Genomic DNA, 56,038 nt, shown 5'->3' on the forward strand with positions numbered 1-56,038 from the left:
CCCGCGCTCTGGTCGGCTATGCCGAGGAACAGGTCGATCAGCTGACGCAACGCCTGCGCGAAGACCAGATGGCCGGCGCGCGCGATGCCTATGCCGATGCCGAAAAGGCCATGACCGACGCACAGCGCCGCGTCGTCGAATTGCAGGAGAAATACAAGGTTCTCAGCTCCGAGGTGGAGGTGCAGCTGATCACCGCCCAGATCGGCAATCTGGATACGCAGCTCACCGCCGACCGGCTGTCGCTGCAACAGATGGAAAGCAACGCCCGCCCCAACTCTGCCCGGCTGGAACCGCTCAAGCGCCGCATCGCCGCGCTTGAAGGCCAGATCGCCGATCTGCGCGCCAGGCTGACCGAGGCGGGCGGCGGCGAACAGAGCCTGGCCGTCGTGCAGGGCGATCTGCACATGGCGCAGGCCGATGTGGAAACCCGCCGCCTGCTGCTGGCCCAGTCGCTTGAGGCCCTGGAGGGCGCAAGGCTGGAGGCCAACCGCCAGGTGCGCTACCTGTCGCTTTCCGTCAGCCCCGTCGCCCCCGACGAGGCCACCTATCCCAAGGCCTTTGAATATACGGTGGTTGCGCTTCTGATCTTTGGCGGTATCTACCTGATGATCTCGATGACCGTGGCAATCCTGCGCGAACAGGTCTCGGGCTGAGGAGAAGGCGATGAAGAATGTGCAGATCGGCGGGCTGACCGCCGGCAATGACCAGCCGCTGCTGGTGATCGCGGGCCCGTGCCAGCTGGAAAGCCTGGACCACGCCCAGATGATCGCGGGCCGCATGGCCGAGGCCTGCGCGGCGGCGGGCGCGCAATATGTGTTCAAGGCCAGCTTCGACAAGGCCAACCGCACCAGCCTCAAGGGCAAGCGCGGCCTGGGCATCGACGCGGGCCTCAAGGTGCTGGAGGCCGTGCGCGCCATGGGCATGCCGGTGCTGACCGACATCCATGACGCCGATCAGGCCCGCGCCGCGGCGCAGGTGGTGGATGTGATCCAGATCCCCGCCTTTCTCTGCCGCCAGACCGACCTTCTGCTGGCCGCAGGCGAAACCGGGGCCGTGGTGAACATCAAGAAGGGTCAGTTCCTTGCGCCCTGGGACATGGCAAATGTCGCCGAAAAGGTCGCCTCGACCGGGAATGAGCGTATCCTGCTCACCGAGCGCGGGGTCAGCTTCGGCTATAATACCCTGGTCGCCGACATGCGCAGCCTGCCGATCATGGCGCGCACCGGCTGGCCGATCATCATGGACGCCACCCATTCGGTGCAGCAACCAGGCGGCCAGGGCGGCAGCTCTGGCGGCCAGCGCGAATTCGCCCCGGTCATGGCGCGCTGCGCGGTCGCGATCGGGATTGCGGGCGTCTTCATCGAAACGCATGAGGCGCCGGATACCGCGCCGTCAGACGGGCCGAACATGATCCCGCTGGATCAGATGCCGGCGCTGATCGACAGCCTGATGGCTTTCGACAGGCTGGCCAAAGCCAACCCGCTTCATGTGTAAGCCGATGACTTGAAACAAGAAAGCCGCCCCGAGGGGCGGCTTTTTTCCTGGCGCACCCAGCACGATTCGAACGTGCGACCTTTGCCTTCGGAGGGCAACGCTCTATCCAGCTGAGCTATGGGTGCGTTGCGGCTTGCATAGACCAAGCCGCAGAGGGGTGCAACCGGAAATCAGGCGAAAAGATCGTGGCACAGCTCCAGTGCCTCGACCAGTTTGTCGATCTCGGCTTCGGTATTATACAGCGCAAGCGAGGCACGGCAGGTCGCCGTCACCCCCAGATGCTGCATCAGCGGCATGGCGCAATGGGTGCCCGCGCGCACGGCGATGCCCTTCTTGTCCAGCACGGTGGAAATGTCATGCGCATGGGCCGGCCCCTGCATGGTGAAGGAAAAGATCGCGCCCTTCTCGACAGAATTTCCCTGAATGTTCAGCCAGTTGAGCCCGGACAGCCGCGCATTTGCATAGTCGCGCAGCGCCCGTTCGCGCGCGGCGACCTGCGCCATGCCCAGACCCATCAGGTAATTCAGCGCGACCCCCATGCCGATCTGCTGCACGATGCCGGGGGTGCCCGCCTCGAACCGCATCGGTGGCGCGGCATAGCTGACCGCGTCGCGGGTGACCTCGCGGATCATGTCGCCACCGCCGAGGAAGGGGCGCATCTCCTCCATCCGCTCGCTACGGATATAGATCGCCCCCGAACCTGAGGGGCCATAGAGCTTGTGCCCGGTGATGGCGTAGAAATCACAGCCAATCGCCTGCACATCGACCGGCATATGCACCGCGCCCTGGCTGCCATCGACCAGCACCGGCACGCCCCGCGCCCGCGCCGCCCGGCAGATCGCGGCGACATCGACCACGGTGCCGGTCACGTTCGACATCTGGGTGATCGCCACCAGCCGCGTCTTCGGGCCGATTGCGTCGATCACCGCCTGCGGGTCCAGGTCGCCATTCTGGTCACATTCGACCCATTTCAGCACCACGCCCTGCCGTTCACGCAGGAAATGCCAGGGCACGATATTGGCGTGATGTTCCAGGATCGACAGCACGATCTCATCGCCGGGTTGCAGCCGCGGGGCGGCCCAGGCGTAGGAAATCAGGTTGATCCCCTCGGTCGCACCGGTGGTAAAGACGATCTCCTCCTCCGACCCGGCATTGAGGAAGCGCGCGACGATGCCGCGCACCGCCTCGTATTTCTCGGTCGCGAGATTCGACAGGTAATGCAGCCCGCGATGCACATTTGCATATTCATGCGAGTAGCTTTGCAAAATCGAGTCGATCACCACCTGCGGCTTTTGCGCCGAGGCGCCGTTGTCCAGATAGACCAGCGGCTTGCCATTCACTTCCCGCGCGAGAATCGGGAAATCGGCCCGGACCTTGGCAATATCCAGCATCACTGCCCCCCTTGCGCGACCCGCCGCGCCCCGCGCAGATTGCGCATCCACAGATACAGGAACCCGGCAAAGGTCAGCGCGCCGATCAAGGTCTTGGCCGGCCCCGGCCCCATGAAGCCCGCCACCAGCCCGTTCAGCAGCAGCAAGGGCGCGATGGCCAGCAGCGCCCAGAACAGCGCCATTCGCGCCCCGAAACCGCTGACCGGGGCACCGAACAGCCGCATTGCAAATTGCGAAGCCAGCGCCAGCAAATATGCAAAAAGCGGCCAGATGAAAATCGTCGCCAGCAGCGCCGCACCAAAGCGCGCATCCAGCGGCCGGGACGGATCCAGAAAGGCATCACGCGACAGTTGCGGCCATTGCGCGACAAAGCTGACAAGGCTTGCACCCATCAGCGTGGCCAGCGCACGATCCTCGCGCGGGCCGCCCGCCAGCCGGCGCGCCATCACCGTTTCGGGCGCGCGCCAACTGGCCAGCATGTCACGCAGCACCGACATCAGCCACCGTGCCGCCCGAGCCAGGCTTCCAGCCGTGCACGGATATCCTCGGCGATCGCCTCATCCTCGATCTCGCCGATGGCCTCGGCCAGGAAGGCCAGCACGAGCAGCGATTGCGCCTGCCGTAGCGGCACACCGCGCGACCGCAGGTAGTAAAGTGCCGTTTCGTCAATCGCGCCCGAGGTCGATCCATGCGAACATTTCACGTCATCGGCATAGATCTCAAGCTCCGGCTTGGCCAGGAACTGCGAGGTTTCGTCGAGCAGCAGGCTCTGGCTGATCTGATAACCATCGGTCTTTTGCGCGCCCGGCTGCACCAGAATCTTGCCCTGGAACACGCCGACCGCGCCGTTCTTCAGCACCTTCTTGAACACCTGGCGGCTTTCGCAACGCTCGGCGGCATGGGTCACGAAAACCGTATCGTCATGGTGGAAATCGCCGTCGCCGACCGCAGCGCCTGCCACATGCGCCACCGCATCGTCGCCGGTCAGTTCCAGCACCGCCTCATTGCGGGTCAGAACGCCATTCGCAGTCAGAGTGAAGCTCTTGAACAGCGAACCGGCGCCCAGACGGGCAAAGATATGCGTCACCGCGCGGCGTTCGTGATCACGCCCCTGCGCACGGATGTGATGGAAACGCGCGCCATCGGCGACCTCGACCTCCAGCACCTTGTTGAAGCGCGCGGCGGCCGGACCGTTTTCCAGCAGCGTCAGTTCCGCCCCCGGTGCCAGCTTCACGCAATGATGGAGGATCGCATCAGAAGACTCTGATTTATGAAGATAAATCAGATTGATCGGCCGCGCCGCCCTGCCGGTTACATGGATCAGCACACCTTCGGTCGCCGCGGCGGTATTCAAGGCCGCCAGCGGGCGCGCGACGGGGGTCTGGCCCCGCGCCTCCAGCACACCATAAAGACCCTGCGCCCAATGGATATCGGCGCCCGCACTGAGGAATTCCACCCCCGCCGCGGCGGGATCGTCGGATTGCGTCGGGTCGAAAACCCCATCGACAAAGACCAGCCGCACCCGGTCGATCCCGTCGAAAAGCGGCGTCTCGTCGCCCGCGTCGAACAGCGCGGCCGGCGTCGGTTGCGCCGCAGTCAGCGTCGTCGGGTCGGTGTAGCGCCAATATTCATCGCGCTTGCCCGGCAGGCCCATGGAGGCCAGACGCGCCTGCGCATCGGCCCGGGCCGGCGCCGACCAGCCGCCCTGCGGAAGGCTCAGCCCCGCCAGACGCGCGGCCAGCGCATCCTGTTTCGCCTGCGCCACCGCCATCACAGCACCTCGGCCAGAATGTCGGCATACCCGTTGTTCTCGACCTCGAGCGCCAGTTCCGGCCCGCCGGTCTTCACGATGCGGCCATCGGCCATGATATGCACCACATCAGGTTTGATATGGTCCAGAAGCCTTTGATAATGCGTGATGACCAGGAATGCCCGGCCCGCATCGCGCAGCGCGTTCACCCCATCGGCCACCAGCTTCATCGCGTCCACATCGAGCCCCGAATCCGTCTCGTCAAGGATGCACATCTTGGGTTCCAGCATCGCCATCTGAAGGATTTCGTTGCGCTTCTTCTCACCGCCCGAAAAGCCCACATTGACCGGGCGCTTCATCATCTCGGCGTCGATTTTCAGCGCCTTGGCCTTTTCCCGCACGACCTTGAGGAATTCGCCCGCGCTCATTTCCTCTTGCCCGCGCGCCTTGCGTTGCGCGTTCACGGCGGTCCGCAGAAAGGTCATGTTGCCGACGCCCGGAATTTCGACCGGATATTGGAAGGCTAGGAACAGGCCAGCGGCGGCGCGTTCCTCGGGCTCCATCTCCAACAGCTCAACGCCGTCCAGCGTTGCGGAACCGTCGGTCACCTCATAGCCGTCGCGCCCCGACAGCACGTAGCTCAGCGTCGATTTGCCCGACCCGTTCGGCCCCATGATCGCATGCACCTTGCCGGCCTCGACCGTCAGGTTCACACCCTTGAGGATCACCTTGTCGTCTTCTTCAAGCTTGACGTGCAGGTTGTTGATTTCCAGCATTTTTCTGATCCAGTATCTCAGCCGACCGAGCCTTCGAGGCTGATCGCGACGAGGCTTTGCGCCTCCATTGCAAATTCCATTGGCAAAGCTTGCAAAACCTCTTTGCAAAAGCCGTTCACCACCAGCGCGACCGCTTCCTCCTCGTCCATCCCGCGCGAGCGGCAGTAGAACAGCTGGTCGTCATCGACCTTGGAGGTGGTCGCCTCATGCTCCACCCGCGAGGAATTGTTCTTCACCTCGATATAGGGAACCGTATGCGCCCCGCATTTGTCGCCAATCAGCAGGCTGTCGCATTGCGTGTAATTGCGGCTGTTGGTGGCCTTCGGGTGCATGCTGACCAGACCGCGATAGGTGTTCTGCGCCCGGCCCGCGCTGATGCCCTTGGACACGATGCGCGACTTGGTGTTCTTGCCCAGATGCACCATCTTGGTGCCGGTATCGGCCTGCTGGGCATTGTTGGCGATGGCGATCGAATAGAATTCGCCCTGGCTGCCCTCGCCGCGCAGGATGCAGGACGGGTATTTCCAGGTGATCGCCGAGCCGGTCTCGACCTGGGTCCACATCACCTTGGCGCGCGGGCCGCGGCAATCGGCACGCTTGGTGACAAAGTTGTAGATGCCGCCCTTGCCGTTCTCGTCGCCCGGATACCAGTTCTGGACGGTGGAATATTTCACCTCGGCATCGTCGAGGATCACGATCTCCACCACCGCGGCATGCAATTGATGCGTATCGCGTTTCGGCGCGGTGCAGCCTTCCAGGTAGCTCACATAGGCGCCCTTGTCAGCCACGATCAGCGTGCGCTCGAACTGCCCGGTATTTTCGGCATTGATGCGGAAATAGGTGCTCAGTTCCATCGGGCAGCGCACGCCTTCGGGCACATAGACAAAGCTGCCGTCGGAAAACACCGCGCTGTTGAGCGTGGCAAAGAAGTTGTCCGATTGCGGCACGACCGAGCCCAGATATTTCTGCACAAGTTCGGGATATTCGCGGATCGCCTCGGAGATCGAGCAGAAGATGACCCCGGCCTTCTTCAGTTCTTCCTTGAAGGTGGTGCCGACCGAGACGCTGTCGAACACCGCGTCCACCGCCACCTTGCGCGGCTCGTCCGAACCTTCGACGCCGGCCAGAAGCATCTGTTCCTTCAGCGGAATTCCCAGCTTTTCATAGGTGGCCAGCAGCTTCGGGTCCACCTCGTCCAGCGATTTCGGTTTTTGCGCCATGCTTTTCGGCTTGGCGTAATAATACTGGTCCTGATAGTCGATCTCGGGATAGCTGAGCATCGCCCAGCGTGGCTCTTCCATCTGCTGCCAGCGCCGAAACGCCGCCAGCCGCCAGTCGAGCATCCATTGCGGCTCGCCGTTCTTTTCGCTGATGAGGCGCACGATATCCTCGTTCAGCCCCTTCGGCGCATATTCGGTCTCGATCTCGGTTTCCCAGCCATGCTTGTATTTGCCGGCCATGGCCTGCACGGTCTCGATGGTTTCGCGATCCACGCCTTCGCGCAGTTCGATCTGGTCTTCGGCGTCCATCGCCATGCGTCCCTCCTCAGACCCGCGCGCGGGCCTTGCGATAAAGTGCGGTCCAGGCTTCGGCAAAGCGCAGCGCCTGGTCCTTCGTCGTGTCCGGCCCGATCGAGACCCGCAGCGCCGAGGCGGCGGCGGTGTCATCGAAGCCCATGGCGCGCAGAACCCGGCTGGCCTTGACCTTGCCCGAGGAACAGGCCGAGCCCGCCGAAACGGCGAAACCCGCCAGATCCATCTGCATCACCTGCGTCTCGCCCTTCCAGCCCGGCGTCACCAGACACAGGGTATTCGGAAGCCGCGCGGCGCCTTTTCCGACTGAAATAGTCTCATTTGCTTCGGCTGACAATGCTGACTCTAGAATATTTCTAATTTCAGCCACCTGATCCCAGATGCCATTGGCCAGATCGCGCGCCGCCGCCTCGGCCGCAGCGGCGAAACCGGCGATGCCGATCAGGTTTTCGGTGCCGGCGCGGCGGCCCATTTCCTGCCCGCCGCCGCGGATCTGCGCGGTGATGTCCAGCCCGCGCCGGATCACCAACGCCCCGATTCCCTTGGGCCCGCCCAGCTTGTGCGCCGAAACCAGCCCCATATCGGCGCCCAGCCAGTTGAAGGCCAGCGGCACCTTGCCAAAGGCCTGGGTCAGGTCGCTGACGGCCAGCCCTTCAGGCAGTGTTTGCAATATGCCGGTCTCAGAGTTTGCATATTGCAGCGCGCTGCGCGGCGGGTCCGACACCGCCACCTGCCCCGCGCGATCGGCCGCCAGATCAGCTGCGCACCAGGCGCTGACCGCCTCATGCTCCACCTCGGCACAGCGCAGCCCGCGCCCGGCACAGGCCAGCGCCGCCGCCTCGGTGGCGCCCGAGGTGAAGACAAGATCGGCGCCATCGGCCCCGAGCGCCGCCGCGATCTGACCGCGCGCATGTTCCATCAACGCCTTGGCCGCGCGCCCCTCGGCATGGACAGAGGAAGGGTTGCCCACGACCTCCATCGCCGCGACCATCGCCGCCTTCGCCTCGGGGCGCAGCGGGGCAGTGGCGTTCCAGTCGAGATAGCTGCGCGGCGTCATGCGAGAACCGGCAGTTTCGCAGGGTCGAATCCCGCCGCCGGCAGCAGTTCGACCCCGGCCTTCGACATGCGCACCTCTACCCCCGCCGCCATCAGCGCGGATTTCATCGCATCGACGGCAGAGAAATCCTTGCTTTCCATGGCCTTGTCCCGCAACGCCCCGAGCTGCGCCGCATAGGGGGCAAGGTCGATCGTCACTTCGGCCCAGGCCCCCATCTCCGGCTCCAGCAGCCCCAGCAGCTGTGCCGAGGCCAGCAGCCCGGCCGCGTCCCCCGCCCCGGCCAGGCGATGCAGTTCCGCCAGGGCGCCCGCGGTATTGAGATCTTGCGACAGCGCCGCAACCACCGCCTCCGCCACCGCGCCCGGCGCGGCACCCGCCGTCAGCATCCGCCATTTGCGCAGCGTCGCCTCGGCCTGCGCAGCCTTTTCCGCCGTCCAGTCCATCGGCTTTGCATAATGGGTTTGCAAATATACCAGACGGATCACCTCGCCCGGATAGCCCTGATCCAGCAGATCGCGCACGGTGAAGAAGTTGCCGAGCGATTTCGACATCTTCTTGCCCTCGACCTGGAGCATCTCATTATGCATCCAGATATTTGCAAATTTGCCAGACGGGTTTGCACAGCAGCTCTGCGCCACCTCATTCTCATGATGCGGGAATTGCAGGTCGATGCCGCCGCCATGAATATCGAAGGTCTCGCCCAGCAGTTCGCGACTCATAGCCGAGCATTCGATATGCCAGCCCGGCCGCCCCCGCCCCCAGGGGCTGTCCCAGCCCGGCAGGTCGTCGGAGGAGGGTTTCCACAGCACGAAATCCATCGGATCGCGCTTGTAAGGCGCGACCTCGACCCGGGCGCCGGCGATCATGTCATCGACCGACCGGCCCGACAGCGCGCCATAGGCCGGAAAACTGCGCACATCGAACAGCACATGCCCCTCGGCCGCATAGGCGTGCCCGCGCGCGATCAGCGCCTCGATCATGGCGATCATCGGACCGATGTAATCGGTCGCGCGCGGCTCATGCGTCGGGCGCAGCGCGCCGAGCGCGTCCATATCGGCGTGATACCAGCCGATCGTCTCGTCCGTGATGGCGCGGATCGGGCGGCGGGTCTCGGCCGCGCGAGCGTTGATCTTGTCATCGACATCGGTGAAATTGCGCACATATGTCACGTTTTCAAGGCCATAGACATGGCGCAGCAGCCGGAACAACGTGTCGAAGACTACGACGGGCCGGGCATTGCCGATATGCGCGCGGTCATAGACGGTCGGGCCGCAGACATACATGCGCACCTTGCCGGGTTGCAGCGGCTGCAACGCCTCATCCTGACGGGTGCGGGTATTCCAGAGCCTGATCATGCGGGCCTCCTTGCGGTCTGGCCTGCGGGATAGCGGTTTCGCGCCGATTTGGAAAGGCTCAGGCCTTTTCGGCCAGGATAAGCCATTCCTCCTCGGCAGCGCCGAGCGCGGCCTGGCGTTCGGCCAACATTTCGGTCGCTTTGCGAAACTTCACCGGCTCCTTTGCAAACAGGTCCGGATCGGCCAGCAAATCCCCCAGCTTTGCAATTTCATGTTCCAGCTTTGCAATCACATCCGGCAGCGCATCCAGCCGCTTGCGTTCGGTAAAGCTCAGCCCTTCGGCCTTGCGCGGTGCGGCGGCCACGGGTTCAGCCGGTTTCGGCGGGGCGGACCGGGCGGCGGCGGCGGCCTCGACCGGCGCGGGGCGCTGCGCGAGGTAATCGGTCCAGCCGCCGGCATAGACCGTGGCGCGGCCTTCGCCCTCCAACGCGATGGTGGTGGTGGCAACGCGGTCGATGAAATCGCGGTCATGGCTGACCAGCAGCACCGTGCCATCATATTCACCCAGCAGATCTTGCAAGAGATCGAGCGTCTCCACATCCAGATCGTTGGTCGGTTCGTCCAGAATCAGCAGGTTGCTTTCCTGCGCCATCAGCCGCGCCAGCAGAAGCCGCGCCTTTTCGCCGCCCGAAAGCGACCGCACCGGCGCCCGGGCCTGCTGTTCGCTGAACAGGAAATCCTTGAGATAGGCGACCACATGTTTGGGCACGCCGCGTACCATGACCTGATCCGAAGCGCCCGACACCGCCATCAGCGGATCGCCGGTCAGGTTTTCCCACAGGGTCGCATCGGCATCGAGCTGGGCGCGGGTCTGGTCAAATACCGCGATTTGCAAATTGGTGCCCAGCGTCACCGTGCCGGCATCGGGCGCCTCTTGCCCGACCAGCATCTTGAGCAGCGTGGTCTTGCCGATACCATTCGGCCCGACAAAGGCGACCCGGTCGCCGCGCAGCACGCGCAAGTCGAAATTGCGAATGATGCATTTTGCATCATAGGCTTTGCAAAGTCCGGTCGCCTCGATCACCTTCTTGCCCGAGGTCGGGCCGCTGTCGAGCTCCAGGGCCGCCGTGCCCTGGCGGCGGATCATCGCTGCCCGTTGCGCGCGCAGATCCTGCAAGGCCCGCACGCGCCCCATATTGCGCTTGCGCCGGGCCGAGATGCCCTCGACCGCCCATTTCGCCTCATGCTTGATCTTGCGTTCCAGCTTGTGCCGGGCGTCATCTTCCTCGGTCCAGATCTGCTCGCGCCACTCCTCGAATCCGTCAAAGCCCGTCTCGCGGCGGCGCACCTGGCCGCGATCGACCCAAAGCGTCGCGCGGCTCAGCGCCTTGAGAAAGGCGCGGTCGTGGCTGATCAGCACAAAGGCCGTGCGGGTTTCGGACAGTTCACGTTCAAGCCACTGAATTGCCTGGATATCCAGATGGTTCGTGGGTTCGTCCAGCAGCATCAGCTCTGGCGCTTCGGCCATCAGCTTGGCCAGAGCCGCCCGCCGGCGTTCCCCGCCCGAGGCGGCGGAGACAAGCGTTTCGGGGCGGAATTTCAGCCCCTCGGCCACCACGGCCACGCGATAGGCCTCATCCTCGGGCAGATGCGCGGCGGCGTAATCGCCCAGCGTCGCATAAGAAGACAGATCGGGATCCTGCTCCATATAGCCGACGGTCACACCGGGGGGCACGGTGCGCGTGCCGGCATCGGGTTCGACCAGCCCCGCCATGATCTTCATCAGGGTGGATTTGCCCGATCCGTTGCGCCCGACCAGCGCCACGCGATCGCCGGGCTGGACCGTCAGGTCGAGCCCCTCGAACAGGGGGTTTCCACCGAAGGTGAGCGAGATGCCGGAAAGCTGGAGAAGGGGTGCGCGTGCCATGCCGCCGAGGTAGCCGCGCGAATGAGAACCGTCAAGCCGGGCGCTTGCGGCTGCAAATTGCAAACTCAGGCCTTTGCAATCATCCGCAGCGCTGCCACCCGGGCAGGCGGGATGCGCGCGACCTCGAGCGCGGTAAAGACATGCAGCGTATCCAGCCCGCCGTCGATCACCGCATGATCCGACACCCAGCCCCCCATGCCGAGATAGCTGCGCAACAGCGGCGGCAGCGCCGCGATGGCGGGGGCGGCGGTGATGCCCGCCAGATCGACCGTCTCGGGCGCCTTGCGGCCAGGCCGCCAGGCCGGGGGCGCGATGCGACCCGCCAGACAGGCGAGGCCCGGCAGATGCGGCGCGGGATCGGCGCCCGCAAAGGAAGTGCAGCCGAACAGCAGCGTGACGCCCCGCGCCTCGACCAGCCGCGCGAGCCCGCCCCAGGCTAGGCGCAAGAGATCGGCATCGGGCGCCCCCGGGGCAAGACAGAAACGCCCGATTTCCAGCACCGGGCCGGGATGCGCCGCCAGGCGCGACAGATCGTAGAATTGCGCCGAATAGCCCTCGGTCATCGCGGCGGCGCGGGGCAGCAGCGCCAGCCGGCAACAGCCGCGCAGCACCTCGCCCTCTTCGATCAGCAGATGATCGCAGCGCGGATCAAAGGGATCGGCGTCGCGGCCGGGCCGGCCATGGAAACACAGGTGCCGCAGTGCCTGGGCGCGCGCCAGATCGGCATCGCCCGTGCCGAGGCGCACCCGGTAGCGGCCCTTTTCCAGCGGCTGCATGGCGCGACCCCCTGCCCGGCGGCGCGGCCCGCCTCAGTCCACGATCTGATCGGCGCGCAACCGCCCGATCGAGCCGAACAGCTGCTTGAGGAAACCGACGCCCTTGATATTGCTGTCGGTCACCCGACGCGACAGCGCGATGACGCGGCCGCGTTCCAGGCCAAAGCGCTCGACATTCGCCACGGTGCCGGCCTCGGTGAAGGTCACCGCGACGACCTGGCGGTCGATCTCCTGCGGGGCGCGGGCGCCCAGCTGTTTCCAGCGGCTTTGCACATAGAACCAGCCGACATCGTTGAGCAGCCCCGAGGCCGAGGGACGGCCGATCTTTTCCGCCACCTGTTCGCGCGTATCGCCGACCTGGACCAGCGAAAGCTCGTCCTCGACCGGGATATAGCCGTGGTTGCGATAGATCGGCGTGCAGCCCAGCAGTGAAACCGAGAGAAGACCGCCCGCGAGCCAGGGCGCAACGCGCCGTCCCACTCGCACCAACCGTGCCGCTGCCATGATCTCTCCCGTCGTTGCCGGGATCAGGGCCTTGCCAAGCCCGGCCTGGCCCCCTATCCCGGTAGCATCTTCCGTCCGGGCTGTGCCGGTTCCCCTCCGGCTTACAGCAAGGTCGGGGGCTTGTTCAAGAAAGGAACGCGCGCCTTGCCGCGCCGGGAGCATGCCGATGTCCGCCTCAGAGCCCGAACTGCCGCTCAGCCAGCCCCTGCGCGTGGCCGCGCTGGCCAGCCGCAAACCCACCCGATTCAAGCTGATCCCCGATGCGGCGCAGCGTGCGGCGATCGCGGCCGTGCTGGATATCAGCGCCGTGCATGCGCTGCGCTTTCAGGGGGAGCTGCGCCCGCGCGGCCGCAATGACTGGGATCTGGAGGGCGATCTGGAGGCCGAGGTCGAACAGCCCTGCTCGGTCACCCTCGCCCCGGTGGTGACCGCGATCCGCGAAAAGGTGGAGCGGCGCTATCTGGCCGAGATGCCCGACCCCGAGGGCGATGAGATCGAAATGCCCGAGGATGACCGGCAGGAGCCGCTGCCCGCCGTGATCGACCCCGGCGCCGTCGCGCTGGAGGCGCTGGCGCTGGCGTTGCCGGCCTATCCGCGCGCGCCGGGGGTGGAACTGGGCGAGGCGGTCTTTGCCGCCCCCGGCATCGCGCCGATACGCGATGAAGATCTTCGGCCCTTTGCCGGTCTGGCAACCCTTGCGCAACAGCTCGACAAAGGGCAAAAGGGCGACGGTTGAGCGCGCGGCGCAGGCCGATGACAGGCAGGGGCAACAAAACACTTGCACCTGTCCGGAATCCGGCTATGTTCCGCGCCTCGCAAACACTGTGCAAACCGGTGGGGCCGCATTCGCGGAAATCGCCGTTTCACGTAGGAAAATCAGGGGCTTGTCCCCTCTACTGCCCCGAGGTTGAGACATGGCCGTCCCTCAGAACCGAGTCACCCGTTCGCGTCGCAACATGCGCCGTTCGCATGATGCTCTTGTTGCCGGCAATCCGGCGGAATGCCCGAATTGCGGCGAACTGAAGCGTCCGCACCACGTTTGCGGCGCCTGCGGTCACTATGACCAGCGCGAAGTCGTCGCCGTCAGCAAGGAAGTGGACGTGGACGAGGACGCGGCGTAAGCCGCTTCCCCTGCCTGCTGCCCGCATGTCGAACGGAACCGATCTTCCGCAAGAGAGCGCGCTGCGCACCGTCATTTCACTGGACGCCATGGGCGGGGATCGGGGGCCGGCAGCGGTTGTTGCCGGTCTTGTCGATTCCGCGCGTCGCGATGCCGCGCTCGATTTCGTGCTTCATGGCGATGAGGCGATGCTGAAGCCGCTGCTGGCGCCGCATGGCGATCTGGCGCCGCGCATCACGCTGCGTCATGCGCCGCGCGTGGTGACGATGGAGGACAAGCCCAGCCAGGTGATGCGCCATGGCGAGGGCACCTCCATGTGGTCCTGCATCGACAGCGTGAAACAGGGCGAGGCCCGCGTCGCGGTCAGTTGCGGCAATACCGGCGCGCTGATGGCGGTCAGCATGATCCGCCTGCGCAAGCTGCCCGGGGTGAATCGCCCCGCCATCGCCTGCCTCTGGCCCTCGCGCAATCCCGGCGGCTTCAACGTGATGCTGGACGTGGGCGCCGATATCAAGGCCGAGCCGGAAGACCTGCTGCAATATGCGACCATGGGCGCGGCCTATGCGCGCAACGGGCTTGATCTCAAGCGGCCCCGGGTGGGCCTGCTGAATGTCGGCACCGAGGAACACAAGGGCCGGGCCGAGCTGAAGATCGCCCATGACCGGATGCTGGCGGCGCAGGATGCCGCGGGGTTCGACTTTGTCGGCTTTGTCGAGGGCGGCGATATCCCCTCGGCCCGCGTCGATGTGATCGTGACCGACGGCTTTACCGGCAATATCGCGCTCAAGACCGGCGAAGGCACGGCCAAGCTGGTGTCGGATTTCGTGCGCCAGGTATTCACCGGCGGCGTGATCGCGAAATTCGCGGCGCTGCTGGTGCTGAAATCGCTGCGCGCCATGGGCGAACGGGTCGATCCGCGCCGGGTGAATGGCGGGGTGTTCCTGGGCCTGAACGGGACCGTGGTGAAAAGCCATGGTTCGGCCGATGCGACCGGGGTCTCTGCCGCGATCCGGCTGGCGGCGCAACTGGCGCGGTCGGGCTTCAATGACCGGCTGGCGGCACGTCTTGCATCTGCCGAAGCGGCGGGGCAGGATGCGACCGAGCAGAAAAGCGGTGAAAAACAATGACAGTGCGCGCCGTCGTCCGGGGTGTTGGCCATTACCTGCCCGAACGGGTCGTTCCGAACAGCGAGTTCGAGGCGACCATCGACACCTCCGACGAATGGATCAAGTCCCGCTCCGGGATCGAGCGGCGCCATTTCGCGGCCGAGGGGCAGACCACCTCTGATCTGGGCGCCCGCGCGGCCGAGGCGGCGCTGGCCCATGCCGGGCTTGGCGCCGAGGAGATCGACGCGATCATCGTCGCCACCTCGACCGCCGATCTGACCTTTCCCTCTGCCGCCACGATGATTCAGGCGCGCCTTGGCATGACCCGGGGCTTTGCCTTTGACGTGCAGGCGGTCTGTGCGGGCTTTGTCTTTGCGCTGGCCAATGCCAATGCGCTGATCGTTTCGGGCCAGGCGCGGCGGGTGCTGGTGATCGGCGCCGAGACCTTTTCGCGCCTGATGGACTGGACCGACCGCGGCACCTGCGTGCTGTTCGGCGATGGCGCCGGCGCCCTGGTGCTGGAGGCGCAGGAAGGCGCCGGCACCCCAGAGGATCGCGGCATCCTCGCGACCGATCTCAATTCCGACGGGCGCCAGAAGGACATTCTTTATGTCGATGGCGGCGTTTCGACCGGCACCACCGGCCATCTGCGCATGCAGGGCAAGGAAGTGTTCCGCCACGCGGTCGAGAAACTGGCCGAAACCGCCCATGCCGCGCTCGACAAGGTCGGGCTGAGCGGCGCCGACGTGGACTGGATCGTGCCGCATCAGGCCAATATCCGCATCATCGAGGGCACCGCCAAACGTATGCAGGTGCCGATGGAGCGCGTTGTGGTGACCGTGCAGGATCACGGCAATACCTCGGCCGCGTCGATTCCCCTGGCGCTGTCGGTGGGGGTCGCGCGCGGGCAGATCAAGCCCGGTGATCTGGTCGTGACCGAGGCCATCGGCGGCGGTCTGGCCTGGGGCGCGGTGGTTCTGCGCTGGTGACGTTTCCAGAATGCTGACAATCCGGGCAGGCGGTGGCAGATAGTTCACCGCGCCTGTTTGAACAATCGCGCGCAAGTGGTTGATATTGACTCGAAAACCCAAAGGCCTCAATCTGGATGAAAATCCCGGGGGGGACCGATGAGTGAAAAGACGCTGACCCGTATGGATCTGAGCGAGGCCGTGTTCCGCGAGGTCGGGCTGTCGCGCAACGAATCCGCCGATCTGGTCGAATCCGTGCTGCAACATGTCTCCGACGCGCTGGTCGAGGGCGAGACGGTCAAGATCTCGTCCTTTGGCACCTTTTCGGTGCGCGACAAGTCGGCCCGGGTCGGGCGCAACCCCAAGACCGGGGACGAGGTGCCGATCAGCCCGCGCCGCGTGCTGACCTTCCGCCCCTCGCATCTGATGAAAGAGCGGGTCGCCAACGGCAAGAAGGGCTGACCGGGGGCATGAGCGGGGCCATGGAAAAATCGCCCGACGCCTTTCGCACCATCAGTGAAGTCGCGGAGCTTCTGGACACGCCGGCCCATGTGCTGCGGTTCTGGGAAAGCCGTTTTCCACAGATCAAGCCGGTGAAGCGGGCGGGCGGGCGGCGCTATTACCGCCCCGCCGATGTTGCGTTGCTGTCGGGCATCCGCAAGCTGTTGCATGATGAGGGGATGACGATCCGTGGCGTGCAGAAAATCCTGCGCGATCAAGGGATTCGCCATGTCGCCCAGTTGGGCGGCGAGGACAGCCCGCCCGAGATCGAGGCGCTGGCCGAAAGCCTGGACCAGACGGTGATCGACGAGTCGCCGATCGACAATATCGTGGCGCTGACCGATTGGCGAAGCGGGACCGAGGCCGATGAAAGCCCCGCGGCGCTGCGGGCGCAACTGCGCGCCGCCCCGCCGCCGCCCGGCCCCGAGGAGCGGCGGCAATGGTCGCTGTTCGACCTGGACCCGCCCGAGGACATCGCCGCCCCCGAGCCGGCCCCCCTGCCCGATCCCGTGCCCCAACCCGAGATGGAGGCGCAGCCTGATGCGGCCTTTGTGCCCGAGCCGGAGCCCCCGCGCGCCGCAGAGATCGAGCTGCCCGCCATGCCCGAGGCAATGGGGGAAGCCGCACCTGCACCGGCGATCGAGTCACCGACCGAATCCCCCCAGCCCCAGGCCGCCTCCGTCGATGATTCGTCGCCGCTCGCCGCGCCAGCCCCTGCTGATCGCCCCTGGATCGCCACACGGTTGCGCGACCTCTCCGCGCCGCTGCTGCCGGAAAGTCGGCACGGATTGCAACGCCTGTTGGCGCGGGCGCGCCAGCTGCATGGCCGGATCGCGCCGCTGAACCAGCCGCGACGCGGATAATGTGGCGAGATGCGTTTTGCCGCTTGCCCCCGCCGGAATTATCGTTATGTATCCGCGCAGTGTCGGGCCGTGGCGCAGCCTGGTTAGCGCGTCCGTCTGGGGGGCGGAAGGCCGCGAGTTCGAATCTCGCCGGCCCGACCATCGAAAAAGACCCGCCTCTGGCAACAGGGCGGGTCTTTTCATAGGCTTAGGAGACGCGCATGACCGCGACCGGAGTTCTGCCCGCACAAGAGCTGCGCCAGTTGATCGACGCCGGCGTGATCGCTGCCGATCCGGCGATCCTGCCCGCCCAGATCCAGCCTGCAAGCCTTGACCTGCGGCTGGGCCATGTCGCCTATCGCGTGCGCGCCTCGTTCCTGGCTGGCAAGGATCGCAGCGTCGCCGACCGCATCGCCGAATTCGAGATGCACCGCATCGACCTGACCGAGGGGGCGGTGCTGGAAAAGGGCTGCGTCTATGTGGTGCCACTGATGGAGCGGCTGGCTTTGCCGCCCGGCATCACCGCCGTCGCCAATGCCAAGAGCTCCACCGGGCGGCTCGATCTGCTGACGCGCACGATCACCGATGGCGGCGTCGAATTCGACCGCATCGCCGAGGGCTATCACGGCCCGCTTTACGCCGAAGTCTGCCCGCGCAGCTTTTCGGTGCTGGCGCGGGCGGGGCAACGGCTCAATCAGATCCGGTTCCGGCGCGGTCAGGCGGTGCTGTCGGATGCCGATCTCCTGGCGCTGCATGCACAGGAACCGCTGGTGGACGGGTCGGCGGTGATTTCCGATGGTCTGGGCTTTTCGGTCGATCTGCGGCCCGAAAGCGGCGATCTGGTCGGTTATCGCGCCAAGCCGCATACCGGGGTGATCGACCTCGACCGTATCGGCCATTACCCCGCGGCCGAGTTCTGGGAGGATGTGCGCGCCCGCGATGGCAGGATCATCCTGGATCCCGGGGCGTTCTACATTCTGGTCAGCCGCGAGGCAGTGACGATCCCCCCGGATTATGCCGCCGAAATGGCGCCCTATCTGGCAATGGTGGGCGAATTTCGCGTGCATTATGCCGGCTTCTTTGACCCCGGCTTCGGCCATGCCGCGGCAGGCGGGCGCGGCTCACGCGGCGTGCTGGAGGTGCGCTGCCACGAGGCGCCCTTCGTGCTGGAACATGGGCAGGTGGTCGGCCGGCTGGTCTATGAACGCATGGCGGCGCGGCCCGAGACACTCTATGGCGCCGGGATCGCGTCAAACTATCAGGGCCAGGGCCTCAAGCTCGCCAAGCATTTCCGCGATTAACGCCCGATCCGCCGCAACAGCCGGGCCGCCTGCCGCGCCTTGCGCTGCATGGCATTGACCTGACGCGGATCGGCACCGGCGCCCTTGGCCATCCGGTTCATGCCCTGCCGCATCACCCGGTTGGTCGCCCGGCGAAAGAGCATATTCGCAATTTGCTGAACCAGTTTTGCAAAATCCATCCGCGCGCCTCAATCCTCGAACAATTCGGTCTGACCGCTCGCCTCGTCTTCGTCGCCCGGCGTGGCCAGCGCCCCCGGCAAAGGCCGGCTGTCCAGCAGCCCCGCCGCGCGCAGATCCTTGAGCCCCGGCAGATCGCGCGCCGATTCGAGGCCGAAATGATCGAGAAAGGATTCCGTCACCACAAAGGTCACCGGGCGGCCCGGGGTCATGCGGCGGCGGCCAAAGCGGATCCATTCCATTTCCAGCAGCTGATCAATAGTGCCGCGGCTGACCGCGACGCCGCGAATCTCCTCGATCTCGGCGCGGGTGACCGGCTGGTGATAGGCAATGATCGCCAGCGTCTCGATCGCGGCGCGGCTGAGCTTGCGCTGCTCGATCACCTCTTTCTGCATCAGATAGCCCAGATCGGGCGCGGTGCGGATCGCCCAGGCATCGCCCACCCGCACGATGCGCACGCCGCGCCCCTCATAGCGGCGGCGCAGATAGGCCAGGGCCTCGGCCGGGTCGCAGCCATGCGGCATCCGGCGTTCCAGTTCGGCCACGGTCACCGGCTCGGCGGCGGCGAACAGGATCGCCTCCACCATGCGTTCCTGCTCCGCGATCGGGGGGGCGTCGAACAGGCTTTGTTCGGTCTCGCTCATTCACCCTCCTTGCGACGGATCTGGATCGGGGCAAAGGTTTCGCCCTGGCGGATCTGGATCTGTCCGCGCTTGGCCATTTCCAGCACCGCCGCGAAATGCGCCGCCAGCGAGGAGCGCCGGCGCATCGGATGGGCATCCCAGCCCTCGGGCATCCAGCTTTCCAGATCGGACCAGTCGCCGACATAGCCGATCAGCCCGCGCATCCGGTCCAGCGCCTGTTCCATGGTGAACACGTCGTGACGATCCATCACGAAGGGGCGGAATTCGTCCTTGGTGCGGATGCGGGCATAGGCGCGCATCAGGTCGATCAGCGCGGCGGAATAGACCACCTTGCGGCTGCGCGCGACCTCTTCGGTCTGACCGCGCACAAAGAAATCGCGCCCGCGCTGGTCCCGCGCCATCAGCCGCGCCGCCACTTCGCGCATGGCTTGCAGGCGTTCGAGCTGAAAGGCCAGATGGGCGGCCAGATCCTCGGCGCTCGGCCCGTCTTCGGTCGGGTCGGGTGGCAGCAACAGGCGCGATTTCAGATAGGCGAGCCAGGCCGCCATCACCAGATAATCCGCGGCAAGTTCGATCCGCAACGCCTTGGCCTTGTTGACGAAACCCAGATACTGCTCGGCCAGTTGAAGGACCGAGATGCGCCGCAGGTCAACCTTTTGACTGCGCGACAGCGACAAGAGCAGATCGAGCGGCCCCTCGAACCCGTCCACATCGACGATCAGCGCCTCGGCGGCCAGCCTGTCGCTGACGCTCTGGTCCTTCTGTTCGTCGATCCAGTCGCGGTCAGACATGGGGCATGTCCGCCCCCAGCAGCGCGTCATGTTCGGCCCGGAAGGCGGCCAGATCGGCCGGTTCGGGCGGCAGGCGGCGCGCCAGCGCGGCCTCTGCGCGGCGGCTGGCAGCGGGCGTCATGCGGCCGGCAGCGGCGACCACGGCCTGCATCTCGGCCAGGTCGCCCTTGCAATGCAGCGCCAGATCGCAGCCCGCGCCGATTGCCCGCGCCGCGCGTTCGCCCAAGCTGCCCGAAAGCGCCTGCATGTTCAGATCATCCGACATGATCAGCCCGTCAAAGCCGATTTCCTGCCGCATGACCTGCATCATGCGCGGCGAACAGGTGGCCGGCGCCTCGTCATAGGCGGAAAAGACGATATGCGCGGTCATCGCCATCGGCAGATCGGCCAGGGCATGGAAGGGCGCGAAATCAATGGCTTGCAGGGTTTCGCGCGGCGCGGTGACGCGCGGCAGGTCGTGATGCGTGTCGCCGCTGGCGCGGCCATGGCCGGGCATATGCTTCATCACCGGCAGCACGCCGCCCGCCAGATGCCCCTCGGCCAGCGCGCGGCCCAGTTGGGCCACGGGGCCGGCCTCGGTGCCATAGCAGCGGTTCAACAGAAAGGGATGGGTGACCCCGGTCGCGATATCGAGGCAGGGCGCACAATTGCTGTCGATGCCGACAGCGCGCAGTTCGGCCGCGATCAGCCTGCCGCGCAGCCACATCATGCGCGCAGCCCCCGCCCCCGCAGCCCTCACCGCCTCCAGCGGCGGCAGCCATTCCGACCAATGCGGCGCGCGCAGGCGCTGCACCCGGCCGCCTTCCTGATCCACCAGCACCGGCGCGTCGCGCCCGACCGCGTCGCGCAGATCGGCGGTCAGCCGAGCGACCTGGGCCGGGGTTTCGACATTGCGGGCAAAGAGGATGAAACCCCAGGGATCGGCCTCGCGGAAAAAGGCGCGTTCCTCGGGGCCGAGGGTCAGGCCGGCGCATCCCAGTATCGTGGCGCCATGGGGGGCGGCACTCATCGCAGGGTGACCGGGATGCAATCGGTGCTTTCGGCGGTCAGCGCGGCGCAGAAGCGGCGGGCATCGGCCTCATCGGCAAAGCCTTCGGCGCGCAGGCGATAGAAGGTGCGCCCGCCGCTTTCGGCGGCCTGCACCACGCGGCCCTTGCCCGCCATCAATTCGCCAAAGCGGCCCGCGATGCGATCCCAGGCGGCGCGGGCCTCATCCTCGCTGTCAAAGGCGCCGAACTGCACCAGCCGGGTGCCAAGCGCCAGCGCCGCCGGATCGACCTCCCGCGCTGCGATGCCAAGGGCCGCGGCCACGGCGGCATCGGTGGCAGAGGGCGCGGCAGCGCCGGCCAGCGCGCCGGGCCGGGCCAGCGGCCGGATCGAGCGGCCCAACCCGCCCGCCACCACAGGCGCGGACTCAGACCCCACTTCGGGCGCGCTCAGCGGCGCCGCCCCGGCGGCAAGACTATCGGCCAAAGCCAGAACATCGGCCGGGGCGCCGGCCCCAGCCTCATCGCCCAGAGGTGCGACGGTGGTCAGCGGATCCAGCGGCAGGTCGGTGATCGCGGCCTCAGCCACGCCATCGGCCGCAGGCAGCGCGACCGGCTCTTGCGCGACGGGGGCCAGCAGTTCGGCCGGTGGTTCGGGCGCAAGGCCCGGCCCGTCCTCGGCCGCCAGATCGACCGGACGCGGCGCCAGCACGATTTCATCGGGCAAGGGCGTCGCCACCCCGACCGCCGCAACATCGTTGACCGAAAGCCCCTGATGCGCCGTCACCTCGCCGCCGGGATTTTCCGGCGCGACGCGCATCGGCCCTTCGACCGCCTTGATGACGGGAATGCCCAGAACATTGCGCACGGCGATCTTGTAGCCCCAGACGCCCGCGCCCAGCAGCAGCGCCAGCGATGCCGCCGCGCCCAGCAGGTTCAGCATACGCCGCCCCTGGGCGCCACCGCGACCCGGCCCGCCCTGACGACGACCGCCCTGCCCCTGCGCCCGCCCGCCCTGACGGGGCCGCGGCGCGGCCTCCCCGGCGTAACGGTCATAATTCACATCAGCCATGCTCTGCCCCAAGCGTGCAGGGCCCGCGGGCCCTGACGGTTTGCCTGTTCCCCGGGCCGGGGCGCCATTCTCAGCGCATTTCCTCGACCGGAGTGACGCCCAGAATAGCAAGACCGGCGCAAATCACAACGCCCGCCGCCCGGGCGAGGCCGATTTTCGCCTGAGTCGTGGTCACATCCGCTTGCACAAAGCGCAGCGAAGGCTCGTCATTGCCACGGTTCCACAGCCCATGCAGGTCAGAGGCCAGCTCATAAAGGTAGAAGGCCACGCGATGCGGCTCGTTCCCCTTGGCGGCGATTTCCACCAGACGCGGCCATTCGGCCAGCTTGGCGATCAGCGCCAGCTCCGCCGGATGGTTCAGCAGCGCCAGGTCTGCCGCCGCCAGCGTGGCGTCATCGACCGCAACCCCGGCCTCACGCGCCTTGCGCAGCACGGAATTGATCCGCGCATTGGCGTATTGCACATAAAAAACGGGGTTGTCCTTCGACTGTTCCAGCACCTTGTCGAAGTCGAAATCCAGCGCCATGTCGTTCTTTCGGGTCAGCATGACAAAGCGGGTCACGTCGGCGCCCACTTCCTCCACCACATCGCGCAGCGTGACAAAGGTGCCGGCGCGTTTGGACATCTTGAAGGGCTCGCCGTTCTTGTAAAGCTTGACCAGCTGGATCAGCTTGATGTCCAGCGGCACCCGGCCATCGGACAAGGCCGAGACGGCGGCCTTCATCCGCTTGACATAACCGCCATGGTCGGCGCCGAAAATGTCGATCAGCTGATCGAAGCCGCGCCGGACCTTGTTGTAGTGATAGGCGATATCGGGGGCGAAATAGGTCCACGACCCATCCGATTTCTTCACCGGGCGATCCACGTCATCGCCATGCGCGGTCGAACGGAACAGCGTCTGTTCACGCGGCTCCCAATCCTCGGGGGTCTTGCCCTTCGGGGGTTCCAGCACGCCCTCATAGATCAGGCCCATATTGCGCAGCGTGTCGATCGCGGCCTCGATCTCGCCGGTGCCATACAGCGCCTTTTCGCTGGAATAGACATCCATCCGCACGCCAAGCGCGGCCAGATCCTCGCGGATCATCTGCATCATGCGTTCGGTGGCGAATTCGCGCACATCGTCCAGCCAGACGGATTCCGGCTGGTCGATCAGGCTGGTGCCGTATTTGTCCTTCAGCGCCTCGCCCACCGGGATCAGGTAATCGCCGGGATACAGCCCCTCGCGGATTTCAGGCTCCAGCCCATTGGCCTCGCGGTAGCGTTCATAGGCCGAGCGGGCCAGCACGTTGACCTGCGCGCCGCCGTCGTTGATGTAATATTCGCGCGTCACGTTCCAGCCGGCAAAGGCCAGCAGGTTTGACAGCGCATCGCCCACCACCGCGCCGCGCACATGGCCCACATGCATCGGCCCGGTCGGGTTGGCGGAGACGAATTCGACATTCACCTTCTGCCCGGCCCCCAGATCGGAGCGCCCGTAATCGGCGCCCGTTTCCAGGATCGCCCTGGCCAGACCCTGCCAGACCACGGGTTGCAGGCGCAGGTTCAGAAAGCCAGGCCCCGCCACCTCGGCGCTGGCGATGCGCGGATCGGTGGCCAGTCGGGCGGCCAGCGCCTCGGCGATCACGCGGGGTTGCTGGCCCGCGGGTTTGGCCAGCACCATCGCGGCATTGGTGGCCATGTCGCCATGCGCCGCATCGCGCGGCGGCTCGACCGCGACGGCCCCCATGTCCAGACCGGCGGGCAGCAGCCCGGCCTCGGTCATCGCGCCCAGTTCGGTGATCACGGCTTTGCGCAATTCGGTGAAAAGGTTCATCTCGTCCGTCCTTCCTGACCCCCGGCTCTTGCCAGAGGGCGGAAGGCGGGTCAAGTTCGCGCCGCAGCCGGGCCGGGTTTCGTCAGGAAATGCAGACCCAGGATCAGCGCGCTGAGGCCCCAGACCGCCAGCGGCGTGGTGCGCAGCGCGGCCATGCCGGCGGCATAGCGCGGCGGATCGACAAAGGCGAGGCCGATGAGGGCCAGAACCGCCAGCACCGTCGCGGGCCGGATCGCGCGGTTCAGCAGTTCCAGCGCGGCCGGCAAGGCGGGGCTATCAGCCTCTTGCAGCAGTTCCGCGATGCGTTTGAGCCGCGCCGCGTCGGACAGAAAGCTCAGCCCCATGCCGCCACCCGCGCGCGATGCTGTGCCTCGGTCAGGTGCAGGGCTGGCGTGATAAAGCTTTCGGCCCGGGTGATCCAGCCGCCCTTGCCGCCATCGCGGCGGCGACAATATTTGCGGCTGGCGGGGCGGGCATCGCCAAGCGCATAGTAATAGTCGCGCCGTGCCACGCCATAGGCATCGGCCAGATGCGCGACATTGGCCGCCGCGCGCTCGGCCGCCGCGATGGTCTTTGGCCCGATCGCACCATCCACCAACAGCGGAAAGCCCAGCCGGATCAGCAGCCGTTGCAGGATGCGCACCGCATTGGCGCCGGCATTCACATACATGTCAAAGAGTGCGGGCTGCAAAACCACAGGCAAATTTGCAATACCGGGCTTTGCAAAGTAGTGGCGCAGGTAAATCTCCACCGCCTGTTCGCGGCTCAGCCGGCGCACATCGGCGGGGGTGACGCGGCCATCGCCATTCAGATCGAGGCCCAGCCCGCGCAGTGTATGGATCGTCACCCCGTGATTGGTGGCGCCGCCCGGATCGTCGGGGTCGTTCACATACCCGCCTTCGCGCGCGACGATTTCCTCTGCCAGTTCCCGCACCGTCTTCATGCCAGCCCCCGTTCTTGCCGGGTGACAGCATGGTCATGGCGCGATTAAGCGCCCGGTAAGGCAGCGCGCGTTACGATCCGCTCTGTTCGTTCGGATCGTGATAGACGCCTTGCTCCTTCAACGCCTCCATCACCTCTTTCGGCATATAGCTCTCGTCATGCTTGGCGAGGATTTCGGTCGCCTCGAAAGTGTCGCCAACCATCTGGCCGGTGCCGATCATGCCCTGCCCTTCCTTGAACAGGTCGGGCAGCACGCCGGTAAAGGTGACGGGCACGATCTCGGCCCCGTCGGTCACGTTGAAGCGGATGGTTTCACCCTGCCCGCGCACCAGGCTGCCGGGTTCGACCAGCCCGCCCAGGCGGAACACCTCGCCCGCCTCGGGCGGCTCGGCGATGACCTGCGCCGGCGCGCGGAAAAAGTTGATCCCGTCGCGCATCGCATAGCCGATCAGCGCCGTCGATCCCGCCAGCGCCACGAAGGCCAGCGCGAGGATCTGGATCCGCCGGGTTTTCTTCAACCCCTTCATCTTGGTCTCCTTACGGGAAGACGGGGGCCAGCATCAGGCCCGCGGTCTCCTCCAGCCCCAGCATCAGGTTGGCATTCTGGATCGCCTGCCCCGAAGAGCCCTTGGTCAGGTTGTCCAGCACCGCCACGATCAGCGTGCGGCCGGGAATCCGGTCCGCCACCACACCGATATGACAGTAATTGGACCCACGAATGTCGCGTGTCGAGGGGACTGCGCCGAAAGGTAGCACCTCGATGAACGGCTCCAGCGCATAGCGCGCCTCCAGCGCGGTCCAGCAGGCCCTGGCGTCGCCCTTCACATAGACCGAGGCCAGAATGCCGCGATTCATCGGCGCCAGATGCGGGGTGAACTGCACCAGCACCGGGCGCCCGGCGATCTTGCTGAATTCCTGGTCGAATTCCCCCAGATGCCGGTGCTTGCCACCGGCGGAATAGGCATGCGTGCCCTCCGACAGTTCGGCATGCAGGAGGTTTTCCTTGAGCGACCGCCCCGCCCCCGACACGCCGCATTTCAGATCCAGCAAGATGTCATCCAGATCGATGCAACCGGCCTCGATCAGCGGGCGCAGCGCATATTGCCCGGTGGCGGCATTGCAGCCGGTGCCGGCGCAAAGCCGCGCGGCCCGGATATCGTCGCGGTAGAATTCGGTCAGGCCATAGACCGCCTCGGCCTGCAATTCCGGCGCGGCATGGGGCTGGCCATACCATTTCTCGTATTCCGCCACGTCGCGCAGCCGGAAATCCGCCGACAGATCGACCACCCGCAAATCGCGCGGCAGCGCCTTGATCACCGCCTGACTGGTGGCATGCGGCAGGGCGCAAAATGCCAGATCCACTTTTGCAAAATCAATCTCGTCGATTTTGCAAAGCTTGGGCAGGTTCAGATGACGCAGAAAGGGAAACACCTCGGCCATCTCCAGCCCCGCCTTGCGGTCGGCCGACAGGGCCACGATTTCCATCTGCGGATGGCTGGCGATCAGGCGCACCAGCTCGGCGCCGGTATAGCCCGATGCCCCAAGGATTGCGATGCGCTTCTTCATGGTTCGCCCCCTCTTGTCGCGGTCGGTTTCTCTTTGCGGCGCTGGGGCGCGCGATGCAAGAGCCTAATGGTCGCGCGGCGTCAACTCTCCGGCACGGATCGCAAAGGCCAGCCGGTTTTCCGGCGGCGGCAGCGGGCAGATCGCAAAGGGCGTATAGGCGCAAGGCGGGTTGTGCAGGCGGTTGAAATCCAGCCGCACCCGATGGCCCGCCACCTCGCCAATCAGAAAGCGCGAGGCGCCATAGGTCTCGTGACCGGAGGTCGCGTCGCGGATGACGAACATCGGCCGGCCCGCCTTGATATGGGTCGGGACCAGCGCAACCTGTTGCCCCGCATGGGAAAACCGCGCGACATGGGTCTGGCGCACGCTGTCGCTGCGCCCCGCAACCATCGCGATGTCGCGCAAGACCGGCACCGGCAGTTCGTGCCATTCCGCGTCGATCACCCAGTCCGGGTCAAAGGGAAAGCTGTCGATGCCGGCAAAATCGCACCGCGCCGGATGGTCGATCTGGCGCAGCCGCAGCGCCGCCGCCCCTTCGACAATGTGAATTTCCAGGATCAGACCGGCGATGCGCAGCGTGTCGAACCCGCCCGGGCCGGGCGCAAAATCCAGCACCTGCCCCTCGGGCATTTCCAGCCGCGCGGTCAGGTCCGGCGCAAGGACCAGCGTGCCCAGCAGGTCCGGCCCCACCGAGAGCCGCAGATCGTGATCGCCCCGCCCCAGCGTCAGGCGCCCCGGCGCGATCTCGATCCGGTCGGTCAGGTTCAGCCATCCGTCCTCGGCGGTCAGCGCCGCCAGACGCGCGGCCTGCCAGTCCTCATGGGTCATGCCGCCTCAAAACTGATGCGGCGGCGCAGGAATTGCGTCGCCTTGGAGGACACATTGGCCGGGTCGCCGGTCGTCAGGAACTTCGACACCTTGCCCGCGCCCAGGAATTCCGGACGCCGCACCAGGTAATCGGCCAGGCTGTCCGCCACCAGATTGGCCTGGCTGAACACCTTGACATCGGCCCCGAGCGCCTCTTGAAAAGCGTTTTGCATCAAGGGGTAATGGGTGCATCCCAGAATGGCGGCCTGCGGATGCGGCATGCGCCGCTTCAACGCCTCAACATGGCTGCGCACCAGCGCCTCGGCCAGAATTTCGTCGCCCTGTTCGATCGCATCGACCACGCCGCCGCAGGGCTGCGCCTCGACATCCACGCCGATGGCGCGGAAGGCCAGTTCGCGCTGAAAGGCGCGGCTGGCCACGGTGGCAGGCGTTGCAAACAGCGCCACATGCTTGACCGCGACCTCGCGCGGGGGGCTGTTGTCGCCCCATTGCCGTTCGGTCAGCGCCTCGATCAGCGGCACGAACACCCCCAGCACGCGCTTGCCCGGCGGCAGCCAGCTTTCCTGCATCCGTTTCAGCGCGGCGGCCGAAGCGGTGTTGCAGGCGAGGATCACCAGATCGCAGCCCTCGGCCCAGAGCCGTTCGGTCGCGGCGCAGGTCAGGTTGAAGATGTCATCATGCGTGCGCACCCCATAGGGTGCATGGGCATTGTCGCCGAAATAGACGAAGGGCACATCGGGCAAGCGCTTGCTGACGGCATCCAGCACCGTCAAGCCCCCGAGACCTGAATCGAAAACGCCCACGGCCATGACTGCCCTCCCTCTGACGGGGTGATTTGGCGCAGCATAGGCGCAGGGCGCAGCCGGGAAAAGAGCGAAGGCGCGGGCCCGTGCGTTTCGCACCGATTTTGCAGAACACGGCAGGACGGTTTGCAAAGGCCCGGCGGTTTTGCAAACCCCGCCGGGCCATTTTGCAGATTACGCCGCGAGGCGCGGGGCATCGCCCCCGGCGCGGATCGTGGCCAGCAGTTCGGACCGCCGCTCGGCGGCCTTGGCGGCATTGGCCTCCTTCACCGGACCATAGCCGCGGATCGACAGCGGCAATTCCAGCAATTCGACGATCGCCGTCTCGGTCGCGGGGCGCCAGAGCGGCAGAACCTCTGCCAGATCGGCCTCATATTGCGTGATCAGCGCGCGCTCCATGCGGCGTTCGGGGTGGCGCCCGAAGGGATCGAACGCCGTGCCGCGCAAGCCCTTCATCCGGGCCAGCAACCGGAACACCGGCAGGATCCACGGCCCGAAGGCTCGTTTCTTCGGCCGACCGTCCGACGCCTTGCCCGGCAGGATCGGCGGCGCCAGATGGAAGGTCGGGCGCAGATCGCCGGTCAGGCTTTCGCGCGCCTTGGCAAGCGTTTCCAGATGCAGGCGCGCAACTTCGTATTCATCCTTGTAGGCCAGAAGCTTGTGATAGCCCTTGGCCAAGGACGGGCGCAGCGCCTCGGGCGCGGCATGGACGCGGGCGACGAACCGGTCGGCCAGCGCGTTATCCTGATAGGCGCGCAGGTGATCGGCGCGGAAGGCCACGGGATCGACCGTCGGCTTTTCCTCGGGCCGCATCAGCGCGCGGGCCTGATCGGGATGAGCCTGCGCAAAGCGGCCCAGATCGAAGGCGCGCAAATTGGCCTCGACGCCCGCCCCGTTCAGCTCCACCGCGCGGCGCAGCGCCGCCAGCGACAGCGGCACCAGCCCGCCCTGCCAGGCCATGCCCAGCAGAACCATGTTGGAAAAGATCGAATCCCCCAGCACCGCGCGGGCGAATTCCGTGGTGTCGAGAAAACTGACCCCCTCGCGCAGGCGCGCTTGAAGTGCGACGCGCAAGTCCTCGGACGGAATGCGGAACTCGGTATTGCGGGTAAATTCGCCGGTCACGATTTCATGGTCGTTGACCACGGCGCGGCTGCGCCCCGTCGTCATCAGGCCCAGCGTCTTGGCGCCTGCCGTCACCACCAGATCGCCGCCGATCACTGCATCCGCCTCGCCCACGGCGACGCGGATGGCCGAGATGTCGGCGGGCTTTTCGGCGATGCGGCAATGGATATGCACGGCACCGCCCTTTTGCGCGAGGCCCGCCATTTCCATCATGCCGGCGCCCTTGCCATCCAGATGCGCGGCCATGGCCAGCACGGCGCCGATGGTCACCACGCCGGTGCCGCCGACGCCGGTGATGACGATGTTATGGGTGCCGCGGATTTCGGGCAGCACAGGTTCGGGCAGGTCGGGCAGATCGACGGCGCGGGCCTCGGCCTTGCGGGGCTTCGCGCCCTCCAGCGTCACGAAGGACGGGCAAAAGCCGTTGAGGCAGGAGAAATCCTTGTTGCAGGACGACTGGTCGATGGCGCGCTTGCGGCCCAGTTCGGTCTCCACCGGCACGACCGAGACGCAGTTCGACTGCACGCCGCAATCGCCGCAGCCTTCGCAGATATCGGTATTGATGAAGACCCGGCGGTCGATATCGGGAAAGCTGCCCTTCTTGCGCCGGCGCCGTTTTTCGGCCGCGCAGGTCTGGACATAGAGCAACACCGACACGCCCGGCACGGTGGCGAGCCGCTTTTGCACCGCCTCCATCTCGTCGCGGGTATGGATCGAGAGGCCCGAGGGGAACTTGCCGAGATCCAGCTCCTCTTTCGGGTCATGGACCAACGCCACCTCGCGTACGCCCATGGCCAACACCTCGCGCGCGATGCGGTCGGGGGTCAGGCCGCCCTCGTTGAACTGGCCGCCGGTCATGGCGACGGCATCGTTGAACAGGATCTTGTAGGTGATGTTCACATCGGCAGCGAGCGCTGCACGGATCGCCTGCACGCCGGAATGGTTATAGGTGCCGTCGCCAAGGTTCTGGAACACATGGCCGCGGGTCGAGAACGGCGCCTCGCCCACCCAGTTCGCGCCCTCGCCGCCCATATGGGTGAAGCCGTTGGTGGAACGGTCCATCCATTGCACCATGTAGTGACAGCCGATGCCGGCATAGGCGCGGCTGCCTTCGGGCACCTTGGTGGAACTGTTATGCGGGCAGCCGGAGCAGAAATAGGGCAGCCGCGCCGCCAGATCGCGGGCATTGTCGGCCCGCCGCGCCTCGGCGATGCGGGCAAGGCCCGCCTTCACCGCCTCGGTGCCGCGCCCTTCTTCGATCAGGATGCCGCCCAGCTTTTCCGCGATCATCAGCGGATCCAGCGCAAAGCGGGTGGGGAACAGTTCCTCATGCGTGCGGTCGTGTTTCCAGCCCAGCACCCGGCGGCCCCGGCGATCGTCAAAGATCGCCTCCTTCACCTGCACCTCGATCAGCTTGCGCTTTTCCTCGACGACGACGATGACCTCCAGCCCCTCGGCCCAGTCGTGAAAGCCCTTCATGTCAAGCGGGAAGGTCTGGCCGATCTTGTAGGTGGTCAGGCCCAGCCGTTCGGCCTCATGCGCGTCGATGCCCAGCAGGCTGAGCGCATGGGTGAGATCGAGCCAGTTCTTGCCGGCGGCGACAAAGCCGATCTTCGCGCCCGGCTTGCCCCAGATGCGCTGATCCATCCGGTTCGCATGCGAAAACGCCTCGGCGGCGAAGCGTTTGTAGTCGATCATCCGCGCTTCCTGCGCGACCGGCGCGTCGCCCAGCCGGATGTTCAGCCCGCCTTGCGGCATGCGGAAATCGGGCGTGACAAAGTTGCGGCGGAACGGGTTACCATCGACCACCGCCGTCGCCTCGACCGTGTCCTTCATGGTCTTGAGACCGACCCAAAGCCCGGAAAACCGGCTGAGCGCCCAGCCATAAAGGCCGTAATCCAGCACCTCCTGCACGCCGGCGGGGCTGACGACGGGCATATAGGCATCGACCATGGCCCAGTCCGACTGGTGCAGCACGGTCGAGCTTTCGCCGGTATGATCGTCACCCATGGCCATCAGGACACCGCCCAGGCGGCTGGTGCCGGCCATATTGGCGTGGCGCATCACGTCGCCGGTGCGGTCCACCCCCGGCCCCTTGCCATACCACAGTGCAAAGACGCCCTGATGCTTGCCCTCGCCGCGCAATTCGGCCTGCTGGCTGCCCCAGATCGCCGTTGCGGCCAGATCCTCGTTCAGCCCCGGCTGGAACAGGATTTGCGCCGCCTCCAGCTCGCGCCGGGCCTTGCTCATGGTCAGATCGACCGCACCCAGGGGCGAGCCGCGATAGCCGGTGCAATAGCCCGCCGTATCCAGCCCCGCCGCCGCATCGCGCGCCCGCTGCATCAGCATCAGGCGCACAAGGGCCTGGGTGCCATTCAGCAGCACCGGCGATTTCGTCAGGTCATAGCGATCCGCCAGCGACACATCGACGCGGATCTCATTTTGCCTGCCCATTGTGCACCTCCCCTTGCAAAATGAACTTGCGCTTATGGTAGGTCAAATATGCTGACCTATAAAGGGGGAATTTTGCGACATGCCCCCATTTACGCCCATAATAATGTGACTATCTAAGCGCGAAATGTTAGCGGTAGAAAAACAGGCAAGAGTTTCAACATGGACTGGGACAAGCTCAGAATCTTTCACGCGGTGGCCGATGCGGGCAGCCTGACCCATGCCGGCGACACCCTGCATCTGAGCCAGTCTGCCGTATCGCGACAGATCCGGGCGCTTGAGGAAAGCCTGAATGTCACGCTGTTCCACCGCCATGCGCGCGGGCTGATTCTGACCGAACAGGGCGAATTGCTGTTTGACGCGACCACCGCCATGGTCAAACGCCTTGACGCCACCGCCGCCCGCATCCGCGACAGCGAGGACGAGGTCTTTGGCGAATTGCGGGTGACGACGACGACGGGCTTTGGCACGCTTTGGCTCGCGCCGCGTCTGGCCAAGCTCTATCGCAAATATCCCGCGCTCAAGATCGACCTCATGCTGGAGGAGCGGGTGCTGGATCTGCCGATGCGCGAGGCTGATGTGGCGATCCGCATGAAAGAGCCGAGCCAGGCCGACCTGATCCGCCGCCGGCTGATGAATATCCGCATGCGCATGTATGCGACGCCGGAATATCTGGCCGAACACGGCACCCCCACCACGATGCAGGATTTCAGCCAGCACAGGCTGATCTGCCAGCATGCCGGCACCGCGCAGGTGGCCGCCGGCGCGCTGCTGGTCGCGCAACTGATGAGCCATGACATCCCCTCCACCCTGACAGTGAACAACTATTTCGGGGTGTTGCAGGGGGTGCTGAACCATCTGGGCGTGGGCGTGCTGCCCGATTACATCACCGAAGATTTCCCCAATCTCGTGCGCGTCCTGCCCGAGGAGGAATCGAATGATGTGCCGGTCTTCCTCGCCTATCCCGAGGAATTGCGCCATTCCAAGCGCGTCTCGGCCTTCCGCGATTTCGTGACCGAGGAAATCTTCCTGTTCCGCAAGCAGAACCCGGCCTGACAGGTTGCTGATGGCCCGCCGCGCGCTGTCGGCGGGCGGCTGCGCGGGGCGCGCGACATGCGCCCGGCGGGCAGCCTGCGGCAAAGCTGCAATTTTCCGATATGTTTCAGGGCCTTATGCACAGACAGCACCAGCCATGCGCTGAACGCATGGCGGCCATGCTGCAAGCGCAGCAAGTTGGGGCTTGCCTGGAATCGCCGGCACGCCTAAATCCCCGCTTGAAGGCGGTGGTCGAGATACTCTCTCATCTCCTTCATACCTCCCTGTTGGACTTGGGCCGAGCTTCTGCTCGGCCTTTTTTTTGGTTTTCGCCCGATTTTGTGAAACCGCCCAACGATGCGGCAGCGCAGCATATCGTTTGCGTGAAAACGAACCGGCATCGGAACGGCGGCCTTGCGGGCCGCCGGCAGAATCGGCCCCGCGCCCGATTAAATCTTTGCCCGCCCCGCGCATCGGCCTTTCCCTTCGGCGCCCTTTGGCCTAAACGGGCGCGCAAGACACCAGCATGTTGAGGGAAGGCCATGAACGAACCCGCAATCACCCCCGAGCTGATCGCTGCGCATGGCCTGAAACCCGATGAATACCAGCGCATCCTGGAGATCATCGGCCGCGAGCCGACCTTTACCGAACTGGGTATCTTTTCGGCGATGTGGAACGAGCATTGTTCCTACAAGTCGTCGAAGAAATGGCTGCGCACCCTGCCGACCACCGGCCCGCAGGTGATCTGCGGCCCTGGCGAAAATGCGGGCGTGGTCGATATCGGCGATGGCCAGGCGGTCATCTTCAAGATGGAAAGCCACAACCACCCCTCTTACATCGAACCGCATCAGGGCGCGGCGACCGGCGTCGGCGGCATCCTGCGGGACGTGTTCACCATGGGCGCCCGCCCGATTGCGGCGATGAACGCGCTGAGCTTCGGCCTGCCCTCGCATCCCAAGACCGCGCATCTGGTCAAGGGCGTGGTCGAAGGCATCGGCGGCTATGGCAATGCCTTTGGCGTGCCCACCGTCGGCGGCGAGGTGCGCTTTCACCGTGCCTATAACGGCAACTGCCTGGTGAACGCCTTTGCGGCCGGCCTCGCCGATGCCGACAAGATCTTCTACTCCGCCGCCTCGGGCGTGGGCATGCCGGTGGTCTATCTCGGCGCCAAGACCGGGCGTGACGGCGTGGGCGGGGCCACCATGGCCAGCGCCGAATTCGACGAGACGATCGAGGAAAAGCGCCCCACCGTGCAGGTCGGCGACCCCTTCACCGAAAAGCGCCTGCTGGAAGCCTGCCTGGAGCTGATGCAGACCGGCGCCGTCATCTCCATTCAGGATATGGGCGCGGCGGGTCTGACCTGTTCGGCGGTGGAAATGGGCGACAAGGGCGGGCTGGGCATCCGGCTGAACCTCGACGCCGTGCCGCAGCGCGAAGCCGCGATGACCGCCTATGAGATGATGCTCTCGGAAAGCCAGGAGCGCATGCTCATGGTGCTGAAGCCCGAGAAAGAGGCCGTCGCCCGCGCGATCTTTGAAAAATGGGATTTGGATTTCGCCATTGTGGGCGAAACCATCCCCGAGGACCGCTTCCTGATCCTGCATGGCAATGCGGTCATGGCCGATCTGCCGCTGTCGAAACTGTCGTCCAGCGCACCGGAATATGACCGCCCCTGGGTGGAAACCCCGGCCGCCGCACCGCTGGCCGACGTGCCCGCCATCGGTGCCATCGCCGGTCTGCGCGCGTTGATCGGCAGCCCGACCCATGCGCACAAGGCCTGGGTCTGGGAACAATATGACTGCCAGGTTGGCGCCGATACGGTGATCCGCCCCGGCATGGCGGCCGGCGTGGTGCGGGTGCATGGCACGGACAAGGGCCTGGCCTTCACCAGTGACGTGACGCCGCGCTATGTGAAGGCCAACCCGTTCGAGGGCGGCAAGCAGGCGGTGGCCGAGGCCTATCGCAACCTGACTGCCGTGGGCGCCCTGCCCCTTGCCACCACCGACAACCTGAATTTCGGCAACCCCGAAAAGCCCGAGATCATGGGCCAGTTCGTCGGGGCGATCAAAGGCATCGGTGCTGCGGTGGCAGCGCTGGAAATGCCGATCGTGTCGGGCAATGTGTCGCTCTATAATGAAACCGACGGTTCGGCCATCCTGCCCACGCCCACCATCGGCGCGGTCGGGCTGCTGGCCAGCCTCGATGACCTGATCGCCGGCCAGCCGGCCGAGGGCGATATCGCGCTGCTGATTGGCGAAACCTTCGGTCATCTGGGCCAGTCGGCCCTGCTGGCCGAAGCCTTCGGGATCGAGGGCGGCGATGCGCCGCATGTCGATCTGGCGGCGGAAAAGCGCCATGGCGATTTCCTGCGGTCGGTCGGCAAATCGGTCAAGGCCGCGACCGATCTGGGCGATGGCGGGCTGGCGCTGGCCGCCTTTGAAATGGCCGAGGGCGCGGGCCTGGGCGTCACGCTGGACGCGGGCGACATTCCCACCCTGTTCGGCGAGGATCAGGCCCGCTACCTGCTGGCCGTGACCGAAGCCGGCGCCGCCGCGATCGAGGCCGCGGGCCTGACCGCGGGCGTGCCGGTCACCCGGGTCGGCCGTTTCGGCGGCGCTACGGTGACGCTGGGCGCCGAGAGCGCGCCGCTGGCCGATCTTTCGGCGCTCTATCGCGGGGCCTTCGCGGCCGCGATCGAGGGATGATCCGCCCCGCGCGACCGGAGGATGCGGATTTTGTCTGCGCCCTCTGGCTGCGCGCCGACAACCGCGCCTTTCTCGACCCGCCGGCCGAGGGTGTAATCGAGGCGGCGATTACCGAGGGCGATCTGCTGATCTGGTGCGATCAGGGCCAGCCCGCCGGGTTTGCCCTGCTGGTCGAATGGCTGCCGCGCGTGCTGGGCCTGCGGGAATTCGCCGTGGCGCGGCCCGGGCTGGGGCGCCCCTTTCTGGCCGCGCTGCTGCACGAGGTCTTTGCCGTGCGCGGCGCGCATCGTCTGGGCCTGGATTGCACCGCCGACAATACCCGCGCCCTGCATTTCTTTGAAACCGCCGGCTTCCGGCGCGAAGGGGTCTGGCGCGAATGCTGGCACCGCCCCGGCGGCGACTGGGTGGATTGCGTCTTTCTGGCGATGCTGGCCCGCGAATGGTCACCCGCCGCATGAGGCCACGCCTTGCAGCCCCCCGCCGCTCGTCCTAGATTGGAAGGGAAGGACAGGAGGCTCCACATGCCGATGGAAGGCAAGGATATCGAGGCGCTGATCCGGGAAAGCTTCCCCGATGCGCAGATCACCATCACCGATCTTGCGGGCGACGGGAACCATTGGGCGGCCGAGGTGATCGACGCCAGCTTCAAGGGCCTGAACCGGGTGCAGCAACAGCGCGCCGTCTATGCCAGCCTCAAGGGCAAGATGGACGGGGCGCAGGGCGAATTGCATGCGCTGGCGCTGACCACCAAGGCGCCGGAGTAACGGCCGTGACCTTGACCTACAAGATCACCGTCCTGGCTGTGCTGGCGGGGATCGTGGCCGTCGTCTGGCTTCTTCAACTCAGTCAGCGTGGCCGCCATCGCCCGCTGGCAGGCCCGCCCCCGAAGGCCCCGGCCCTGGGGACCGAGGCGATTGATCATGCAGCCTTTCAAACTGCCGTGGTGCAAAACGAAGAAATCAGCAAGCGGGCACAGAATAGGCTCTGAACCCGACTCGCCAGCCCCTCTCTCTTGAGACTGGAGCCTCGCTCCACCATACGAAGGAACGAAAAGATGAGCGCGCAGGACCAGATCCGCGAAACGATCACCGCCAATGACGTGGTGCTGTATATGAAGGGCACCAAGATGATGCCGCAATGCGGGTTTTCCAGCCGCGTGGCAGGTATCCTGAATTACATGGGCGTGGAATTCGCCGATGTGAACGTGCTGGCCGATGCCGAGATCCGGCAGGGCATCAAGGATTTCTCCGACTGGCCGACCATCCCGCAGCTTTATGTGAAGGGCGAATTCGTCGGCGGCTGTGACATCGTGACCGAGATGACGCTGTCGGGCGAGCTGGACCAGCTGTTCGAGGGCAAGGGCATCGCCTTCAACAAGGAAGCCGCCGACAAGATCCGCGAAGCGAACGGCTGATCGCCGCTCAGCCCCCCCGCAAGCAAAGGCCCGCCGTCATGGCGGGCCTTTTCGCGTTCAGGCCACCTGTTCGTCCAGCCGGTCGGCCAGCGCCTCGGCCCGGGCGGCCAGATCGGCCAGCGTCTCGTTCACCTGCGGCGGGATCACCGGCACCTCGATGCGCACCGGCGCCGGGCTGCCCTGGGCCTCCAGTTCCGCGATGCGGGCCTGAAGCCGCGCCATCTCGTCTTCCTGGGCGGCGGTCTTGTCGGCCAGCATCAGCCCCGCCATCAGCAGCATCTTGGCTTCGGGCAGGCGCCCCATCTGCGCCACCAGCGGCGCGGCCTCGGCATTCAGCAGGCTGGCGGCGGCGCGCAGGAACGGCTCCTCGCCCGCCTGGCACGAGACCTGAAAGTCGCGCCCGCCAATGGTGATGTCCAGCTCAGGCATCGGCCTTCTCCTCTCCGACCAGCAGGACGAGTTCGGCGATGATCTCGTCCAGTTCGGCGGTTTCCGAGGACCGCGCGGCGCGCAGGGCCTCCAGTTCGGCCATCATGGCCTTGTTGATCATGGCGGAATCGACGGTGCCCGCCTCCTGCCCCTCGCGCAGCACGCGCAGCGCCTCGCGCAGCTGGATCGTGCCCTTGCGCAGGCGGTGCAGTTCCAGCCCCTGAACATCAAGCTGCTTGGTCAATTGCTGGATGCGCGCCTCGGCCTGGGCCTCGTGCCGGCCCTCGCGCGCCTTCAGCGCGCGCACGCGCTCGGTCAGTTGCTGAACGGTGGCGCGCTCGACCTCAAGCGCGGCGGTCAGGCTGGCGATCTCGGCCGCGGCGGCGCCGGCGGCGGCGTCTTCCCGGCTTTCGGCGGGCTGGGTTTCGGTATCCGGGGCCTCAACCGGCGGCGCGGCTGCCACCTCGGCGGTCACTTCCGGCGCTGTGGCCTGCGCTGCCTGTTCCTGAAGCCGGTCCAACCCCGCGCCGATCCGCGACAGCGCGGAGACGATGCGCCGTTCCAGTTCTGCCAATTCCGTCATGCACTCTGCCTTCTGCGGTTGTTGTTGGGTCTGTTCGCCGCACCTGCACCCGCACACTTTGCAATCAGGCGACGAATCGCTTCAGACCGTTTGACACCGATCTTAGCGCAAAGATTGACCGGATTGCGCCCCCTTGGGCGCATTTTCCTGGCCCAGGCCGCTGCCCGCGCTTGATCTTGCTGCCCGGGGTGCTAGAGGACGGGACGAGAGCCGGACATACCTGGAGGACAGACGCCTTGGACATCGCAAGCCTGCGTGCCCAGCACCCCGATCATTGGAAGAAAGCCTGCGCCATCCGCGTGCTCACGCTTGACGCCGTTGCCGCCGCCAATTCCGGTCATTCCGGCATGCCCATGGGCATGGCCGATGTCGCCACCGTGCTGTTTGAAAAGCACCTGAACTTTGACCCCGCCGATCCGAAATGGCCCAATCGCGACCGTTTCATCCTGTCGGCCGGCCATGGTTCGATGCTGATCTACAGCCTGCTGCACCTTACGGGCTACAAGCAGGCCACGCTGGACGAGCTGAAGAACTTCCGCCAATGGGGCGCCCGCACGGCCGGCCACCCCGAATATGGCCATCTGGAAGGCGTGGAAACCACCACCGGCCCGCTGGGTCAGGGCATCTCCAACGCCGTGGGCTTTGCCATGGCCGAGGAATCGCTCCGCGCCCGCTGGGGTGCCAAGGTGATGGATCACTACACCTATGTCATCGCGGGCGACGGCTGCCTGATGGAAGGCGTGAGCCAGGAGGCGATCGGCATCGCCGGCAAGCACCAGCTGTCGCGCCTGATCGTGCTGTGGGACAATAACGGCATCACCATCGACGGCAAGGTAGAGCTGTCGGACGTGACCGACCAGAAGGCGCGCTTTGCCGCCTCGGGCTGGGATGTGTTCGAATGCGACGGCCATGACCCGGTGGAAATCGACGCGGCACTGGACAAGGCCAAGCGCTCGCCCCGCCCGGCCCTGATCGCCTGCAAGACGCATATCGCGCTCGGCTCCTCGGCGCAGGATACGTCCAAGGGCCATGGCGCGCTGACCGACAAGCAGCTCATCGCCGAAACCCGCGCCGCCTATGGCTGGGATCACGGGCCCTTCGACATCCCCGCCGATGTGAAATCGGCCTGGGCGGCGATCGGCGCCCGCGGGGCCGCGACCCGCGCGGAATGGGCCGCCCGGCTGGCCAGCCTGCCCGCCGGCAAGCAGGCCGAATTCAACCGCATCTTCGCGGGCGACGCGCCGGCCAAGCTGGGCGCGGCGATCCGTGGCGTGAAGAAAGCGGCGGTGGACAGCCCCAAGAAGCTCGCCACCCGCTCGGCCTCGGAACTGGTGCTGGCGGCGGTGAACCCGGTCGCGCAGGAAACCATCGGTGGCTCGGCCGACCTGACCGGGTCCAACAACACCAAGACCGCCGATCTGGGCGTGTTCGATCCGCTGAACCGCAAGGGGCGTTACGTCTATTGGGGCATCCGCGAACATGGCATGGCCGCCGCGATGAACGGCATGGCCCTGCATGGCGGCGTGCGGCCCTATGGCGGCACCTTCATGTGCTTCACCGACTATGCCCGCCCCTCGATGCGTCTCTCGGCGCTGATGCAGGTGCCGGTGGTCTATGTGATGACGCATGACAGCATCGGTCTGGGCGAAGACGGCCCGACCCACCAGCCGGTCGAGCATCTGGCGATCAGCCGCGCAACGCCGAATACCTGGGTCTTCCGCCCCGCCGATCTGGTGGAAACCGCCGAAGCCTGGGAACTGGCGCTTTCGACCAAGACCACGCCGTCGGTGATGGCACTCAGCCGTCAGGGCGTGGCGGCGGTGCGCAAGACGCATACCAACCAGAACCTGACAGCCAAGGGTGCCTATGTCCTGGCCGAGGCGACGGGCAAGCGTCAGGTCATCCTGATGGCCACCGGCACCGAAGTCGAGATCGCGCTGAAGGCCCGCGACATGCTGGAGGCCGAAGGCATCGGCACCCGCGTCGTCTCCATGCCCTGCATGGAGCTGTTCGCAGCGCAGGACGAAGCCTGGCGCAAGAAGGTGCTGCCGGCCGGCCCGGTGCGGATCGCCATCGAGGCGGGCGTGCGCATGGGCTGGGACCGCTGGCTGCTGGGCGAGCGCGGCAAGGAAGCCAAGGCCGGCTTTGTCGGCATGTCCTCCTTCGGCGCCTCGGCCCCGGCAGAGCGGCTGTATCAGGAATTCGGCATCACCGCCGAAGCCACGGTCGCCCAGACCAAGGCCCTGCTCTGATCCCGATTTTTCGTCGAAAAATCGAAAAAGGCCGCGCTTTGGCGCGGCCTTTGTCATTTCGCGTCCGGCATGAAACGGATCGTGGGCAGGATGACCGCCCCCGACCCTCTCAGAACAGGAAAGCGCCGGCGGTCACGTCATCGGCATCCCAGCCACTCAGCCGGATACGCCCGCCGGCACCCGCCACAATGGCATCGCCGCCCTCCTGGGTGATGGTGAGGTCGGCAAAGGAATCGACGGCCACGATGCGGATGCGATCGCCCTCGCCGGGATTGAAATCCTCGATCACGTCATTGCCGATCGCAGTGCCGCGAAACACGAAGCGATCCGCGCCGTCACCGCCCCGCACCGTGTCATCGCCGCGCGACAGGTTGAACAGGTCATTGCCGCCATCGCCGCGAAACCAGTTGCTCCCGCCATTGTCGGTAAAGATGTCGCGCTGCTCGGTGCCGCGCGCGCCTTCGATGCTGGTCAGCTTGTCGGTCGTGCCAAAACCGTCGCGGGCAAAGCCCTTGGCCAGATTGACACGGGCGCCCGCCGTGCCGCCACGGTCGTAGTCACGATGGAAGCTGACCGCGTCCATCCCCGCCCCGCCGTCGAAAATATCGCGCCCGCCAAGGCCGACAAAGAAATTGTCCTGTGCATTTCCGGTCATCCGGTCGGTCAGCTGGGTGCCGCGAACGGACTCGATGCTGAACAGCGTGTCGGTCAGCCCGTCCGGGCCGCGCACCTGGCCCGTGGCAAGATTGGCGACGATGCCGCTTTTCATGTGCTGCGGGTTCCAGAACCACTGGTCATAGGAAACGGTATCGAGCCCCGCCCCGCCACGATAGACATCACGGCCGCCGTAATCCTTGATGTAGTCATCGCCCGCGCCGGCGGTGATCGTGTCATTGCCAAAGCCCGAGGTGATGTCATCGCCATCCCAGTCGGCACCGCCCCCATTGCGCGCGCCGATATAGGTATTGTCGCCCGCCATGATCGCGTCATAGGCCGCCTGCCCATTGTCCCGCCGCATCATATGTTCGAAACTGGCCAGATCGCCGCCGATATCGGTGACTTCAAGGATCAGCCGGCCGGCCTTGTTGAAATAGCGCAGGCCGGTGATCGTGCCGCCGGTGACGATGGCCTGGCCGGCATCCGGCCCGTCTTCGGGGCGAAAGGTGGTGCGGCCGGAGGTCAGCACCTCCACCCGCCAGGCATGGCGCGTGGGATCATAGGCGCCGTCATCGCCGTCATAGCGCAGGACAATCTTGCCCGCCGTGGTCGAGACGCGATCATATTGATTGAGTTCGCGCAAGTTGTAGAAGCCTTGATTTCCATTCTTCCAGACAAAACGTGCCATGTGAATGCTCCATGCTTCGAAAAGCCCTCAGGCGTCACGCCAGAGCGCGGCGCGACCAAAGCACAAACCGCGTCAGTCCATCGTCAGGGCATGGCGGTCCGGCCCATCCGCCCGCTGACGCAAATCGCAAGCCTGCCGCATGTAGAAAAACCGCCTCCGCGACACGCGCCTGAAATCCGTGTGTTGCAGGCTTTTACGCTTTTCAGATATCCCCGGTCAGGCCGGGCGCGCCCATTCTTTATGTCCGGTGACAAACCAGAATGAAAAAGGCCCTGTCGGGGGCCAATGGTCACGCTCTGCATCTTTTGATGGCGGAAGCGGTGGGATTCGAACCCACGGTGGGGTCTCCCCCACGCTGGTTTTCAAGACCAGAGCCTTAAACCACTCGGCCACACTTCCGTGGTTCTCCGCTTACAGGGGCACGGGGGGCTGGTGCAAGGGGGAAGGCGGCGGGGGGCGTGCCAAATTCCGCCGAGGCCCGCCTGCGGGCTTTTCTCGGACCGAGGGCGCGGTTATGATGCGCGCAAAGCGCAGCGCGCGGCGGTTTGACCTGCGGCCCGGTTTCCCGGACCTGCGGCGCCGGTGCGGGTTGTGCAGGGCAGAACAAGCGCGACCCGGCAGAAGGCGCGCAAGGGGGCTTGAGCATGGCGGGAACGGTCGGTCGGCTGATGATCATGGCTTGTGCGGCGGGGGCCTTGGCGGCTTGCGTGCCGGGCAAGGGCACTTCCACATCCGAGGCGGCCGCCAGCGATGCCGCCCCTGCGGCGACGCCGGGCAAGGCCGCGACCTCGGTCAAGCTGGTGGACCGCGATGTCGAGGCGCCCGAGATCTTTCAGACCACGGATATGGCGCTCTGGGATGGCAGGCCTTCGCTGGGCGGCGTCTGGGTGGCCTCGCCCGATGCGAAAGACCCCGAACGGGTGATCCTGCGCAACAGCGCCAATGGCAAATTCGTCATCGGCGCGCTGTTCCGGCGTGAACGCGAAAATCCGGGGCCGAAGCTGCAAATCTCGTCCGATGCGGCGGCGGCGCTCGGGCTGCTGGCCGGTCAGCCCGGCAAGATCAACGTCACCGCCCTGCGGCGCGAAGAGGCCCCGGCCCAGACCGATGCCAGCAAGCCGCTGCTCGATGCCGCCGAAACCGTGGCGCCCGAGGGCGCGGCGGTGGCCAAGGATGCCAAGGCCGCGCTGGCAAAACCGGCCGCGCCCGTGATCGGCGGCGCGCCGATCCCCGGCGGCACCATCGCCGCCCAGCCGGTGAAACCCGGCGCCGCGGCCCCTGCCCCGGCGAAAACCGCGGCCAAACCAGCCCAGCCCGCCGCGAAACCCGCGGCCAGCGGCGGCGCCCATGTGGCGCAGATCGGCATTTTCTCGGTCGAGGCCAATGCCAAGCGCGCGGCCGATCAACTGGGCAAGGCCGGCATCGCCGCCACGATCAAGAAGGGTCAGACCCAGGGCAAGGATCACTGGTCGGTCACCGCCTCGGGCGCGGACAAGGCCGCGCTTCTCGCAAAGGTGAAGTCGCTGGGCTTTACCGACGCCTATATCATCAAGTAACCGCGCCGGGCCGCGCCGCCCACCCTGGCCCTGGCGCGGCCCCTCGCGAAAGGAAGACCCATGATCCGCCGCTTCAGCCTTGCCCTTGCCTTTCTGCTGGGTTCGTCGCCCGTCTGGGCCTTCGAGACGCAGGCCCGCGCCGCCTGGGTCTATGACATGACGACCGGCACCGTCCTGATGGACAAGAACGCCGAAACGCCGATCCCGCCCGCGTCGATGTCAAAGCTGATGACGCTGAACATGCTGTTCGAGGCGCTGCATGACGGGCGCTTCAAGGCCGACAGCACCTTTGCGGTGTCGGAAAAGGCCTGGAAGATGGGCGGCTCCAAGATGTTCGTCAAGCCCGACGACCGGCCGACGGTGGACGAGCTGATCCATGGCATCATCATCAATTCCGGCAATGATGCCTGCGTGGTGGTGGCCGAGGGCATGGCCGGGTCGGAGGACGAATTCGCCCGCCGCATGACCGACCGCGCCCGCGAGCTGGGCATGGGGCAATCGACCTTTGCCAATGCCTCGGGCTGGCCCGCCCCCGATCACCGGATGAGCGCGCATGACCTGGGCCTGCTGGCGGTGCGGCTGATTTCGGAATTCCCGGAATATTACCCCTATTTCGCGCTGACCGAATTCAGCTATCAGGGCCGCGTGCCCGCCAACAGCCAGAACCGCAACCCGCTTTTGCGGATCAAGGGCGGCGACTGGCAGGCCGACGGGCTGAAGACCGGCCATACCGAGGAAGCGGGCTATGGCCTTGTCGGCTCGGCGCTGCATCAGAACGGGCGGCGGATCGTCTTTGTCATCGCGGGCCTGCCCTCCGATCAGGCGCGCGCCGAGGAAAGCGAACGCATCGCTGACTGGGCCTTCCGCGATTTCGCGATGAAGACCATCGCCAAGGCCGGCACCCGCGTCGCCGAGGCCGAGGTCTGGATGGGCGCCGCCGAACATGTCGGGTTGGTGCCGGCCGAGGACGTGGCACGGCTGATCCCGGTCACCGCGCGCAATTCGATGACCGCCGAGGTGGTCTATACCGGGCCGATCAAGGCGCCGATCGCCAAGGGCGACGCGGTGGCGGAACTGGTGGTGCGCATCCCCGGCCTGCCCGACAGCCGCATCGCGCTGGTGGCCGAGGCGGATGTGCCCGAGGGGGGCTTTGGCACCCGGCTGGCCACGGCGGCACAGGCGCTGGTCAAGCGCTTCTTTCCCGACGAAGCCCCCGCGAGCTGATGGCGGGCGGGCGTTTTCTCAGCCTTGAGGGGATCGACGGTTCGGGCAAAAGCACCCAGGGCCGCCTTTTGGCCGAGGCGCTGCGCGGCCTGGGTCATGAGGTCGTGCTGACGCGCGAACCTGGTGGCAGCCCGGGCGCCGAGGAAATCCGCCGTCTGGTGCTGGAAGGCGCGGTGGATCGCTGGTCGGCGGAAACCGAATTGCTGCTGTTCACCGCCGCCCGCCGCGACCATCTGGAAAAGACCATCCGCCCGGCGCTGGCGCGCGGCGCGGTGGTCATCACCGACCGTTTCGCCGACAGTTCGCGCATGTATCAGGGCATTTCGCGCGGCGATCTCGCCGGCATGGTCGATGCGCTGCATGCGCTGATGATCGGGGTGGAGCCGGACCTGACGCTGCTGATCGACATCGACCCCGAGGTCGGGCTGGCGCGGGCCGTGGCGCGCGAAGGCAGCGAACAGCGGTTCGAGGATATGGGGCTGGACCTGCAACGCCGGATGCGCGCGGGCTTTCTGGCGCTGGCCGCCGCCCATCCGGCGCGGTTTCGCGTGATCGACGGCGCGCGCGCCCCCGCCGAGGTGGCCGCCGAGGTGCTGGCCGTCACCCGCACCCATCTGGAGGGCTGAGATGCCCTCGGTCTATCTGGGCGATTTTCCCGAACCCGACCGGATCGAGGGCGCGCCGCATCCGCGCGAAACCGCCCGGGTGATCGGCCATCAGGCGGCGCAGGCGGATTTTCTGGCCAGCTTCAACGCCGGCCGGCTGCACCACGGCTGGCTGATCACCGGGCCGCGCGGTCTGGGCAAGGCGACGCTGGCCTGGAAACTGGCGCGCTTCCTGCTGGCCACGCCCGAAGATGACGGCGGCATGTTCGCCCCCCCGCCGCCCGAGACGCTGGACATTCCCGCCGATCACCCCGTCGCGCGCCGCATCGCCGCCCTGTCGGAGCCGCGGCTCTACCTGCTGCGGCGCGGGCTGAACGAGACCGAAAAGGCCCCCGCGCAGGACATCCTGGTGAAGGAGGTCCGCAAGCTGAAGGAATATTTCGGCCTTTCCGCCGCCGATGGCGGGCGCCGCGTCGCCATCGTGGATTGCGCCGACGATCTGAACGTGGCCGCCGCCAATGCACTGCTCAAGCTGCTGGAGGAACCGCCGGCCGGCGTCACCTTCCTGCTGATCGCGCATCAGCCCTCGCGTCTCTTGCCCACCATCCGGTCGCGCTGCCGCGAATTGCGCCTGTCGCCGCTGCCGCCCGATCAACTGGCCGCCGCGCTCGATCAGGCCGGCATCGCCGTGGAGGATGCGCAGCCGCTGGCAGAGCTGGCCGGCGGTTCTGTGGGCGAGGCGGTGCGCCTGACCCAGGGCGCGGGCCTCGCGCTCTATGAAGACCTGATCGCCCTGATGGCCGCCCTGCCCCGCATGGATCGCGGCAAATTGCTGGCCCTGGCCGAAAGCGGCGCGGGCAAGGGGCACGAGGCGCAGTTCGACCTGCTGGTCACGCTGCTTGACCTCGCGCTGGCGCGGCTGGCGCGCGCGGGCACGCTGGGCGTGACCCCGCCCGAGGCCGCCCCGCAAGAGGCGCAGCTTCTCGCCCGTCTGTCGCCCGACCCCTGGGCCGCGCGTCTCTGGGCCGATCTGGCGCAAAGCCTGTCGGCGCGGGCGCGCCGGGGCAAGGCGGTCAACCTTGACCCTGCGGCGCTTCTCATGGATATGTTCCTGCAAATCGAACAGACGGCGGGCCGGCTCGCCGCACGGTGACCCATGACCCCGCCCGAGCTTGTTGACAGCCATTGCCATCTCGATTTCCCGGATTTCGAGGGCGAACTGCCCCGTATTCTTGACGCCGCCCGCGCCGCCGGCGTGCGCCGCATGGTCACCATCTGCACCCGGATGGAAAATGAGCCCAAGGTCCGCGCCATGGCCGAGGCGCATGAGGGCCTGTTCTACGCCGCCGGCATCCACCCGATGCGCGCCGCCGAAGACCCGCCGGTCACCGTGGCGCAGCTGGTGGCCCTGGCGCAGCACCCCAAGATGGTCGGCATCGGGGAAACCGGCCTCGACTACCACTATACCGCCGACAGCGCCGAGATTCAGAAGGAAAGCCTGCGCATCCATATCGCCGCTGCGCAGGAAACCGGCCTGCCGCTGATCATCCATGCCCGCGCCGCCGATGACGACATGGCCGCGATCCTGACCGAAGGCTATCGCGCAAGGCCCTTCGGCTGTGTGATGCACTGCTTTTCCTCCGGCCCCGGGCTGGCGCGAGCCGCGCTCGATCTGGGCTTTTACCTGTCGATGTCGGGCATCGCGACCTTTCCCAAAAGCCAGGAGCTGCGCGACATCTTCGCCGCCGCGCCGCTGGAGCGGATCCTGCTGGAAACCGACAGCCCCTATCTTGCCCCGGTGCCCTTCCGCGGCAAGCGCAACGAACCGGCCTATACCGCCTATACCGCCCGGACCGGCGCGCAGATTTTCGGCCTGACCGAAGCCGAATTCGCCGCCGCCACCACCGCCAATTTCGACCGCCTGTTCACCCGGGCCGCTATGGGGGTGACTGGCTGATGTATCGCTTCACCATCCTGGGCTGCGGATCCTCGGGCGGCGTGCCGCGGCTTGGCGGCGACTGGGGTGATTGCGACCCGGCCAATCCCAGAAACCGTCGCCGCCGCTGCTCGCTGCTGGTCGAGCGCATGGGCCCCGGCGGCACGACCCGCGTGCTGATCGACACCTCGCCCGACATGCGCGACCAGTTGCTCGATGCCGGCGTGGGCCAGCTTGACGGCGTGGCCTATACCCATGCCCATGCCGATCATGTGCATGGCATCGACGACCTGCGCCAGATCGTGTTCAACTTGCGCCACCGCCTTGCGGTCTGGGCCGATGGCCCCACGCAAGAGGCGCTGATCGCCCGCTTTGGCTATGCCTTCGTGCAACCGGCGGATTCGCCCTATCCACCGATCCTCGACCTGCACACGATCGACGGCGCCTTCACGATCGAGGGCGCTGGCGGCCCCGTCACCCTGCACCCTTTCACCGCTGATCACGGCTCGATCGACGCGCTCGGCTTTCGCATCGCAGGGCTGGCCTATCTGCCCGATGCCGTTGCCATCCCCGAAAGCAGCTGGCCGCTCCTGGCCGGGCTCGATGTCTTCATCGTCGATGCGCTGCGCCGCAAACCGCATCCGACGCATGCCCATCTTGCCCTCACGCTCGACTGGATCGCCCGCGCCGCCCCCGGCCGTGCCGTGCTGACCAACATGCATCTCGATCTGGATTACGCGACCCTCGCCGCCGAATTGCCGGGCCATGTCACCCCCGCCCATGACGGGATGACCATCGACCTGCCCGCCGCATGAACGCCGCGCTCGACGTTATCCTGCCGGTTTTCCTCGTCATCGCCGGCGGCTGGCTCGCCGCCTGGCGCGGCATCATCAGCGAAACCGCCATCGACGGGCTGATGCGCTTTGCCCAAGGTATCGCGGTGCCGGTGCTGCTGGCCCAAAGCATCGGCAAGCTCGACCTCGGCGCCAGCTACGATCCGGGTCTGTTCATCAGCTTTTACAGCGGCGCGTTCAGCGGCTTCGGCCTTGGCTTTCTCGGCGCGCGGCTGATGGGCCGACCGGCAACCGATGCGGTGGCGATCGGCTTTGCCGCGATGTTCTCCAACTCGCTGCTGCTCGGCGTGCCGATCACCGAACGCGCCTATGGGGCCGAGGCGCTCTCGGCCAATTTCGCCATCATCTCGATCCATTCGCCGCTGCTCTATCTGATCGGCATCGTCGCGATGGAACTGGCGCGCAGCCACGGCCACGGCCTGCCGGCCAGCACCATCGCCCGCCAGGTCGGCCGTGCCATCGCCACACAGCCGATGGTGCTGGGCATCGCCGCCGGGCTGATCATCAACCTCACCGGCAATCCGCTGCCCGGCTTTGTCTGGGACGCGATGAAGATCATCGCCGGCGCCGCCATCCCCTGCGCGCTGTTCGGTCTGGGCGGCGTGCTGCTGCGCCTCAAACCCGAAGGCGATGGCCGCGTCATCGCCCTGGTGGTGACGCTGTCGATCCTGATCCATCCGGCCATCACCTGGGCACTCGCCGCCCATGGCTTCGGCCTCGATATCGGCCAGATCCGCTCCGCCGTGATCACCGCCGCCATGGCGCCCGGCGTCAATGCCTATCTCTTTGCCAATACCTACGGCACCGCAAAACGCGTCGCTGCCTCGGCCGTGCTGATCGCCACACTGGCCTCGGTCGCGACCATCTGGTTCTGGCTGCAAATCCTGCCCTGACCGGCGACAGGGGCAACGCCCCCCCTTTCATCTGTTCCCAAATATCCCGGGGGATGGCGGCGGCACGCCGCCAGGGGGCAGCGCCCCCGCGCGCGGGCCAGCGGCCCGCGCCCTCCGGTCCTGAAACGGAACGGGGGCCCGCTAGGGCCCCCGCTCGGGTTCAGGACATTTCGCAAAGGGTCACTGCGGCGTGACACCCCGGATCCGCTCCGACCGGCGGCGCAGCAGCTCCACCGTGGCCAGCAGCGCGATGGAGATGATCACCAGGATCGTCGCCACAGACAGGATCGCCGGGCTGATCGCCTCGCGGATACCGTTCCACATCTGGCGCGGAATGGTCTGCTGTTCGGGGCCGGCGATGAACAGCACCGCCACCACCTCGTCGAACGAGGTGACAAAGGCGAACAGCGCGCCCGAAATCACCCCGGGCAGGATCAGCGGCAGCACCACCTTGAAGAAGGTCCGCGACGGCGAGGCGCCAAGGCTGGCCGCCGCCCGCGACAGCGACTGGTCAAAGCCGATCAGCGTCGCGGTCACCGTGATGATCACGAAGGGAATGCCCAGCGTGGCATGGGCCAGCACCACCCCGGTATAGGTCGATGTCAGCCGCCCGCATTCGGTGCCGATGATCGAACAGGGGTTGGAGTAGAAGAAGAACAGCCCCGTCGCGATGATGATGATCGGCACGATCATCGGCGAGATCAGCACCGCCATGATGATGCGGCGGAACGGCATCTCGCTGCGCGACAGGCCGAGCGCCGCCAGCGTGCCCAGCACGGTCGCGACGATGGTGGACCAGAAGCCGATGATGATCGAATTCTTGGCCGCCTTCACCCAGGTCGCGTTCTGCCAGACATCGGCCCACCAGCTCCCGTCGCGGGCGGCATCGGGCGCCACCATGCCGAAGGTCAGCAGCAGGTCATACCAGCGCATCGAATAGCCTTCGGGATCGAAGGTCAGCATCTTTTGCGTGAAGGTGAAATAGGGCTCGGCGTTGAAGCTGAGCGGCATCACGATCAGGATCGGCGCGATCAGAAAGATGAAGATTGCGGTGCAGATCACATGATAGGCGTAATACCAGGCACGTTCCAGCGGGTCGGCATAGACGGGCAAGGCCATGAGGTCGGTCTCCCTGTTCCGGTCCGCCGGGGGCGCTGCCCCCGGACCCCCGGGATATTTATGAACAGATGAAGGGGGGGCTGCGGCGCCCCGCCCGAAGATCAGCCGAGCTTGAGCTTGTCGATACCGACGAGCCGGTCATAGAGCCAGTAGAGCAGCAGCACGCCCAGCAGCAGCATGCCCGACAGCGCGGCGGCCAGCGACCAGTTGGATTTCGACATGTGGAACTGGATCAGGTTCGAGATGAGCTGGCCATCGGCGCCGCCGACCAGGGCCGGGGTGATGTAGTAGCCGACCGCCAGGATGAAGACGAGCAGCGCGCCGGCGCCGATCCCCGGCAGGGTCTGCGGCAGGTAGATGCGGCGGAAGGTCGTCCAGCTGGTTGCGCCGAGGCTGCGGGCGGCCCGGGCATAGGAGGGCTTGATCGTGCGCATCACCGAATAGAGCGGCAGCACCATGAAGGGCAGCAGGATATGCGTCATCACGATGATCGTGCCGGTCTGGTTGTAGATCATGGTGATCCGCCCGTCATCCGAGACCAGGCCGAGCGAGACGAGGATGTTGTTCACCACGCCCTGCCCCTGCAACAGCACGATCCAGCTGGTCGTGCGCACCAGAAGCGAGGTCCAGAACGGCAGCAGCACCAGGATCATCAGCAGGTTGGCCCGTGCCATCGGCAGCGTTGCCAGCAGATGCGCGATCGGAAAGGCCAGCAGCAGGCAGATGCCGGTGATCAGCGCCGAAAGGACGAAGGTCTTGGCAAAGAGCCAGATATAGATGCGTTCCTTTTCCGGCACCTGTTCGATCCCGCCATCGGCGGTGCGGGCGCGGTCGGTGGCGATCAGGTAGAAATCCGAGGTCCAGGGCGACGAGGCCGCGCGCATGGCCGACCAGATCAGCGGGTCGCCCCATTTCTTGTCCTGGGCCAGCAGCGCCTCCTTGAAGGGCGGTTCCAGCTTGTCGGCGCCCCGCGCCGAGGAGGTGAACAGCGACCGCGTGCCGGGGACGGTATAGTTGATGCGCGTGCCGGCCTCGCCGGCGGATTTGTTGTCCTTCATCTGGCGCAGGTCAGCGGCCAGGGCGGCAAAGGCCGCCTCGTCGGGGGCGGTGCCTTCGGGATTGGCGTCGAACCAGGCGGCCAGGTTCAGCGCCTCCTTGGAAAAGCCGTCATGATAGACCGAGCGTTGCAGCATCTGGCCGATCGGGATGATGAAGGTCACCACCACGAACAGCAAGAGCGGCGCGACCAGGAAAAAGGCCTTGCGGCGCGCGCGGGACTGCGCGGCGGCCAGGGCAGCCTTGAGCGGGCGGCCATCGGCTGTGGTGAGGGGGGCGGTGGTATCGGTCATCGCTCGTTCTCCTCTGGCGGCATCGCCAGACTGGACGGTTGAAGCGCCCGGTCTCCGGGCGTCGCGAAGCAAGGCGGCACGAAACAGCGATCCGGGAATTTCCCGGGCCGGCAAGGGCCGAAGGTCGGTGTGGTGACGGGAGGGCCGCAGGCGCCCCTCCCGTCGAAGTCAGGCCTGCCGGATCAGTTGGCGGCGAGCCAGGCGTTGAAACGCTCGTTCAGTTCCGAGTCGCGGTCCACCCAGAATTCGTAGGACGAGGGCAGCGCGTTGGTCAGGTTCTCGGCCGAGGTGGGCATATGCGGGCCCATTTCGGTCTTGCCGTCCATGAACAGGCCGACCAGAGCGCCCGAGGATTTGCGCGCCGGGCCATAGCTGATCCATTTGGCCTGATCGGCCAGACGCTGCGTATCGGTGGCGAAAGCCAGGAATTTCTTGGCTTCTTCCAGGTTCGGCGCGCCCTTCGGGATCACGAACAGGTCGTATTCATAGACCTGGCCATCCCAGACCACGGCGAAGGGTTTGCCTTCGGTCACGGCGGCGGCGAAGATACGACCGTTATAGGCGGTGGTCATCGCCACTTCGCCATCGGCGAGCAGCTGCGGCGGCTGGGCGCCGGCTTCCCACCAGATCGTGTCCTTCTTGATCTTGTCGAGCGTCGCGAAGGCGCGATCCACCCCTTCCGGGGTTTCCAGCGTGGCATAGACATCGGCAGCCGGCACGCCATCGGCCATCAGCGCCATTTCGAGGTTCGCCTTGGCGCCCTTGCGCATGGCGCGCTTGCCCGGGAATTTCTCCAGGTCAAAGAAATCGGCGATGGATTTCGGGCCTTCGGGGAATTTCGACGTGTCATAGGCGAAGACGGTCGAGAACACGATGGTCGAGACGGCGCAATCGGTCAGCGCGCCCGGCAGGAAGTCTTCGGTGGCGGGGGTGCCATCGGGGGCCGGCGGCAGCATGGCCGGGTCGATCTCTTCCAGCATGCCTTCGTCGCAGAGGCGGATCGCGTCGGCATATTCCACGTCGGCGATGTCAACGGTGACGTTGTTCGCCTCGACCATGGCCTTGACCGGGGTCGCCGGGTTGTCGGCATCGACCATGTTGACCTTCACGCCGGTTTCGGCGGTGTAGGGCTTGATATAGGCCTCGACCTGGCTGGTGGCGTAGGAGCCCCCCCAGGACATCACGGTCACATCGGCAAGCGCCGGCGCCGCGATGGCGGTCAGCGCGGTCGAGACGGCAAGAAGTTTCTTCATGGATATCTCCCAGGTTGGTCGGTTTGTTGGCGGCGCCCCGCAGGGTCACCGCAGTCTCCGGCGGGTTGCCCCGCCGGGATTCCTTACATCGGATCAAGCGCCCGCGCGTCGGCCGGATGCCAGCCGATCTTGATCTGCTGGCCGGGGCTGAGCTTGGTTTGCCCGATCGTGTTGCGCATCTTCATGACGAAATCATCATGGCCGGCGACGCGCAGCCGTGCGCGCAGAATATCGCCCATGTAGATGATTTCCAGCACCGTCGCGTCGATCATATGCGCGCCGGGGGGCATCATCTCGGGTTTGAACTCCACCCGTTCCGGCCGGATCGACACCAGGGTCTGCTGCCCTTTGGCGGTGACGTTGACCGGGGTCGCGTCGATCAGCTCGCCGGTCGAAAGCCGCACCAGCGCCTTGTCGCCCGACAGTTCCTCGACCGCGCCGGTCAGCTTGTTGTTCTCGCCGATGAACTGCGCGACAAAGCTGTTGTCGGGGCGTTCATACAGATCGGCGGGCGGGGCAAGCTGCTGGATGCGGCCATCGTTGAACACCGCGACGCGGTCCGACATGGTCAGCGCCTCGCCCTGGTCATGGGTCACATAGACCACGGTGATGCCCAGGCTTTCATGCAGGTGCTTGATCTCGAACTGCATGTGTTCGCGCAGCTGTTTGTCCAGCGCGCCGAGCGGTTCGTCCATCAGCACCAGCGCCGGATCGAAGACCAGCGCGCGGGCAAGCGCGATCCGCTGTTGCTGGCCGCCCGAAAGCTGGGCGGGGCGGCGATTGGCAAAGGCGCCCATCTGCACCATGTCCAGCGCGCGCTTGATCTTGGTCTCGCGCTCGTCCTTGCCCATGCCGCGCACCTCGAGCGGGAAGGACAGGTTCTCGCCCACCGTCATATGCGGGAACAGGGCGTAGTTCTGGAACACCATGCCGATGCCGCGCTTGTGCGGCGGCACGAGGTTGATGTTGCGCCCATCGAGCCTGATCTCGCCATGCGTGGCGGTCTCGAACCCGGCCAGCATCATCAGGCAGGTCGTCTTGCCAGAGCCGGACGGCCCGAGCATGGTCAGGAATTCCCCCTTCCCGATATTGAGATTGAGATCCTTCACGACCAGAGAAACGCCATCATAGCTTTTCTGAACATGATCGAAGACGACGAAATCGTCGCTGCGGGTTTCTGACGCCACCCCGGTCTCCCCGTGTTACGGCAGGTGATCCTGCACTGTTCTTGCCCCGACTAAAGCGGATGCCCCGGCCCATTGCAACGGCCATCTGACAGAAGGCATTGTCGTTGCGTCAGACGGCGAAGACCGGACATAAAACGACATTCCGGCGACGCAGAACGGCGCATTTCTTGCGCCCGCGCCCGTCCCCCGGCAGGGTCTACAACGGTATACAACTCAGGGGGAGAGAGAATCACCTTGGCGGGATCGTCTAGCGCATAATGCGGCGGCACAACCCCCGAAAACCGCCGGTTTTGCGGGCAAATCCGTCATCTGCCAGTCTGATTCGCCGCATGACACCCTGGTTTCGGGGCCGGAAACGCGAAACGCCGGGTGCTGGACCCGGCGCTTTCGAATTCCCTGCAAGAGCGGGATGGTGCGGATGAAAGGACTCGAACCTTCACGGGAGTTACCCCACAGCGACCTCAACGCTGCGCGTCTACCAATTCCGCCACATCCGCATGTCTTGGCTTGGTGGGCGCTGTCTAGCGCAGGCCATGGGCGATGAAAAGGGGATTTGCGACCGGGCGCGCTAAAATTTTTCGGGCCCCGCGCAGGGGCCCGAAATCGTATCCGCTGGCCCGGGTTCAGTTGCCCAGCATCAGCCGCGGCAGCGCCGTCATCACCGAAACGGCCTTGGCCGCGACCGCGGGCTGAGCTGCCGGCATGGCGGGGGCTGCGGGCTGCGGCGCGGGTTCGGTGACCGCGGCCTGCTGCACCGGCGCGGGCGCGACGGGGGCCAGTTCAACCACCGTGCCCGGGGCGGGCGTGGCGGGGGCCAGCACCGGCAGCGGCGCGGCGGGGGCGGCGGGCGCATCGCTGCGCCCGTTCAGCGCGAAGATCGCCTTGTGGACCAGATCCTGCTGACCGGCGGCGGCGCCGATCGACGGGCCCTGCCCCATCTCCATCCAGCCAAGCGCCAGATCGGGCCGGCGCGTCGCGCCGATGCCGTCGGCCAAGTGGAAGCCCGGCAGCGCCGCATAGCCCTGTTCGCCAAGCGCGGTCAGCACCAGGGCCGAGCCAAGCGCCACTTCGACATCATCGGTGGCATAACCGACGCCGAGACAGATCTTCGACGTGCCCGACAGTTGCGCCGGCGACATGCCGGAACTGGCGACGAATTGCGCCACCCCTGCCAGCACCTCATTGGCGGGCTTCAGCGAAACGGCGGTGACGTGATCCTTCAGCACCGGGCCAAAGGCCTTGCACTGTTCGGCCACCTGTTGCGGCGTGACGCCGGGCACGGCGCGGGCCATTTCCTCGCCCTGCTGGATCGCGGCGGCGCGGCTCAGGCAGAACTGCTCCGACAGCGCCTGCGACGGGTCCGACATCGAGGCCAGCGTCGCATAACCGCCATTCGCATTGGTCTTCAGCGAAACCGTATTGCAATGCGACGACAGCGAGACCAGCGTGCCGCCAAAGATGGGCAGCGCGGTTGCCGCCGGTGCCGGGGCCGCCGGGGCGGGTTCGGCCACCAGCGCGGGCAGCGCCGCGGTCGCGGCCCCCACGGCGGCGGGCGCGGCCATCCCGGCACTGCTGACGGCGGTGGAGGGCAGGCCCGCCATCTCGTCGCGCTGCACCAGAAGCAGCCCCTTCATCCCCATCGGATGCGTGGCGACGACCTGGCTGACCGCCGGGCCGCCCGCGACCGACCGGTGATAGGCGGTGACCAGGATCGAGCGTTCGTATTCGGTCAGCTGCCCGGTGGGCGGATAGCCCAGCGTCGCCTGGAACTGCGAAATCGCCGCCCGGCTTTTCGGGCCAAGCGCGCCATCGGGCGTGCCGACATTGAAGCCGAACTGGTTCAGCGCGGTCTGCACCTCGCGGTTCTGTTCGCGCTGCGCCGAGGACATGGAGGGTTTGGGCGTGGCGGCCTTGGTGGAGCGGCGCGTCGTGGTGCCCTGCGATTTGCGGCGCTGCTGGTCCTTGGCAATGGCGTGGCCGATCAGCCCGCCCACGATGGCGCCCGCAATCGCATCGCCCGCATCGGCGCGCACAGGTTCTGCGGGGGTGAAAGCCAAAGCGCTAGCCAGCGCACAACAGGTTGCAACGGTCATCGCTTTCATAGCAAGACTCCTGAAAAGGCGTTGATCAATTGCCCCAAGCCTAGCACGACACGCCCTGAATGCGAGAGGAAATGCACCAGCCATGGTGGAATGGACCCATCTTCCGGGCCTCAGCCCCTACCCCGAAACGCTGGCCGCGATGGAGGCCCGCGCCAATGCCATCGCCGCCGGCACCGCCGATGAGGCGATCTGGCTGCTGGAGCACCCGCCGCTCTATACCGCCGGCACCTCGGCCCGGCCCGAGGATCTGGTGGAGCCGGACCGCTTTCCCGTCTTCGATGTCGGGCGTGGCGGGCAATACACCTATCACGGCCCGGGTCAGCGAATCGTCTATGTCATGCTTGACGTGAAAAAGCGCGGCGGCGACGTGCGCTGTTTCGTGCGCAAGCTGGAAAACTGGGTGATCGCGGCGCTGGCCGAATTCAATGTTCGGGGCGAGATCCGGCCCGGCCGGGTCGGCGTCTGGGTCGAAAGGCCCGACCGGCCGCGCAATGCCGACGGCTCGGTCGCCGAAGACAAGATCGCGGCCCTGGGCATCAAGATCCGCAAATGGGTCAGCTTTCACGGCATCTCGATCAATGTGGAGCCGGATCTGGCGCATTTCGGCGGCATCGTGCCCTGCGGCATCCGCGATCACGGGGTCACCAGTCTGGTCGATC

General features: G+C 66.2%; 55 protein-coding genes and 4 tRNA genes (2 of these 59 only partly in view). 25 read left to right on the plus strand and 34 right to left on the minus strand.

Annotated elements, in window-relative coordinates; all coding sequences use genetic code 11:
* Positions 1 to 653, plus strand: partial view of a KpsE/RkpR family capsule polysaccharide export protein gene (locus FOA17_RS14910; RefSeq protein ID WP_149142289.1) — the final stretch only. The gene continues 1,009 nt to the left of window position 1, outside the view; the window shows 653 of its 1,662 coding nt (coding positions 1,010–1,662); its start codon lies beyond the left edge, outside the window; its stop codon occupies positions 651 to 653.
* Between the two features lie 10 nt (positions 654 to 663).
* A complete protein-coding gene (gene kdsA, locus FOA17_RS14915; protein ID WP_149142290.1) occupies positions 664 to 1,494 on the plus strand; it encodes a 3-deoxy-8-phosphooctulonate synthase in 831 nt (276 codons plus the stop codon).
* 48 nt (positions 1,495 to 1,542) lie between these two features.
* Here the strand turns inward: kdsA and FOA17_RS14920 are convergent.
* The 11 genes from FOA17_RS14920 to FOA17_RS14970 form a co-directional block, all read right to left on the minus strand.
* A tRNA-Arg gene (locus FOA17_RS14920) sits at positions 1,543 to 1,619 on the minus strand.
* 45 nt (positions 1,620 to 1,664) lie between these two features.
* Entirely contained in the window at positions 1,665 to 2,885 is a 1,221-nt protein-coding gene (locus tag FOA17_RS14925) for a cysteine desulfurase (protein ID WP_149142291.1), read from the minus strand.
* Positions 2,885 to 3,382 (minus strand): YIP1 family protein, encoded by a 498-nt coding sequence (locus FOA17_RS14930; protein WP_149142292.1) that lies wholly within the window; start codon positions 3,380 to 3,382, stop codon positions 2,885 to 2,887. Before FOA17_RS14930 ends, FOA17_RS14925 begins: the two co-directional genes overlap by 1 nt.
* Complete coding sequence (gene sufD, locus FOA17_RS14935) at positions 3,382 to 4,656, minus strand: Fe-S cluster assembly protein SufD (protein ID WP_149142293.1); 1,275 nt, start codon at positions 4,654 to 4,656, stop codon at positions 3,382 to 3,384. The genes FOA17_RS14930 and sufD overlap by 1 nt, the downstream gene beginning before the upstream one ends.
* Positions 4,656 to 5,411, minus strand: coding sequence for a Fe-S cluster assembly ATPase SufC (gene sufC / locus FOA17_RS14940; RefSeq protein WP_149142294.1), 756 nt, complete (start codon positions 5,409 to 5,411; stop codon positions 4,656 to 4,658). The genes sufD and sufC overlap by 1 nt, the downstream gene beginning before the upstream one ends.
* A gap of 17 nt (positions 5,412 to 5,428) precedes the next feature.
* On the minus strand, positions 5,429 to 6,940 hold the full coding sequence (gene sufB / locus FOA17_RS14945; RefSeq protein WP_149142411.1) for a Fe-S cluster assembly protein SufB: 1,512 nt from the start codon (positions 6,938 to 6,940) through the stop codon (positions 5,429 to 5,431).
* Between the two features lie 16 nt (positions 6,941 to 6,956).
* The gene (locus tag FOA17_RS14950) at positions 6,957 to 8,000 is read right to left on the minus strand and encodes a cysteine desulfurase family protein (RefSeq protein WP_149142295.1); all 1,044 of its coding nucleotides are present in this window, start codon (positions 7,998 to 8,000) and stop codon (positions 6,957 to 6,959) included.
* A complete protein-coding gene (cysS, locus tag FOA17_RS14955; protein ID WP_149142296.1) occupies positions 7,997 to 9,355 on the minus strand; it encodes a cysteine--tRNA ligase in 1,359 nt (452 codons plus the stop codon). Before cysS ends, FOA17_RS14950 begins: the two co-directional genes overlap by 4 nt.
* 58 nt (positions 9,356 to 9,413) lie before the next feature.
* Positions 9,414 to 11,222: an ABC-F family ATP-binding cassette domain-containing protein gene (locus FOA17_RS14960; protein ID WP_149142297.1), complete on the minus strand. Its 1,809-nt coding sequence runs from the start codon at positions 11,220 to 11,222 to the stop codon at positions 9,414 to 9,416.
* A 65-nt stretch (positions 11,223 to 11,287) separates the two neighbouring features.
* Positions 11,288 to 11,998, minus strand: a complete 711-nt coding sequence (locus tag FOA17_RS14965) for a GNAT family N-acetyltransferase (RefSeq protein WP_149142298.1) — start codon at positions 11,996 to 11,998, stop codon at positions 11,288 to 11,290.
* Between the two features lie 33 nt (positions 11,999 to 12,031).
* A complete protein-coding gene (locus FOA17_RS14970; protein WP_149142299.1) occupies positions 12,032 to 12,502 on the minus strand; it encodes an outer membrane protein assembly factor BamE in 471 nt (156 codons plus the stop codon).
* A gap of 160 nt (positions 12,503 to 12,662) precedes the next feature.
* On the opposite strand from FOA17_RS14970, the gene FOA17_RS14975 reads away from it, so the two are divergent.
* From FOA17_RS14975 to FOA17_RS15010, 8 genes are all read left to right on the plus strand, one after another.
* On the plus strand, positions 12,663 to 13,238 hold the full coding sequence (locus FOA17_RS14975) for a YceD family protein (RefSeq protein WP_420841717.1): 576 nt from the start codon (positions 12,663 to 12,665) through the stop codon (positions 13,236 to 13,238).
* Between the two features lie 178 nt (positions 13,239 to 13,416).
* Positions 13,417 to 13,623, plus strand: coding sequence for a 50S ribosomal protein L32 (gene rpmF / locus FOA17_RS14980; RefSeq protein ID WP_149142301.1), 207 nt, complete (start codon positions 13,417 to 13,419; stop codon positions 13,621 to 13,623).
* Positions 13,624 to 13,648: 25 nt separating this feature from the next.
* Positions 13,649 to 14,749, plus strand: a complete 1,101-nt coding sequence (gene plsX / locus FOA17_RS14985) for a phosphate acyltransferase PlsX (RefSeq protein WP_149142302.1) — start codon at positions 13,649 to 13,651, stop codon at positions 14,747 to 14,749.
* On the plus strand, positions 14,746 to 15,717 hold the full coding sequence (locus FOA17_RS14990) for a beta-ketoacyl-ACP synthase III (RefSeq protein ID WP_149142303.1): 972 nt from the start codon (positions 14,746 to 14,748) through the stop codon (positions 15,715 to 15,717). The genes plsX and FOA17_RS14990 overlap by 4 nt, the downstream gene beginning before the upstream one ends.
* Before the next feature lie 138 nt (positions 15,718 to 15,855).
* Complete coding sequence (gene ihfA / locus FOA17_RS14995) at positions 15,856 to 16,158, plus strand: integration host factor subunit alpha (protein WP_149142304.1); 303 nt, start codon at positions 15,856 to 15,858, stop codon at positions 16,156 to 16,158.
* 20 nt (positions 16,159 to 16,178) lie between these two features.
* Positions 16,179 to 17,060, plus strand: a complete 882-nt coding sequence (locus FOA17_RS20170) for a MerR family transcriptional regulator (RefSeq protein ID WP_238991836.1) — start codon at positions 16,179 to 16,181, stop codon at positions 17,058 to 17,060.
* Between the two features lie 63 nt (positions 17,061 to 17,123).
* A tRNA-Pro gene (locus FOA17_RS15005) sits at positions 17,124 to 17,201 on the plus strand.
* A gap of 59 nt (positions 17,202 to 17,260) precedes the next feature.
* Positions 17,261 to 18,340: a 2'-deoxycytidine 5'-triphosphate deaminase gene (locus FOA17_RS15010; RefSeq protein WP_149142305.1), complete on the plus strand. Its 1,080-nt coding sequence runs from the start codon at positions 17,261 to 17,263 to the stop codon at positions 18,338 to 18,340.
* Here the strand turns inward: FOA17_RS15010 and FOA17_RS19765 are convergent.
* The 13 genes from FOA17_RS19765 to FOA17_RS15070 form a co-directional block, all read right to left on the minus strand.
* Positions 18,337 to 18,483, minus strand: coding sequence for a hypothetical protein (locus FOA17_RS19765; protein WP_162528275.1), 147 nt, complete (start codon positions 18,481 to 18,483; stop codon positions 18,337 to 18,339). The genes FOA17_RS15010 and FOA17_RS19765 overlap by 4 nt on opposite strands.
* 45 nt (positions 18,484 to 18,528) lie before the next feature.
* A complete protein-coding gene (gene scpB, locus FOA17_RS15015) occupies positions 18,529 to 19,161 on the minus strand; it encodes an SMC-Scp complex subunit ScpB (protein ID WP_149142306.1) in 633 nt (210 codons plus the stop codon).
* Entirely contained in the window at positions 19,158 to 19,952 is a 795-nt protein-coding gene (locus FOA17_RS15020) for a segregation and condensation protein A (protein WP_149142307.1), read from the minus strand. The genes scpB and FOA17_RS15020 overlap by 4 nt, the downstream gene beginning before the upstream one ends.
* Positions 19,945 to 20,961, minus strand: coding sequence for a beta-N-acetylhexosaminidase (gene nagZ, locus FOA17_RS15025; RefSeq protein ID WP_149142308.1), 1,017 nt, complete (start codon positions 20,959 to 20,961; stop codon positions 19,945 to 19,947). The genes FOA17_RS15020 and nagZ overlap by 8 nt, the downstream gene beginning before the upstream one ends.
* On the minus strand, positions 20,958 to 22,010 hold the full coding sequence (locus FOA17_RS15030; protein ID WP_149142309.1) for an SPOR domain-containing protein: 1,053 nt from the start codon (positions 22,008 to 22,010) through the stop codon (positions 20,958 to 20,960). Before FOA17_RS15030 ends, nagZ begins: the two co-directional genes overlap by 4 nt.
* Positions 22,011 to 22,080: 70 nt before the next feature.
* Complete coding sequence (gene argS, locus FOA17_RS15035) at positions 22,081 to 23,823, minus strand: arginine--tRNA ligase (protein ID WP_149142310.1); 1,743 nt, start codon at positions 23,821 to 23,823, stop codon at positions 22,081 to 22,083.
* 50 nt (positions 23,824 to 23,873) lie between these two features.
* Entirely contained in the window at positions 23,874 to 24,167 is a 294-nt protein-coding gene (locus FOA17_RS15040; RefSeq protein ID WP_149142311.1) for a 3TM-type holin, read from the minus strand.
* Positions 24,158 to 24,766, minus strand: a complete 609-nt coding sequence (locus FOA17_RS15045) for a holin-associated N-acetylmuramidase (protein WP_149142312.1) — start codon at positions 24,764 to 24,766, stop codon at positions 24,158 to 24,160. Before FOA17_RS15045 ends, FOA17_RS15040 begins: the two co-directional genes overlap by 10 nt.
* Before the next feature lie 70 nt (positions 24,767 to 24,836).
* Positions 24,837 to 25,292 carry a cytochrome c maturation protein CcmE gene (ccmE, locus tag FOA17_RS15050; protein ID WP_149142313.1) on the minus strand — a complete coding sequence of 152 codons (456 nt, stop codon included), beginning with the start codon at positions 25,290 to 25,292 and terminating at the stop codon, positions 24,837 to 24,839.
* Between the two features lie 10 nt (positions 25,293 to 25,302).
* Positions 25,303 to 26,331, minus strand: coding sequence for an N-acetyl-gamma-glutamyl-phosphate reductase (gene argC / locus FOA17_RS15055; protein WP_149142314.1), 1,029 nt, complete (start codon positions 26,329 to 26,331; stop codon positions 25,303 to 25,305).
* A gap of 63 nt (positions 26,332 to 26,394) precedes the next feature.
* Positions 26,395 to 27,159 carry a DUF1684 domain-containing protein gene (locus tag FOA17_RS15060; RefSeq protein ID WP_149142315.1) on the minus strand — a complete coding sequence of 255 codons (765 nt, stop codon included), beginning with the start codon at positions 27,157 to 27,159 and terminating at the stop codon, positions 26,395 to 26,397.
* Positions 27,156 to 27,968, minus strand: coding sequence for a glutamate racemase (locus FOA17_RS15065; protein WP_149142316.1), 813 nt, complete (start codon positions 27,966 to 27,968; stop codon positions 27,156 to 27,158). Before FOA17_RS15065 ends, FOA17_RS15060 begins: the two co-directional genes overlap by 4 nt.
* Before the next feature lie 168 nt (positions 27,969 to 28,136).
* Positions 28,137 to 31,541: an indolepyruvate ferredoxin oxidoreductase family protein gene (locus FOA17_RS15070; RefSeq protein WP_149142317.1), complete on the minus strand. Its 3,405-nt coding sequence runs from the start codon at positions 31,539 to 31,541 to the stop codon at positions 28,137 to 28,139.
* A 159-nt stretch (positions 31,542 to 31,700) separates the two neighbouring features.
* Here FOA17_RS15070 and FOA17_RS15075 point away from each other — a divergent pair, with 159 nt between their 5' ends.
* The 6 genes from FOA17_RS15075 (at position 31,701) to grxD (ending at position 36,692) form a co-directional block, all read left to right on the plus strand.
* Positions 31,701 to 32,594, plus strand: a complete 894-nt coding sequence (locus tag FOA17_RS15075) for a LysR family transcriptional regulator (protein WP_149142318.1) — start codon at positions 31,701 to 31,703, stop codon at positions 32,592 to 32,594.
* A 521-nt stretch (positions 32,595 to 33,115) separates the two neighbouring features.
* A complete protein-coding gene (purL, locus tag FOA17_RS15080; protein ID WP_149142319.1) occupies positions 33,116 to 35,278 on the plus strand; it encodes a phosphoribosylformylglycinamidine synthase subunit PurL in 2,163 nt (720 codons plus the stop codon).
* Complete coding sequence (locus FOA17_RS15085) at positions 35,275 to 35,736, plus strand: GNAT family N-acetyltransferase (RefSeq protein WP_149142320.1); 462 nt, start codon at positions 35,275 to 35,277, stop codon at positions 35,734 to 35,736. The genes purL and FOA17_RS15085 overlap by 4 nt, the downstream gene beginning before the upstream one ends.
* Before the next feature lie 63 nt (positions 35,737 to 35,799).
* Positions 35,800 to 36,042, plus strand: a complete 243-nt coding sequence (locus FOA17_RS15090) for a BolA/IbaG family iron-sulfur metabolism protein (protein ID WP_149142321.1) — start codon at positions 35,800 to 35,802, stop codon at positions 36,040 to 36,042.
* Positions 36,043 to 36,047: 5 nt separating this feature from the next.
* Complete coding sequence (locus tag FOA17_RS15095) at positions 36,048 to 36,266, plus strand: hypothetical protein (RefSeq protein WP_149142322.1); 219 nt, start codon at positions 36,048 to 36,050, stop codon at positions 36,264 to 36,266.
* 66 nt (positions 36,267 to 36,332) lie between these two features.
* Entirely contained in the window at positions 36,333 to 36,692 is a 360-nt protein-coding gene (gene grxD, locus FOA17_RS15100) for a Grx4 family monothiol glutaredoxin (RefSeq protein ID WP_149142323.1), read from the plus strand.
* Between the two features lie 57 nt (positions 36,693 to 36,749).
* Here the strand turns inward: grxD and FOA17_RS15105 are convergent, their stop codons facing one another.
* Positions 36,750 to 37,121, minus strand: a complete 372-nt coding sequence (locus FOA17_RS15105) for a cell division protein ZapA (RefSeq protein WP_149142324.1) — start codon at positions 37,119 to 37,121, stop codon at positions 36,750 to 36,752.
* Complete coding sequence (locus tag FOA17_RS15110; protein ID WP_149142325.1) at positions 37,114 to 37,704, minus strand: hypothetical protein; 591 nt, start codon at positions 37,702 to 37,704, stop codon at positions 37,114 to 37,116. Before FOA17_RS15110 ends, FOA17_RS15105 begins: the two co-directional genes overlap by 8 nt.
* Positions 37,705 to 37,940: 236 nt before the next feature.
* Between FOA17_RS15110 and tkt the strand changes: the two genes are divergently transcribed.
* Positions 37,941 to 39,956 carry a transketolase gene (tkt, locus tag FOA17_RS15115; RefSeq protein ID WP_149142326.1) on the plus strand — a complete coding sequence of 672 codons (2,016 nt, stop codon included), beginning with the start codon at positions 37,941 to 37,943 and terminating at the stop codon, positions 39,954 to 39,956.
* 109 nt (positions 39,957 to 40,065) lie between these two features.
* On the opposite strand, the gene FOA17_RS15120 is transcribed toward tkt, so the two are convergent.
* Positions 40,066 to 41,301 (minus strand): calcium-binding protein, encoded by a 1,236-nt coding sequence (locus tag FOA17_RS15120; protein ID WP_149142327.1) that lies wholly within the window; start codon positions 41,299 to 41,301, stop codon positions 40,066 to 40,068.
* A gap of 309 nt (positions 41,302 to 41,610) precedes the next feature.
* Positions 41,611 to 41,700: transfer RNA gene (locus FOA17_RS15125), tRNA-Ser, on the minus strand.
* Positions 41,701 to 41,945: 245 nt separating this feature from the next.
* Between FOA17_RS15125 and FOA17_RS15130 the strand changes: the two genes are divergently transcribed.
* Genes FOA17_RS15130 through FOA17_RS15160 form a run of 7 tightly spaced genes read left to right on the plus strand, consistent with a single transcriptional unit; the run spans position 41,946 to position 48,369 of the window.
* The gene (locus FOA17_RS15130; RefSeq protein ID WP_238991837.1) at positions 41,946 to 42,857 is read left to right on the plus strand and encodes an SPOR domain-containing protein; all 912 of its coding nucleotides are present in this window, start codon (positions 41,946 to 41,948) and stop codon (positions 42,855 to 42,857) included.
* A gap of 60 nt (positions 42,858 to 42,917) precedes the next feature.
* Positions 42,918 to 44,081: a D-alanyl-D-alanine carboxypeptidase family protein gene (locus FOA17_RS15135; RefSeq protein WP_149142328.1), complete on the plus strand. Its 1,164-nt coding sequence runs from the start codon at positions 42,918 to 42,920 to the stop codon at positions 44,079 to 44,081.
* A complete protein-coding gene (gene tmk, locus FOA17_RS15140) occupies positions 44,081 to 44,707 on the plus strand; it encodes a dTMP kinase (protein WP_149142329.1) in 627 nt (208 codons plus the stop codon). Before FOA17_RS15135 ends, tmk begins: the two co-directional genes overlap by 1 nt.
* Before the next feature lies 1 nt (position 44,708).
* The gene (locus FOA17_RS15145) at positions 44,709 to 45,839 is read left to right on the plus strand and encodes a DNA polymerase III subunit delta' (RefSeq protein WP_149142330.1); all 1,131 of its coding nucleotides are present in this window, start codon (positions 44,709 to 44,711) and stop codon (positions 45,837 to 45,839) included.
* A 3-nt stretch (positions 45,840 to 45,842) separates the two neighbouring features.
* Complete coding sequence (locus FOA17_RS15150; protein ID WP_149142331.1) at positions 45,843 to 46,643, plus strand: TatD family hydrolase; 801 nt, start codon at positions 45,843 to 45,845, stop codon at positions 46,641 to 46,643.
* On the plus strand, positions 46,643 to 47,437 hold the full coding sequence (locus tag FOA17_RS15155) for an MBL fold metallo-hydrolase (protein WP_149142332.1): 795 nt from the start codon (positions 46,643 to 46,645) through the stop codon (positions 47,435 to 47,437). The genes FOA17_RS15150 and FOA17_RS15155 overlap by 1 nt, the downstream gene beginning before the upstream one ends.
* Positions 47,434 to 48,369, plus strand: coding sequence for an AEC family transporter (locus FOA17_RS15160; RefSeq protein ID WP_149142333.1), 936 nt, complete (start codon positions 47,434 to 47,436; stop codon positions 48,367 to 48,369). Before FOA17_RS15155 ends, FOA17_RS15160 begins: the two co-directional genes overlap by 4 nt.
* A gap of 180 nt (positions 48,370 to 48,549) precedes the next feature.
* On the opposite strand, the gene FOA17_RS15165 is transcribed toward FOA17_RS15160, so the two are convergent.
* The 6 genes from FOA17_RS15165 to FOA17_RS15190 form a co-directional block, all read right to left on the minus strand.
* Positions 48,550 to 49,488, minus strand: coding sequence for an ABC transporter permease (locus tag FOA17_RS15165; RefSeq protein WP_149142334.1), 939 nt, complete (start codon positions 49,486 to 49,488; stop codon positions 48,550 to 48,552).
* Positions 49,489 to 49,589: 101 nt separating this feature from the next.
* Positions 49,590 to 50,837 carry an ABC transporter permease gene (locus FOA17_RS15170; protein WP_149142335.1) on the minus strand — a complete coding sequence of 416 codons (1,248 nt, stop codon included), beginning with the start codon at positions 50,835 to 50,837 and terminating at the stop codon, positions 49,590 to 49,592.
* Positions 50,838 to 51,019: 182 nt separating this feature from the next.
* On the minus strand, positions 51,020 to 52,090 hold the full coding sequence (locus FOA17_RS15175) for an ABC transporter substrate-binding protein (protein WP_149142336.1): 1,071 nt from the start codon (positions 52,088 to 52,090) through the stop codon (positions 51,020 to 51,022).
* 83 nt (positions 52,091 to 52,173) lie between these two features.
* Positions 52,174 to 53,277, minus strand: coding sequence for an ABC transporter ATP-binding protein (locus FOA17_RS15180; protein ID WP_149142337.1), 1,104 nt, complete (start codon positions 53,275 to 53,277; stop codon positions 52,174 to 52,176).
* Positions 53,278 to 53,687: 410 nt separating this feature from the next.
* Positions 53,688 to 53,774: transfer RNA gene (locus FOA17_RS15185), tRNA-Leu, on the minus strand.
* Positions 53,775 to 53,900: 126 nt separating this feature from the next.
* Positions 53,901 to 55,334, minus strand: coding sequence for a peptidoglycan-binding domain-containing protein (locus FOA17_RS15190; protein WP_238991838.1), 1,434 nt, complete (start codon positions 55,332 to 55,334; stop codon positions 53,901 to 53,903).
* A 127-nt stretch (positions 55,335 to 55,461) separates the two neighbouring features.
* Between FOA17_RS15190 and lipB the strand changes: the two genes are divergently transcribed.
* Positions 55,462 to 56,038, plus strand: partial view of a lipoyl(octanoyl) transferase LipB gene (lipB, locus tag FOA17_RS15195; protein WP_149142339.1) — the 5' portion only. The gene runs 107 nt beyond the window's last position; 577 of the gene's 684 nt are visible here — the first part of the coding sequence; the start codon lies at positions 55,462 to 55,464; its stop codon lies off the right edge, out of view.

Source organism: Gemmobacter caeruleus, from assembly GCF_008271655.1.
GTDB classification, from domain to species: domain Bacteria; phylum Pseudomonadota; class Alphaproteobacteria; order Rhodobacterales; family Rhodobacteraceae; genus Gemmobacter; species Gemmobacter caeruleus.

Coding starts and splice junctions, on each gene's coding strand:
- kdsA (WP_149142290.1), top strand. CDS start 664: ATGAAGAATGTGCAGATCGGCGGGCTGACCGCCGGCAATGACCAGCCG.
- FOA17_RS14925 (WP_149142291.1), bottom strand. CDS start 2,885: ATGCTGGATATTGCCAAGGTCCGGGCCGATTTCCCGATTCTCGCGCGG.
- FOA17_RS14930 (WP_149142292.1), bottom strand. CDS start 3,382: ATGTCGGTGCTGCGTGACATGCTGGCCAGTTGGCGCGCGCCCGAAACG.
- sufD (WP_149142293.1), bottom strand. CDS start 4,656: ATGGCGGTGGCGCAGGCGAAACAGGATGCGCTGGCCGCGCGTCTGGCG.
- sufC (WP_149142294.1), bottom strand. CDS start 5,411: ATGCTGGAAATCAACAACCTGCACGTCAAGCTTGAAGAAGACGACAAG.
- sufB (WP_149142411.1), bottom strand. CDS start 6,940: ATGGACGCCGAAGACCAGATCGAACTGCGCGAAGGCGTGGATCGCGAA.
- FOA17_RS14950 (WP_149142295.1), bottom strand. CDS start 8,000: ATGACGCCGCGCAGCTATCTCGACTGGAACGCCACTGCCCCGCTGCGC.
- cysS (WP_149142296.1), bottom strand. CDS start 9,355: ATGATCAGGCTCTGGAATACCCGCACCCGTCAGGATGAGGCGTTGCAG.
- FOA17_RS14960 (WP_149142297.1), bottom strand. CDS start 11,222: ATGGCACGCGCACCCCTTCTCCAGCTTTCCGGCATCTCGCTCACCTTC.
- FOA17_RS14965 (WP_149142298.1), bottom strand. CDS start 11,998: ATGCAGCCGCTGGAAAAGGGCCGCTACCGGGTGCGCCTCGGCACGGGC.
- FOA17_RS14970 (WP_149142299.1), bottom strand. CDS start 12,502: ATGGCAGCGGCACGGTTGGTGCGAGTGGGACGGCGCGTTGCGCCCTGG.
- FOA17_RS14975 (WP_420841717.1), top strand. CDS start 12,663: ATGCCGATGTCCGCCTCAGAGCCCGAACTGCCGCTCAGCCAGCCCCTG.
- rpmF (WP_149142301.1), top strand. CDS start 13,417: ATGGCCGTCCCTCAGAACCGAGTCACCCGTTCGCGTCGCAACATGCGC.
- plsX (WP_149142302.1), top strand. CDS start 13,649: ATGTCGAACGGAACCGATCTTCCGCAAGAGAGCGCGCTGCGCACCGTC.
- FOA17_RS14990 (WP_149142303.1), top strand. CDS start 14,746: ATGACAGTGCGCGCCGTCGTCCGGGGTGTTGGCCATTACCTGCCCGAA.
- ihfA (WP_149142304.1), top strand. CDS start 15,856: ATGAGTGAAAAGACGCTGACCCGTATGGATCTGAGCGAGGCCGTGTTC.
- FOA17_RS20170 (WP_238991836.1), top strand. CDS start 16,179: ATGGAAAAATCGCCCGACGCCTTTCGCACCATCAGTGAAGTCGCGGAG.
- FOA17_RS15010 (WP_149142305.1), top strand. CDS start 17,261: ATGACCGCGACCGGAGTTCTGCCCGCACAAGAGCTGCGCCAGTTGATC.
- FOA17_RS19765 (WP_162528275.1), bottom strand. CDS start 18,483: ATGCTCTTTCGCCGGGCGACCAACCGGGTGATGCGGCAGGGCATGAAC.
- scpB (WP_149142306.1), bottom strand. CDS start 19,161: ATGAGCGAGACCGAACAAAGCCTGTTCGACGCCCCCCCGATCGCGGAG.
- FOA17_RS15020 (WP_149142307.1), bottom strand. CDS start 19,952: ATGTCTGACCGCGACTGGATCGACGAACAGAAGGACCAGAGCGTCAGC.
- nagZ (WP_149142308.1), bottom strand. CDS start 20,961: ATGAGTGCCGCCCCCCATGGCGCCACGATACTGGGATGCGCCGGCCTG.
- FOA17_RS15030 (WP_149142309.1), bottom strand. CDS start 22,010: ATGGCTGATGTGAATTATGACCGTTACGCCGGGGAGGCCGCGCCGCGG.
- argS (WP_149142310.1), bottom strand. CDS start 23,823: ATGAACCTTTTCACCGAATTGCGCAAAGCCGTGATCACCGAACTGGGC.
- FOA17_RS15040 (WP_149142311.1), bottom strand. CDS start 24,167: ATGGGGCTGAGCTTTCTGTCCGACGCGGCGCGGCTCAAACGCATCGCG.
- FOA17_RS15045 (WP_149142312.1), bottom strand. CDS start 24,766: ATGAAGACGGTGCGGGAACTGGCAGAGGAAATCGTCGCGCGCGAAGGC.
- ccmE (WP_149142313.1), bottom strand. CDS start 25,292: ATGAAGGGGTTGAAGAAAACCCGGCGGATCCAGATCCTCGCGCTGGCC.
- argC (WP_149142314.1), bottom strand. CDS start 26,331: ATGAAGAAGCGCATCGCAATCCTTGGGGCATCGGGCTATACCGGCGCC.
- FOA17_RS15060 (WP_149142315.1), bottom strand. CDS start 27,159: ATGACCCATGAGGACTGGCAGGCCGCGCGTCTGGCGGCGCTGACCGCC.
- FOA17_RS15065 (WP_149142316.1), bottom strand. CDS start 27,968: ATGGCCGTGGGCGTTTTCGATTCAGGTCTCGGGGGCTTGACGGTGCTG.
- FOA17_RS15070 (WP_149142317.1), bottom strand. CDS start 31,541: ATGGGCAGGCAAAATGAGATCCGCGTCGATGTGTCGCTGGCGGATCGC.
- FOA17_RS15075 (WP_149142318.1), top strand. CDS start 31,701: ATGGACTGGGACAAGCTCAGAATCTTTCACGCGGTGGCCGATGCGGGC.
- purL (WP_149142319.1), top strand. CDS start 33,116: ATGAACGAACCCGCAATCACCCCCGAGCTGATCGCTGCGCATGGCCTG.
- FOA17_RS15085 (WP_149142320.1), top strand. CDS start 35,275: ATGATCCGCCCCGCGCGACCGGAGGATGCGGATTTTGTCTGCGCCCTC.
- FOA17_RS15090 (WP_149142321.1), top strand. CDS start 35,800: ATGCCGATGGAAGGCAAGGATATCGAGGCGCTGATCCGGGAAAGCTTC.
- grxD (WP_149142323.1), top strand. CDS start 36,333: ATGAGCGCGCAGGACCAGATCCGCGAAACGATCACCGCCAATGACGTG.
- FOA17_RS15105 (WP_149142324.1), bottom strand. CDS start 37,121: ATGCCTGAGCTGGACATCACCATTGGCGGGCGCGACTTTCAGGTCTCG.
- FOA17_RS15110 (WP_149142325.1), bottom strand. CDS start 37,704: ATGACGGAATTGGCAGAACTGGAACGGCGCATCGTCTCCGCGCTGTCG.
- FOA17_RS15120 (WP_149142327.1), bottom strand. CDS start 41,301: ATGGCACGTTTTGTCTGGAAGAATGGAAATCAAGGCTTCTACAACTTG.
- FOA17_RS15130 (WP_238991837.1), top strand. CDS start 41,946: ATGGCGGGAACGGTCGGTCGGCTGATGATCATGGCTTGTGCGGCGGGG.
- FOA17_RS15135 (WP_149142328.1), top strand. CDS start 42,918: ATGATCCGCCGCTTCAGCCTTGCCCTTGCCTTTCTGCTGGGTTCGTCG.
- tmk (WP_149142329.1), top strand. CDS start 44,081: ATGGCGGGCGGGCGTTTTCTCAGCCTTGAGGGGATCGACGGTTCGGGC.
- FOA17_RS15145 (WP_149142330.1), top strand. CDS start 44,709: ATGCCCTCGGTCTATCTGGGCGATTTTCCCGAACCCGACCGGATCGAG.
- FOA17_RS15150 (WP_149142331.1), top strand. CDS start 45,843: ATGACCCCGCCCGAGCTTGTTGACAGCCATTGCCATCTCGATTTCCCG.
- FOA17_RS15155 (WP_149142332.1), top strand. CDS start 46,643: ATGTATCGCTTCACCATCCTGGGCTGCGGATCCTCGGGCGGCGTGCCG.
- FOA17_RS15160 (WP_149142333.1), top strand. CDS start 47,434: ATGAACGCCGCGCTCGACGTTATCCTGCCGGTTTTCCTCGTCATCGCC.
- FOA17_RS15165 (WP_149142334.1), bottom strand. CDS start 49,488: ATGGCCTTGCCCGTCTATGCCGACCCGCTGGAACGTGCCTGGTATTAC.
- FOA17_RS15170 (WP_149142335.1), bottom strand. CDS start 50,837: ATGACCGATACCACCGCCCCCCTCACCACAGCCGATGGCCGCCCGCTC.
- FOA17_RS15175 (WP_149142336.1), bottom strand. CDS start 52,090: ATGAAGAAACTTCTTGCCGTCTCGACCGCGCTGACCGCCATCGCGGCG.